This is a genomic window from Photobacterium sp. DA100 (assembly GCF_029223585.1).
GTDB lineage: Bacteria > Pseudomonadota > Gammaproteobacteria > Enterobacterales > Vibrionaceae > Photobacterium.
The window spans coordinates 576,713-634,066 of record NZ_CP119424.1; the positions used below are offsets into that span (position 1 = coordinate 576,713).

Sequence of the window (57,354 nt, forward strand, 5' to 3'; positions counted from 1 at the left end):
TTACTCAGCATTTAATCTTCCATACCTATTCCGTGACAAGACTCACTACTACAACGTGAAAGAAGGTGAGGTGGGTGAGGAAATCCTAGCGTCTTCCCGTGACAGTGGTTTCATTGGTGTAACTTACTATGATGCGGGGGCACGTAGCTTCTACACCTCTAAACCAATCAATACGCCTGAAGATCTGAAAGGCATGAAGATCCGTGTTCAGCCAAGCCCATCGGCGATTGCCATGGTAAATGCACTGGGTGGTAGCCCAACGCCGCTAGCATACGGTGAGCTATACACAGCACTGCAGCAAGGTGTTGTTGATGCCGCAGAAAACAATATTCCATCATTCAGCCTAAGTCGCCACAGCGAAGTGTCTAAGTACTTCAGCCTAGACGAGCACACTATGGTTCCTGATGTTTTGGTTATCTCGACCAAAGCCTATGATGCCCTTTCTGAGGAACACCAGGCGGCATTGAAGCAGGCGGCGATGAGCTCAATGGAAGTGATGAAAGAGCTATGGGCAGAATCAGAAGCCAAAGAGCGTGCGAAAGCTGAGAAAATGGGCGTAACCTTCGTTAAACCGAATAAGACAGCGTTTGTAGAGGCGGTACAGCCAATGTATGACGCATTGGAAAAATCTAATCCTGAGCTGAACGAAATCGTAGAGCGTATCAAAGCAGTACAATAAGCAAAGAAAACAGCTGTTGTAATCATAAAAATCAAAGTGTTGCCACACTTTTACATTAAGAGGTTGACCAATTAAGTTTGGTCGTTATGATGGCGAATAAGTGCAATGGAAAAAAGTGACAATATCATCATGATGCCCTTTGAACCGAAACGTCCTTACCAAGAACTTGGTTTGGTGTTGAGACAAGAACTTATCGATGGACGCTACAAGGTAGGTGACCGATTACCGCCGGAGCGGGATATCGCTGAGCGACTGAATGTCAGCCGAACGGTAGTCCGTGAAGCGATCATTATGCTGGAACTAGAAAATCTTGTTGAGGTGAAGAAGGGATCTGGGGTTTATGTCCTGAATATTCCTAGTCACTCCAATAGCCGGGAGAATGTGATCAGCGACGATGCGGGTCCATTCGAAATGCTGCAGGCCAGGCAGTTGCTTGAAAGTAACATTGCCGAGTTTGCCGCTATCCAGGTGACACCGGGTGATATTGTGAAGATGCGTGCGGCACTGGATCTTGAGCGCAGTGAGATTGCCTCAGGGGCCGAAGAATGTATCGGTGATGAACAGTTCCATATGTGCATTGCCGAAGCCACGCAAAACTCAGTATTGGTCGATATGCTTAAGCAATCTTGGGAGCGACGTGAGCAAAGCCCGATGTGGAAGAAGCTGCACTCGCACATTATTGACCAAGCATACCGTCAGGAGTGGCTTGAGGATCATGCGCGTATATTAGCAGCAATGCAGCGCAAAGATCCGATTGCAGCGAAAAATGCCATGTGGCAACACCTTGAGAATGTGAAACAACGCCTGTTAGAACTTTCTGATATTGATGATCCGAATTTTGATGGCTACTTATTTAGCTCGAATCCGGTAGTTCTCCTTGGTGGTGAAAAATAAACCGCCGACAAATTCAATTAGGCCAATGAGTCTTTATTGGCCTCTTTAAAAGCAGTTATTTTACGTAATTGTGCATTCTAAATTGTAAAGTACTTAACTCAGATTTTTGAGCGGGTTAAGTGTGTCTATAAAAGGTGATTGTCATGGAACAAACCTGGCGCTGGTATGGCCCTAATGATCCTGTATCGCTTGATGATATTCGTCAGGCAGGCGCTACGGGAATTGTAAATGCATTGCATCATATTCCAAACGGTGAAGTTTGGACCGTAGAAGAAATTCTAAAGCGCAAAGCAATAATTGAGGAAAAAGGTTTAACTTGGTCTGTTGTTGAAAGTGTGCCTGTTCATGAAGAAATAAAAACGCAAACAGGTAATTACCAACAGTGGATTGATAATTATAAGCAGACACTACGTAATTTGGCAGAATGCGGTATTGATACGGTTTGTTATAACTTTATGCCGGTATTAGATTGGACGCGCACCGATCTGGAATTTGAAATGCCGGATGGCTCTAAAGCGTTACGTTTTGATCAAATTGCGTTTGCAGCATTTGAATTATTTATTCTAAAACGTCCGGGTGCTGAAGAAGAGTACTCTGCGCAGGAACAAGCTGAGGCCCAGAAATATTTCAATGCCATGTCTGCAGAGGCTGTGGCTCAGTTGACGAGCAACATTATTGCCGGCCTGCCGGGAGCTGAAGAAGGATATACCCTTGAGGAGTTTCAGGCGCAGCTTGACCGTTATGCTGGCATTGATAAAGATAAGCTTCGTCAGCATATGAAGCACTTCTTGAGTGAGTTGATGCCGGTGTGCGATGCCACAGGGCTGAAGATGGCAGTGCATCCCGACGATCCACCGCGACCGATCCTTGGTTTGCCGCGTATTGTCTCGACCATTGAAGATATTGATTGGCTGACAACAGAAGTACCAAGCAAGAACAATGGCATCACCATGTGTACTGGCTCTTACGGTGTCCGTGGCGACAATGACTTGGTTAACATGATCAAACAACATGGTGACCGTATTTATTTCACTCATTTGCGTTCAACGCAGCGTGAAGAAAACCAATTGAGCTTCCATGAGGCCGCTCACCTTGATGGCGATGTGGATATGTATAATGTCGTAATGGCTATCTTGGAAGAAGAGCAGCGCCGTGAGGAGTCAGGTGATACCCGCTTGATTCCGATGCGTCCGGACCATGGTCACCAGATGCTGGATGACCTGAAAAAGAAAACCAACCCAGGATATTCAGCCATTGGCCGCCTGAAAGGTTTGGCGGAGGTTCGTGGCCTGGAAATGGCACTGAAGCGCGCATTTTTTAACAAATAATAAGTCCTTATACACAAAAAATAGTGTATATACCTACCAATGTTTGGCCCGACTTTCGGGCCTTTTTTTTATTTATCGATCAAACCGACATTTATTTTGTGGCTCTGCATGTATGGTACTTTATGCCCATTTGTCTATGGGTTTTTTCTTGTATCAAACTCTTGCCAAAACAGGGATAACATATGGCAAATAAACTATCATTTAAAGTAAAAATAATTATCACTTTGATAGCTATATTAATAGCAACTGTGGTTACCTCATTCTTCAGTGTCAATTATTATCTCAGCCGCTATATTTTTGACAGTGATGCTGAAAGTATTAATACTCAGATTAGCTTGGTCAAAGATAAGCTGTATGATGATATTCGTAACAAGGTATTGATTGCAGAGAACATTAGTCTAGATATTACCAGTATCCAAGAAGTTACAGAGCGAGCTGGGTTTTATGCGGCAGCAAAAGTGATAGCTGATTTTGTCATTACCGATAAAGGGCGCATTGATGATGAATCCGAAGCCAGTCATTACATTCAGCTGGTAAATAGCACCAGTGGGACAAGCGTTAGTGATATTTTTTATCAAAATGATATTCCATTGATATCCATTACTGTACCCAGAGGCAATGGCGGTGATATTTTTTATCTTGATTTGAGAAACACCCAACAGTTACTGTCGCAGTCTTCTGTTGCGGGGAGTTACTTCGATCTGGAAGATAGCAGAGGAACACAGGTCTTTAGTAATCGCATTGATGGCGATCTTATTCCGTATACCAACCGTTTTGCTGTTGGCGATAGCCAGTGGATGCTGACGGGTTACATTGATCGTGGTTACATCCAGCAAAATACCAACGCCTTGAGCGGCAGCATTACCATGGCGCTGGTACTGGTGGCGTTGATTTCCATTCCGCTGAGCGTCCTTTTTATCAATACTATTTTCAAACATCTCAGCACGCTGCGCAGCATTATTGTTGGTCTATCTCGGGGAGATGCGGATCTCACCCGGCGACTGGATGTCTACAGCAATGATGATTTGGGCAAGATTGCCTCGGGCATCAACCATTTTATCGAAAACCTGCAAAGAATGATGCTGGAAGTCTCTCAGTCAAGCCAGGCGATCCAGCATGAAGTGGCAGCACTGAAAGATAAAGCGGATTCCAACAAGTCCTTACTCACCCGCCACACTCAGGAAACGGAGAAAGTGGTAACGGCCATCAATGAAATGAGCGCAACGGCGGAGTCTGTCGCGGATAGCGGCAATCGGGCTGCAGACTTTACCCATGCGACCAATGCCGAAGCGGAAAAATCAAAAGATGTCGTGAAGGTGGCTTCTAGTAGTGTGAATCAACTATCGACGGAAGTGGAAAGTATGTCGGTATCTATACAGACCATGAGTCAGGATTTCGAGAAAATCGATGCGGTACTCCATGTGATAGGTGAAATTGCCGAACAAACTAACTTACTTGCGCTTAATGCTGCTATTGAGGCGGCTCGTGCTGGTGAGCAGGGAAGGGGGTTTGCAGTCGTTGCCGATGAGGTTAGAGCACTGGCGGCGAGAACGCAGCAGAGTACGTCTGAAATCGATACCATGCTATCGGATTTACGTAAGGCGACATCAGTAGTAGTTCAGTCGATGGATGTGACGAAGGGAAGTTGCGCCCAAACTGTTGAGCACACAGCAAATGTGATGGCCTCTTTGGAATCAATGACTAACTCCATTAGTCAGATTAACGATCTTACCACTCAGATTGCCACTTCAGCCAACGAGCAGAGTGTAGTGACGGAAGAAGTGAACAAGAACATGATAGCCATTCACGATATGATCAACGAGCTTAATCGCAACGCTGATGACTCGGTCGCCAGTACTGAGCAACTTGCGGTTACCAATAGTCAATTAAATGCGATGGTGGCCAACTTTAAGTTGAAGTAATACAGCCTTATGAGTGATAATCAATATCATTATCACTTTTAACTTGGAGTATGCCATGGCCCAGGCGATGAGTCCAAAGATGGACCCAAAACAACTGTCTGTTGTGGGTAACGAGCTTGTCACCCCGAATATGATCCGTTTGACGCTTGGCGGTGAAGGGAGCCACCATTTTTCTCAAGACAGTGTAGGCCAATATGTGAAGCTCCTGTTTACTGCTGACGGCGGCACGGATATCAGTGCGTTACCTGAGGGGCAAAGACCCATGATGCGCACTTTTACGGTGTCGGGCTATCAAGCTGTTTCTGAGGGTGCTGCTGGCACGATAACGATTGATATTGCCAAGCATGAGTTAGCAGAAGTAGGAGGTGATATCACGCCAGAAATCGGTGGCTACGCCTCTCGCTGGGCGCTTAAAGCGCAAGCCGGTGACGCTATCTCTTTGGTTGGCCCGCGTCCGATACAAGCGATGCCTGTCGCAGCAGATCGTTTCTTGCTGGTGGCAGATATGACGGCGCAAACGGCCCTGCAAAGCAAACTGGCGTTGTTGCCAGCCAGTGCATCCGGCTATGTGGTCTTGGACGTACCGACAGTGGCTGATGTACAGCCTCTGGCGCTTCCTGAGGGGATGGAGCTAGTTGTTAATATCAGTGGCGACGGCTCGCTGTCCGATGGCGTCAAAGCACTAGCTCTGGATGGTACCGATTTGGCCGTGTGGTGCGCCTGTGAGTTCAGCGAAATGCGGTCGATCCGCAGTTACATTACTGCGGACAGAGGGGGGGATCGTAAAATGTGTTACTTCAGTAGTTACTGGAAGCAGGGTGTGACGGAGGATGGTCACAAGGTGCTTAAAAAACAGGATGCAGAGAAAGAGGCCCAAGGCTGAAAAGTGTGTTAAGGCGGCGAAAATGCCGCCTTAATTGTAGGTGCGTCAAGAGCCGTAATACATACAGATACGGCTGCCATCGACCTCTTGGATCTTGAATGGGATATTGTAGATATCTTCCATAATTGCCTGCTGGATGACTTCCTCTACCTTACCGCTCTTGATCACTTCGCCTTTGCGCATCGCAACGATATTATCTGAATAGCAAGAAGCAAAGTTGATATCGTGGATCACGATAACAACGGCCTTGTTCATCTTGTGGGCAAGGCGGCGGATAGTCTGCATGATCTCCACCGAGTGCTTGATATCCAAGTTATTCAGCGGCTCATCGAGGAAGATGTAGTCGGTATCTTGTGCGACTACCATGGCAATGAACGCCATTTGGCGCTGGCCGCCACTGAGCTGGTCGAGGAACTTGTCCTGGATATGGGTGATATCCAGGTGCTCGAGAGCCTCATCGATAACGCGGTTGTCTTCGTTTGTCAGGCGGCCCTTGCTGTGGGGAAAACGGCCAAAGGCAACTAATTCACGAATGGTAAATCGCATGTTGATGTTGTTCGACTGGCGTAATACAGCCAGGCGCTTGGACAGCTCCTGGGTATCCCATTGCGAAAGCGGTTTGCCGGCGATAAGTACCTCTCCGGCATCGCTTTCTGTTAAGCGGCTGGCCATCGAAAGGAGAGTACTTTTACCAGCGCCGTTTGGGCCAATGATGGACGTTACTTCTCCTAATGGAAACAGGGCACTAGCCTGGCTAACCACCAAGGTATCGTTATATTTCTTAGAGAGTCCAGTTAACTTAATCATGATAAATCAAAACTTGTTACGCATTAGAAGAAAGAGGAAGTAGCTGCCACCAACAAAGTTGATGATGACACTGATGGTCGTATCGAAGGCAAAGACTTTTTCAATCAACCATTGGCCACCGACCAGAAGCACAACCGACAGGGTGCTGGCTGCCAGCATCAAGAAGCGGTGGTGGTAGCTCTGGAATAGCTGGCGGGTCAAGCTGACCACGATCAGACCGAAGAACAGTACCGGCCCCACCAAAGCGGTTGAGATAGCCACCATTAAGGTGATCACCATCATGACCTGCATCGTGACCTTGTGGGTATCGACCCCTAGGCTTTTGGCATTGTCGGTACCCAGCCAGAACACATCGAGCTTATTGGAAAGCGTGTACAGGTATGCCAAACAAAGACCTAGCGGTATCATCGACCAGTAAACCAGCTCACCATTGACGTTATTGAAGCTGGCAAACATGGTGTTTTGCAGGTTGGCGAACTCGTTCGGGTCCAGAATCATGGTAAAGAAGCTGGAAATGCTGCTGAACAAGCTACCGCAGACAATGCCAATCAACAGCAGGGTGAACACGTTGCTATTTGCCCGGCGAAAATACAGGGTGAACAGCAACATGGAAAAGCCGCTCATGATTAATGTCGTGAGTAGGAAATTAATTTTCGCATCGGCAAACCACACACTCATGCTGCCGAACATCACCACGATAATGACCTGGATCATCACGTAGAGCGAATCGAAGCCGAGGATTGAAGGCGTCAGGATCCGGTTATTGGTAATGGTCTGGAATACCAGCGACGAAGTCGAAATCGCGATGGCCGCCAGTACAATGGCCATAATTTTCGGCAAGCGAAGCGAAAGGAAAAACTGATAGTTTTGGGCATTGAGGCCTTGACCAATGAAGTAGGCAGTAATGAGCACTCCCAGTACCGCAAGTAGGGAAACTTTAATACTGTCACGCATTGGATTTGTCCTTCAGAACCAGAGCAATAAAGACCGCACCGCCGAAGATACTGATGATCATCGAAATTGGCATTTCATACGGAAAGATAATTAAACGGCCAAGAATATCGCAGGCCAATACCATCACCACACCCCAGTAGGCAGTCCATGGTAGGTTGCGGCGCATGTTGTCCCCCATAAAAATAGCGACCAGGTTAGGGACGATTAACCCTAGGAAAGGTATCACCCCGACGATCATAACCACAGTCGAAGAGAGGATGGCGACAACCAATACACCGATAAAAACAATTTTCTGAAAATCCAACCCGATATTTTTGGCAAAGCTTTCCCCAACGCTGGCAGCGCTGAATTGACTCGCGTAGTAGTAGGCAACGATACAAGCTGGTAGGGCAAGGTAGAGATACTCATAGTTACCTTGCAGTACTGATGCGAAGTTGGCGACTGTCCACGCCGACATTGACTGCACCAGATCATAGCGGTAGGCAATGAAGGTGGTCATTGCAGAGATGACGTTACCATACATAATGCCGATCAGCGGTACCAAGACAGCATTTTTGAACTGTAACCGCTGCAGGAATTGGACAAACAGTAAAGTACCGATCAGCGCAAAAATCAGGATAACCCCAAGGCTGATCCAACGATTGGCTCCGGCAAAGAAGACAATCCCCATGACATAGCCGAGCATTGCACAATCAATGGTGCCGGTTGTGGAAGGGGAGGCAAACCGATTCTGGCAGACTTGCTGCATGATTAAACCAGCGACACTTAAGCCCGCACCGGCCAGGCAGATAGCTAAAAGGCGAGGCAGGCGGCTAGCAAACAGAATCGACAGGGTGTGCTCGTCTCCGGCAAGCAAGCTGTGCAGGTTAATATTGGCTACACCAATGAACACTGAGATAGCCGCGACTGGGAGGAGGGCCAGTACAGCCCAGAATAATTTTTTATTAGGCATATGAGAGTAACCCGGCTATCGCCGGGCTGAAATACATTATTGAGTTGAAGTTACCGCTTTACGTGCATCATCAATCATGATTTCTGTCGCGTTAGCACCCGCGATGGTGAGGTACCATGCACTTGGGTTAAGGAATACAACGCGGTTGTTCTTGTATGCCGGCGTGCTCTTGATCAGTGGGTTATCAAACAGCTGTTGCGCTTTGCCCGAGCTCTGGCCAATCGCGCTTTCGCGATCCAGAATAAACAGCACATCAGGCGCCGCATCGGCAATAAATTCAAATGAGATCAGGTTACCGTGCGGGTTCTGGCTGTCAGAAGCCCGGGCTGGCTTGAAACCGAACTCGTCAAATAGCACAGAGAAACGACTGACTTCACCGAACATAGAAATGTTGTTACCGCTGTTCATTACCGCCAGGGTTTTCAGACCTTTCTCCTGAACTTGCTTGCGCACTTCAGCCATCTCAGCTTCCGTGTCTTTAATCAGTTGCTCGGCTTCTGCTTCTTTGTCGAAGATCTTGCCCAGCATACGCCAGTTGTTCTTGGTGTCTTCCCAGTAGCTGCCGTTCTCGACGACGTGCATGACGGTCGGTGCTATTTGGGACAGGGTAGGATAGGCGTCGACCATACGGCTTTCGGCAATGATTACATCAGGCTTTAGGGTGAAGATTTGCTCAAAGTTGGCTTCTTTCATGCTACCGATATGGGTCGCTTTCTCACTGTAATCACTAAGGTATTCCGGCAGCATGGTCGTTACTGCGCCAACAGGCTCGATGCCTAGCCGGTTCAGGGTATCAAGGCTTCCATGGCCGCCGACAACCACCACGCGCTGTGGTGTTTGCTCAAGGGTTGTCGTACCCAATGAGTGCTTCACGGTAATTGATTCAGCTAGCGCCGGGAAATTGAGAGTCATTGCTCCCACGAGAAGTGCGGATTTTAATGCGGTGGTAAAGCGAGTCATAACGAACCTTAAAAATCTAGATGCGGAAAGATAGCCAACAAATGCAATCTAATAACAAATGAGAATTGTTTTTATTGATATTACGCATGAAAAGTGAAAGATCAGAATGACATTTACAATCTTTACAATTTTTTGTTCTGTCCAGAAAATAAAACAGGAGCCCAAGGCTCCCGTTTTATTTAGTGCCGAATAGTAGCAGTAATTATATGCCCACCGTCATGTGAAGGCCGTAGAAAATACCGCGGCCAACCAGCTCGGAGAGGAATACCAAGCCAAAGCTCACCACCATCACAGGTACGCCAGGCCGGCTGTTCATCAGGTTAGGGATAAACCACACTGCGAGTGCGCCAAGCAATAGACCGACACGGATAACCTGTAATTGAGCCATGTTAGGAATGAGCTCAGAAGCGGTGGTCACCGAAGTTTGAATATCCCCCAGCCCGATAAGCTGGCTGACCAAGGCTGTCAGGCTAATGGCAACCGCCAAAGAGCCAACAAATGGCAAAATACGGTCCAGGCCTGCCATTTTGTGCTGGGCTCCAGTTAGCAGCAGATGGCCAAAGATAAGGCCAGATGTCAGCATCGTCATCACAAAGGCAATAGGGGTATAAACCGTATTCCAGGTCGGTACCGTATCAAGCAGGTACAGTTTGATCATGGAGTACATAAAGGCGATACCCACTAGCATACCGGCAGCGAGCAACAGCTTGCGCAGCGCTTCGTTGCCTTTGTCCAGCATCTCCAGCAACCAGTAACCGCCACCAAGAGCAAAGAACACGCTGCCAGTGAAGATTTCATTGGATAGCCAAGAGCTACCCACCTGGTTGAGGGCATTGAAAGCACGCAGTGGGCTACCCAGATGCATGGTCGACGCGGCAAAACCCAGTCCCATCAGTACCCAGAGGAAGAACATCGCTTGATGCAGGCGGTAGTTAGCGCCGACGCAAAGCTTGCCTTTCAGAATTACGCCACCGAGCAGCAGATAAGCACCAACTGCAGTTTGTGCCAGCACGGTAAATAGGATCAGGGGCCATTCATGCCAAGCCATCTTATACCTCCTTAGGGTTTGCTAGGAAACCGCTGTGATCGCCGGTTGGGCGGGCATGACGATTTGGTTTAATGACAATGTTTGGTTTGGTCTTTAGTGACGACGGCAGTGGTGCGACATCAGCGTTGGTGCCGTATTTCTTACGGAGCTCGTCAATAGGGCCGAACTCCAATGCACGTAGTGGACAAGAGCCGACACAAATTGGCTCTAGGCCCTGGCCAACACGCTCGTAGCAGCCGTCACACTTGGTCATATGGCCTTTGTCGGCATCGTATTGCGGAGCGCCGTAAGGACAGGCCATAGAACAGTACTGGCAGCCGATGCAGACATCTTCGTTGACCACCACCAGGCCGTCTTCTTTGCGCTTGTGCATGGCGCCCGATGGGCAGACCTTGGCACAGGCCGGTTCGTCGCAATGGTTACAGGCGATGGAGAGGTAGTAGGAGAACACATCCTGTCGGAAGGTTTCGCCTTCTTTAATCCAGTTACCGCCGGAGTACTCGTAGACGCGGCGATAGTTGACGCCGACATCCAGATCTTTGTTGTCTTTGCACGACAGCTGACAGGTTTTACAGCCGGTGCATTTGCTTGAATCAATATAAAAACCGTATTGTTTCATGGTTTAAACCTTATGCCTTATTCACCAGTTGTACTTCCACCAAGTTGGTGTGCTGCGGGTTGCCTTTCGCCAGCGGACTAGGGCGCTGGGTGGTCAACACATTGATACAGCCGCCGTGATCGACCTTCTGGCCATCCGGGGCATACCAAGCGCCTTCACTAAGGGCAACCACACCCGGCATCATGCGCGGGGTGACTTTGGCATTGATGTGCACTTCACCGCGGTCGTTGAAGATACGGATAAGGTCGCCGTTCTTGACGTCGCGTTGCTCAGCATCAACTGGGTTCATCCACATCTCTTGCGGTGCGGCTTCTTTGATAATGTCGACATTGCCATACGTCGAGTGGCAGCGTGCCTTGTAGTGGAAGCCCGTTAGCTGTAGTGGATACTTACTGCGGTTCGGATCATCCCAGCCTTCTGCGGTTGATACGTGGACTGGAAGCGGGTGGATAACGTCACCTTCAGGCAGTTCCCATTCCTTAGCGAGGTTGGCCAGGCGTTCCGAATAGATTTCCACTTTACCCGATGGGGTAGAAAGTGGATTCTGCTCTGGGTTATCCCTAAAGGCTTTGTAAGCCACGAAGTGGCCGTTTGGATCGCGGCGCTTCACAATGCCTTGTTTCCTGACGGTTTCGAAATCAGGCAATGATGGATCGTTCTCTCTCGTTAACTTGTAGAGGTGCTCCAGCCAACCTTGCTGATCGCGACCTTCGGTGAATTCTTTCTCGATACCCAACCGCTTGGCGATTTCAGTACACATTTCATAAATGCCGCGCGCTTCGAATTGCGGTTCGATGGCTTTGTCGGCATAGATGAAGTAAGGCATGTTGGCAGCTTTGGTATCCATACAGAAGTCGGCTTGCTCGGAGGTAGTCAAATCCGGCAGCAAGATATCGGCATACTTGGCCGATGAGGTCATGTGGTTGTCAATCACAACGATCATTTCACAGGCTTTGTCGTCCTGCAGGATGTCATGGGTACGGTTGATGTCTGAATGCTGGTTGATCAGGCAGTTGCCCGCATAGTTCCAGATGAACTTGATTGGCACATCGAGCTTGTCTTTGCCCCGAACACCGTCTTTGGTGGCTGTCATCTCAGGTCCACGCACAATCGCGTCGGTCCACAGGAACATGGAGATAGAGGTTTTAACAGGGTTTTCTGGGATCGGAAAGCGAACAAACGGGATATTGTAGTCAGATTCGCGGGCACCCGAGCCACCACCGTTGATCCCGAGGTTACCCGTTAGCAGCGCCAGCATGGCAATTGCGCGGGAAGCGATTTCACCGTTGGCGGTACGCTGCAGCCCCCAGCCTTGGAAGATGGCACAAGGTTTGGCTTGGCCAATTTCGCGAGCCAGTTTGACGATAATATCGACGGGAATACCGGTAATAGGCGATGCCCATGCTGGTGTTTTTTCTATGCCATCTTCGCCTTTGCCAAGAATGTATGACTTGTAGTCAGAGTTGGCAGGGGCTGAGGCAGGCAGTGTTTTCTCATCGTAACCGACACAGTATTTGTCCAGGAAAGGCTGGTCGACCATGTTTTCGGTGATAAATACATGGGCTATGGCGGCGACCAATGCGGTGTCAGTGCCGGGGCGAATTGGGATCCATTGATCTTCGCGGCCACCTGCGGTGTCGTTATAGCGCGGATCAATCATGATCATCTTGGCATTGGAACGCGCTTTGCTCTCCATCAAGTGGTGGATCAAGCCTCCGCCAGACATACGGGTTTCGGCCGGGTTATTGCCAAACTGGACAATTAGCTTGGTATTTTCCAAATCAGAGAAGCTGTTGTTGCTTGCCCAGCCGCCGTAGGTGTAATTCAGGCCAGCTGCGATTTGTGCGGTTGAGTAATCACCATAGTGATTTAGGTAGCCGCCAGACAGGTTCATCAGGCGGGCAATCAAAGTACCGCCCGGTGGCCAAGATTTGGTAACCGTGCCACCTAGCGTACCGGTACCATAGTTTAGGTATACGGCTTCGCTACCATAGTCTTTGCGGATACGGGTAAGGTTGTTGGCGATTTCATCGTAGGCTTCTTCCCAGCTGATACGCTTGAATTTGCCTTCACCACGTTTGCCAACCCGCTTCATTGGGTATTTTAGGCGGTCAGGATTGTATACCCGGCGGCGCATAGAGCGGCCACGCAAGCAGGCACGGACTTGATGGCTTCCGTATTCGTCATCACCGGTGTTATCGGTTTCAACCCATTTGATTTCGCCGTCAGCGACATGCATCCGCAATGGACAGCGACTACCGCAGTTCACGGTACAGGCACTCCAGACGATTTTTTCTTCGGACGGTGTCGTTGCCGCGGCAACAGGAGATGATTTAAAAGGTAGGGTAATACTACCGGCAACGGCTGCCAGCCCGCCTACCGCAGACGTGGATTTCATGAAATCACGACGGCTGAATGCAGGTGAGAGGAGCTGTTTGAGCTTTTTTTTCATAGCACGACATTCTCTATATTTTAGTTATCCACACTACTTTGGTGGTAGCGTTCTATCGTGATAATCAATTGGCTATCCGGGTTTAGTTTTGTTTTTTATCAATAAACGGTCCGGATTAATTCGATGGCAGTATAAAATGTGCAATAGTGTGATATTTATCATACAAATTTGAAAATGGTGATTTTTTCTTACAAATCAGTATGGTGAATATATGGAGAGTAAATAAAATAATGTCTAGCCGATTATTGGAAGCGTATTAACAGAATAGGAAGTAATGAATTACTGCGATAGTAATGGAATATTGGTGTAACCATAAAAGTTTGTCCTAAAGCATATTTTCCGTGTTAGCCATCGGCTATCTTTTATCGAAAGTGTTGAATCGAAAACTAAAGTGGTTCTTCCTCTTTTGATTATGAAATTCGGAACCATTAGTTATAAATTTTGGGAGGTAACTGTGACCATGGAGCATATTTCGACCATCGCTCGTATTCTGGGGAGTTTTTTTTACTATCCACTGACCCACGAAACGAACCGACAGGTTTGTCAGATGATTGCTGATAGTGACGAGCAAGAGGGCTCACCGTTTGCAGAGTTGCTCCAGGCGGTTAATGCGGATGGGGCAGAAGAGCTTGCGATGGACTTCCAGAAGTTATTTGAAGGCTGTGAAGTGATGCCAGCACCGCCATGGGGTTCGGTCTATTTAGACAAAGAGCAGGTGATCTTTGGTACAACGACGCTCGACTATCGTCGTTTCCTAGCCGATAAAGATATGTCGCTAGATACAGGGATGCGTGAGCCTGAAGATCAATTCGGCCTGATGCTGATGGCTATGTCAAAACTGGCAGAGGCGGAAGATAGTGAAGCGATTAAGTTACTGCTGTCTGATCACTTGCTGCCGTGGGCACCCCGCTATCTTGAGCTGATGCAGGCCAATGCCAGCACCCAGTCGTACCGACTGCTTGGCGGTATGGCCGAGCAATGGCTTGCGTATATCGCAGAGGCGTTGGCTATTTCGGCGGTAGAGAAAAAGGTGTATTTCTAATGGCCGAGCGTGACGAGCGATATTACAAAGCTTGCCTGGAGCATTACACGGTAAGCCGGCGCGGTTTGCTACGGGGCTTATTCTCCGGCGCAAACCGCGTAAAGAAAGAGGCGCAAGCGCCGTCTGTCGTTCGCACGGTCCCTCGTCCACCGGGGGCTATTGAAGAGGCGTTGTTTCTTCAGGTCTGCCAGTCATGCGACGCCTGTGAAAAGGCTTGTCCACAACAGGTGATTGAGCGGCCGGGGGGATCACCTCAGTTAAACCTTGAATATAATGATTGTAGTCAGTGTGGCGAATGCCAGAAAGCGTGTCCAACTCGGGCTCTCTCATCCCAGATAACAGATATTGGAGTGCGGCCTGAATTCTCGACCCGCTGCGCCAACCGCTTGTCAGGATATTGCGAATTGTGTGCAGAACAGTGCCCGCATAAGGCTATTACCATCGCGCAAGGGCAGGTTCCAGCCGTTGACAATGAGTCTTGCGATGGGTGCGGCCAATGCCGCACGGCTTGTTATACGGGGGCGATTACTATGGTTTTTCCAACGTAATAGGATTTGTACGGGGTTTGTTGGCTCTGCAGTGCGTCAAACAGCAGCATTTATTTTGTAGCTGTTGCGGTATTGGCGCGGTGTCATCTGCTTGTAGTCTTTGAATTGACGGTTGAAGTTGACCTGGTTACGGTAGCCGACGCTTTCTGCAATCAGGCCGATGGGTTTGCTGGTGGTCTGGAGCAGCTCGGCTGCGTGGTTCAAGCGAAGCTTTTTTAAGTACTGGCTGAAACTTTCCTTAAAGTGAACCGCAAACAATCGGTGAATGCTACTTTCGCTAGTGTTCATATGTGCTGCAAGCTCTGACAAGGTTACGGCCTGGCTGAAGTGTTCTTCAAGGTATTGGCAAACCTTCTCGATCTTTTCTTGGCTTGCTTTCTCCGCATTGTATTCTTTTTGCGGGGCATAGGAGAGCAAGGTCCGACTGCTTTTATCTCCGCCTAAGGCGCTAAGTACTTGGAGCAGAATACCTAGTTGGGCGATTGACGAATGGGAAGGCAGAGCTTCCAATAAGGCCAGAACTTGGCGGCAAGTATTCTCAGAGAACTCGATGCCTTTTTCGGCCCGCTTAAGCAAAGATTCGAGTTTTCTCATTTCGACACAGCTGAACATCATATTAGCGATCCACTCTTTCCTGAACCAGATAACATGGGTTTCACACAATGGGCTTGCTGTTGTTTGCACTTCGACAAAACGATGTGGCAAGCCGGGGCCAATCAACACCATAGTATAATTGCCAAACTCACCTTCGTAATGGCCAATAAATCCCTTACCCCGAAAATGGCGATGGATAACTAATTCATATTCCTGGTGGAAGTGCCATTCGTCGTGTTTGTATCGCTCTTCAATCTTGCGGTATCGCCATGAATAGCCTTGGCGCTGCATGACTTTCTCGATAGTCGCTTGTTGCATAAACATCGGGCTCGATAGTAAAGGAAAAGTACCATTATTTATTAATATAGTACTGGAGTAAGGCCTAAAGGGAATGCTTTGAAGGAATAGTACTAATAGTTGATAAGTTTTAATAATTCCTTTCGCGAGTCGGGGCGTATTGTTTGAGCAAATCAAACAAGGAGCTATTACAATGAACAAACTTAAATCTATGATTAATAAAATGATTGTAGAAACTCGCCGCGATTGCCTAGCCACTGTCGTGCATGGCTACCAAGCCGATTACTCATGGCAGGTGCTGGGATATCAATCCCACACGGAATACGAAAGAGATCTGGCTCGAAGCTTACTTCGCCAGCGCGCCAAACGCCACAATGCGTTATAGGCCAAGCTGTGCCCTTGTTAAGCCGATACGGGATCGCGGCGTTGCCGGGCAGCGACATTAACAGGATTGGATGCAGCTTGTACCTTGTCACAAATATAGCTGCCGATAGGGATTGCTGAAGTCGCTGCTGGAGAGGGGGCATTGCAGACATGAAGGCTGCGCGGACTCTCAGCAAAGAGAAAATCATGGACTAGGGTGCCATCACTTCGCACTGCCTGAGCACGGATCCCCGCTGGATAGGGTTGTAAATCAGCAGTTGTGAGTTGCGGGCAGTATTTATTCACCAGTTTGAGGTAGCCAGGTTTCCACCAAGAGTTTTTGGTTTCAGCTAGGCCAGCCTTTAGGTGGTTAAAGGTAACTTTCCAGAACCCGGCATAGCTCAGCATGTCTACCGTGTCTCTGATACTGAAGTTAATGTTACTGTATCCTTCCCGCTTCCAACCCTGTACAGCGTTGGGGCCAACAGTAACGCTGCCGTCAATCATTCGGGTGAGGTGCACACCGAGAAACGGCAAGTCAGGATCGGGAATTGGGTAAATTAAATGATTCACGATATGGTTGTGCTGCGGGGCTAAGCGGTAATATTCTCCTCGGTAGGGGATAATTCGGAAGTCGGTATCGATATTCATCATCCGGGTGAGCCTATCAGCCATCAAACCAGCACAACTGATTAAGAATTTTCCTTTTAACTGAAAAGGCTGACCATCGCTCTTGCACTCAATCACAACGCTATCCGGTTTTTCTTCAACCGCTTTGACTTCAGTGCGTTTGGTAATTTCACCGCCGAGTCGGACAAATAATTCGGCCATCTTGGTTGTGATCTGCTTGTAGTCCACAATGCCGGTTGCTTTTACCAGCATGGCTCCAAGGCCAGAGATATTGGGTTCCTGTTGCTTCAGCTGTTCTTGGCTAAGGTGTACCACCTCAATTTCATTGGCCAGGCAACGTTCATAAAGGGCTTCCATCCGCTTCAGCTCGGCGGTATCGGTGGCCACCAATAGCTTGCCACATTGTTCGAAGGGAATGTGGTGTTCGATACAAAAAGCTTTGGTCGCTTTTTCCCCGGCTTTGCACAGGGTGGCTTTCAGGCTTCCTGGCTCATAGTAGACTCCTGCGTGGATCACTCCGCTGTTATGGCCGGTTTGATGCGAGGCGAGCTGGCCTTCTTTTTCGATGACGATAATGGATGCACTGGGACAGCGTTGTTTGAGCTGCCAAGCTGTTGATACTCCAACTATGCCCCCACCGACAACGATATAATCGTACACCTTATCCATCTGAAGTCCGTTCCTATTGTTTTCAAGCAAGTGATTGAAGCCAGAGAATGATAAATCGCGCTACCTTGTTGATCAGTATAGGTAAACCGAAATAGTAAAGCTGCGAGGCTGAGCACAGAGCATGAAATGTAAAAGCACGTATTTAACACTATGTATATTGGTGACTATTTGTTCGATTTTGTATCTGGAAGGCACCTATCACAGCGAGTTTAACTGATTGGATATAAAGTATTTACTCAGGGGTGAGGCAAAACCGGCAGGACGCACCATACTTGTAACGTATTCCAAATGACCGTTTTTTTGAGGTGGCTTGGATATAGCAATAGGAGCGATCAGTGATGCTTAGGAAAGTCAGTGAGGTCGAATTTTACAAGTTATTCACCGTGATCGGTGGTTACTTTCTTCTCTTTTTTGGCGCTTTTCATTTATTGAGGTGGATGAAGAGTACCAATCTACTTATCTATGTGTTTGTTGTTGTTTCTGTCGTCGTCAGTGCACTGCTGATCCTGACGCTGTATAAATTAAGGAAGAGGAAGAACTACCGCCGCTGAAAAGGGCAACGGTAAAGTGCCAGACAGAATGGTGGTCTGCGCTAATTTAACTTCACATGGCTACCCAAGCTTTATGCAAAGCTTGGGCTGTTTTTTTGGGCTGGTCTATTGGTTCATCGAGAAATCAATAAGTTCGACCAAATATGCTTTTTTCTTAGAGTCATTTTTTTCGATGCCTTTAACAATGCCCAAGGCTGGGTTTACCCATACTTCAAGGCCTACAGGGTCATTGTTTCGAAGCGCCATCAAGCTGATCAAATCCCTATCTGTTTCTCCGTAACACTGGCCGGCAATTTCATCGCGAATATAGAACTTCATGGCCTCAATTTTCTTCGAGTTAACGGTAATCACCTCAGTTGAAGCTCGTGAAAAATCGAATGTTCTCGTCACTGTTATCTCATCACAACGAGTAATATCGTCATGAGTCTCTTCTACACCATTATCTTCAAGTAAATAGTGGATATCTTCCGTCGACAAACCGGAGAGCTCAGATACAAAGGTTGCTTGATACTTTCCTAGTTGTGACAGCGCAAAGTCACCGTTGGCAACAAAGTCCGGAAGTGCCCAAAGCTGTTGGTCTTTGCTGGCATCTTTATCGATGTAGGTAATAAAGTGCTTGTTTGCCAGCTTGCCTGCAAAAGAGCTATCTTGATCTGTTGGCTGGGTTAGTTCGGCATCCTGATATTCAGTGGTGTTAACTGAATAGAAGCTATCAATACCTTCTTCGTTTGCAAGTTTGTTGAGGATGTCGTAGACAGCGATGTCACTGTCTTCAATCATCTGATACGTGCTTTTTTCATAATTCGCTTCGACCAAAGCATCGTCTTCCATAAAAGAAGAGTTGTACTCTTTGATTGATAACGTTGTGCTATTGAGTTTTGCCGCATCAAATGTTGCCCCTTTTAACGGGAAATCGACTTTCGGTACTGGTTTCTTGTTGTCTGGCGTTGAGCTGCCGCCACCACCACAACCGGCTAGAAGAGCAATGATTGAAAGGCTGATAATCGTTTTTTTCATTATAAGACCGAGTAAAGTGAGTTTGATAAAAGGTATATAACTGTTTATTTAACAATTCGGCAGGATTATAGGTGGAGGAGGTATGGATATGTGTCGTGAATTGTATTGACTCTGTATGACATCGCCGGTTATGTGTGAATTAAGTGTTTATTGGAAAGAGTGCTCGAGAAGGGGGGATTGGAAACGAGGAGAGAGGCTTCAGATTTGTGATAGATAGCGTGGAGAACTAATTGATACAACTGTAATGGATTGTCTGGTCTGAACAGTGTGAAAAGATGACTATTGATAGAGTCCACCCAGTAAAAAGCCAGCATCGCTGGCTTTTTCGATGTATACGTCGGTGTTATTTACCTAGGTATGCATAGCCTGTCATGAAGGCAGCTTCTTGGAACTGGCGCAGGCCGGTCGCGCGGAATTCGATCGCTAGCGGGTTGCGCTTCAGCTTTTGCTTGATCTCTTGGCTTGTGATGAAGTCCACTTCAACACCGTCAATTAGCTGGATCGCCGCTTCAAGTTTGAAGCCAATTGCGCTGCCGGCAAACTTACCGCGAGTTTCACGCGTACGGATCACAACACGGTCAATTTGGTAGTCATCCAGAAGCTTTTTGAAAGTCTGCTGGAAGTTACGCATTTGCTCATTGTCCATTGAGTCTTGCATGATGAACTTTTGAGCACGGCATTCTGGAAGATCGAACAGACCGTTACTCTTGGTAAGAAGGCAAATGACGGCCTCGTTGCTACGAAGCTCAACAGCACAAATTTTCATGTAAACACCTAATAATGTAGTTAGCAGGGTATTTTAGGCCAATGAGCAATAAATACCAGAAATTAAATAAAGCTTACCGTTAGTTGTACAGTGGGCCGTCAATTTCTAGCTGGGTTAACAGCAAGCGGGCATCCAGCTCGAGCTGGTGGTAGTCTGGTTCCATGTGGCAGCATAGCTGGTAGAACGCTTTGTTGTGTTCTTTTTCTTTGATATGGGCAAGTTCATGTACCACGATCATTCGCAACAAGGGTAATGGTGCCTGCTTAAAAATAGTCGACACCCGAATCTCATTTTTGGCTTTGAGTTTGTTGCCATGAACGCGAGAGACGAAACTGTGCATTCCCAAAGCATGGTTGACCATGTGGATTTTACCATCATAAGCCACCTTGCTAATAGGAGACGATTTTTTCAGGTACTGGTTTTTCAGCTCAATCACATAATCGTAGAGTGCTTTCTCTGACTGGATCGTATGTTGTTCCGGGTATTTTCGTAACAGGTAGCGCTTAAGGTTACCGTTCTCAACCAGTTGACTAACTTGGCTAATAAGTTGGTCGGAGTAGCCCTGTAGGTATTTGAGTTTTTGCATGCGCGCAGCCAAGTATCGATCAAAGAGTGGATTGATCGGCGATTCTAAACATTTTGTGATGGGGGAGCAATGCTAGGTTATCGCTTACAGGTAAACTGGCTCTACACTAAAGATAGGCTCAAGCACTGGGATTCGTTTGGGTTGTTGAACAGGAGACACTAAATGGAATTACGTTTGCCGCCACCAGTCATTGTCTTGATCACCCTTGGGTGTATGTTCGCCCTTTCTCGCTATTGGCCTCTATATAGCTTTGCTTTTTCAGGGCAACATTATGTGATTTTACTTTTCTGTCTCCTTGGCACGTTGCTGGGACTCTCGGCAGTGTGGAGCTTTGCCAAGGCGAGGACAAGCATCGATCCGCGCTTTCCCAATAAAACCTCCAAGCTAGTAACAACAGGAATCTATCGTTACTCCCGTAATCCAATGTATCTTGGTCTGTTGAGCTTCCTGTGCGCTGCTTTTGTCTATTTCTCGGCACTCAGCCCACTGGTCATGATTGTAATGTTTGTGTTTTATATGAATAACTTTCAAATTGCGCCGGAAGAAGCCGTTCTGCAAGCTATGTTTGGCGAACAGTTTGAGCATTACTGCCAACAGGTAAGGCGCTGGTGTTGATTGGCGAATTGTGTTTTTTTGTCTCCATATCACGTTTTTAAACTACGCTTTAATTTAGTGATGCCTAAGGATATTGCTTAGGGAGGGGACGTGGAAATTATAAAAGTAATAGATAAAAATATTTTACCTTTCATAAAATTACCATTGGCATGTTTGTTTGCTAAAAGCGGTGAAGTGGATTTTTTTCGCTCCAGCTTTCAATCTCATACTTCTGACTTTTCAAGAGACAATAAGTGCCTTATTCGACAGGCGAAAAGAGAAATTGCCAGCATCAAGGGCAACCTTGCGCACGCTGGTTATGATACCTCTCAAATAGTTAGGGTTGAGGTTACATTATCACTTAGTATTGCTGACCAACCTCTCGATGAGCTGTATGAGTTGTTGAAACCATTTGCTGGCGAAATAGAGATTCGATATGAGGAGTTAAGTGTTTTTTTTAGTGAACCTTCATTATCGCCATCTCAATTAGTATCAATTGAAGTGCTGGCTCTTCAATAAGTTGTTTTTTTGATATAAGAAGTTGGCGTAGTCCCTGTTTGCTTGCGGAAAAAGCTAATGAAGGCGCTATCGCTAGAAAATCCTAAGTCAAAAGCCACAGCAGACACCGGTTTATTGTCGGAGAGCAGTTCAATGGCTTTCATCAGGCGCCATTGCTGGCGCCATGCCTGATAGGGCATACCTGTTTCCCGGGTGAAAATACGCGAAATGGTCTTCTCACTGGCCCCAATTGATAGCGCGGCCTCATTGAGCGGAGCAGGGTTATGCCCTTCTTGTTTGAGTTTATCTAACCAAGCTGCCAGCCTAGGATCGGATGGTAAGGGTAGCAGCAGGGTTTCATCCGGGGATGACGCGAGCTCCTGCCAAAACAAATTAACAACAGCTTCTTGTTCATTGAATGGCATTTGCCATGACCAAAAGGCCATCCTCTCAATAAGTTCTCGAAGCAATGGATTTACGCCGATGATCCTGATCTGGTCTGGATAATTGACTTTTTGCCTGGTATCGAAATATAGCGAGCGATAGGCGACGACGTTCGTCATGACTGCACAGTGGTTGATCCCCGCTGGAATCCAGGCAGCCCGCGTAGGCGGCAAGATACATTGGTGATTTTCCAGCGTAATGCTCATAGAGCCGGAGGGGGCGTAAAGCAATTGGGCCTTCTGATGGCAATGCATTCCTGAGTCGTGGCGGCCAATATTGGCCGCAATGCCAACGACTTGGCTGTTAATCCTATCGGGGTTGAATCTGTCTTGCTCGGTGATAAGTGCCATGTTGAAAAGGTAAACGCTGGGCTTTGGGTAAATAATAGCGAGATCACTGAGTTAAGTATACGTAGATGTAAGCTGGTGGCTTCACCCTGCTAGTCAGGCCTCTTGGGTATAAACTATTGAGGTAGCCGGATTCAAAGAGGAACAGACATGAGCTATGTCCATGGTATCCACCTTGAGGTCGAGCACTTAGACGAAATGATCTTTATGGAGTTGAAGGCAGTTGGCACCTTGACCCACGAAGATTACCAGAAGATTACGCCATTGATTGAAGAGGCGTTGGAGGGAGTCGACAATCCAACCGTCAATGTGTACGTAGACGGGACAGATTTTGAAGGATGGGATCTTCATGCCGCATGGGATGATTTGAAACTAGGTTTAAGGTTTGGCCGTAAATTCAACAAAGTTGCTATCTATGGCAATCAGCATTGGCAAGAAGTCATGAGCAAAGTGGGTAGTTGGTTTGTTAGTGGTGAAGTTCGTTATTTCGAAGATTCGCTAGAGGCGATCAGTTGGTTGCGAGAGGAGTAGAACCGAGCTGAAATAAGATAGCTGCCTAGTATTGCCTGGGTGTTTCCATTAAGATGCTGATAGTTTTGGGGAAAGGTAAGCAGACCCTATTGAGAATGATAAATTTCGCTACAGGTATGGTGAAAATGAAAAGGAATGTAATTGCATCTGGGGTTTTGCTGTCGCTGATTTCGATGCACGCATGGTGTGATGAAAGTGCTACTGGACAAAAAGTTGCTGAAGCGTCCCAGGCTCCGGGTTTTCAGTATTTCGCTGGTCTTCGTGGCGGTGGCAATTTGCTTGGCAATGACGATACCGCTTCAGTGACTTCTGGCAGTATCGATGCTGATGATGGCGACTTCGGTGCCTTCGGGGCATTGGACTTCGGGGTGTATATGCCAGATCAGCGTGGGCGTGTGTACTACAGTTTTGAATATCATACGGCAACGACGCAGTTCAATGGTGCAGATGCGTATGATACCAATGTCGGCCTACACCTGATCAGTGCTGATCATATTTTTCGCCCGCAGGGAACAGTAAAACCCTTTGTCGGCCTCCATATTGGTTATGCTTTCGCAGAGACCGATTCGGATTTTGCAGGTAAATACGATGAAAGTGGCGTTGTCTTTGGCTTCCAAGCTGGTTTGGGCTGGCAGGTGATCGATAACCTGGGCTTCGAGGTGGGCTTGCGCCACACGGTTCTGCCGTCTGAACGCAGTTCATGGCAAGCAGAGAGTGATGGCAAGCCGGTAACGGTCGAGACGCAGCTGAAAGGGGTAACATCTGCCTATCTTGGCGCCACCTATCGCTTTTAGTGGTTTTTCGATTAGCCTGAGCGGTTTACTCAGGAATTTAGCTGCGTATAATGCCTTGCCGCAACCAGAATCAGTAAGGACTTCAGTTTGAAGCTATTTGTTAGAGATCTCACCGTTATTGATGCCTCTTACCTTTGCCAGCAGCGAGGTATGGTAGGGGAGAGTTGGATCCTCGATGTGGTGATGTCGGGCGAATTGAATGAAATGAGCATGGTGCTTGATTTCAGCCGGGTAAAAAAACAAATTAAACAGATCGTTGATGAATATGTTGATCACCGATTGATTGTCCCGAGCCAAAGTGCTGCAATTCGCACTGCCGCAACCCAACCAGGCTATGCCACCGTTGATTTGTTGCGTGGAGACAAAAGCCTTCATTTGCACTGTCCTGAACAAGCATACTGCTTCATTGATGACAGCGAAGTTACCATCGAATCTGTTACACGCCATATCTACAAAGTGCTGGAAGGTAAGCTGCCGGACAATGTCCAGGGCTTGGAGTTAACCCTTCGTCATGAGCAAATAGAGGGGCCGTACTATCACTATAGCCATGGGCTGAAAAAGCACGACGGAAACTGTCAGCGTATCGCTCATGGCCACCGTTCTCCGGTTGAATTACTTATTAACGGGCAGCGTAATTTGTCGCTGGAGCAAGAGTGGGCTGAGCGCTGGCAGGATATTTACCTAGGAAGCACAGAAGATGAGTGTACGCTTGCTGAACTTAACCTGAGCCCGTTCGCTGCTAAGGTGAATGAGCAAAGCCATCATGCATTTCGCTACACAGCACCACAGGGTGAGTTTGAGCTGGCAATCGCGAAAAATGATGTTGAGATGATTGGTACTGATACCACTGTTGAGTTACTGGCGCAGTATATCGCTGAGCAGGTTAGCTTGTCAGTGGAAGCGGGCTCAGCCATTGATGTGATAGCTTATGAAGGTGTCGGTAAGGGCGCGATGGCGACAGCAATTGGTAAATTGGACGCATAGTTATAATTTCTTTGTTGTAAAAAGCCCCATCAATGTTGTGTTGATGGGGCTTTTTCTATTTTTTGATAGGGGTTTAAAGCTGATTTTCTATCGGTAGTAATCCTGCAAGCCAAGCTGAAAATCTGAGCCAAATACTGGCATCAGGTTCTATGTGGGTAATTGAGCCGTCAACGTCGTTGTGCCATTCCAGCTGACCTTCCTCATCTAACGTGAGCCGGTAGGTATTCTTGCGTAGGTTTCGGTCAATCTCTTGGTAGACGATACGACCAAACTCTTCTGATTCAATGAGAATGCCCATCTCGGTATTCAAGTAGGCCGAACGTGGATCAAAATTAAATGAGCCAACAAATAAATCCTTACGATCGATGATGAAGGTTTTCGCGTGCAAACTGGTACGAGAACTACCTAACCAAGAGCGCTGTTTCTTCAGGCTGGGATCGACCTTCACCTCGTACAATTTCACCCCGCCAGCCAGCAAGGGCTCTCGGTACTTGGCGTACCAACCATGGACAGCAAAGACATCGTTTGATGCCAATGAGTTCGTAATAATCGTGACATCAATACCGTCCTTGGCTGCTTGGGTCAGCGCATTTGTCCCCTGAACGGTTGGGACAAAGTAAGGGGACACCAAAAGTAACTCGTGCTCTGTTTGAGCGAGGATCGCACTAAGCTGGTGGAGCATGAGGTCCGTTTCTTCGGGCGAATATATCTTTGATGGAAGATCGTAGTGTACTTCAGCTTTCCCCCAGTAAAATGCTAAAGATTGATCTTTGATATGCTGGGTCAGAGGTAATTCAGCCAGTGATTTAATGTATCTTGAGTTTTTGAACTCTTGCTTTAGTTGATCTTCCCAATTATTTATCTCATCTTTTGTCGGTTTGGTGGCATCATGAACAAAAGACTCGATAGGGGTAGATGGTTTGCTGTTCCAGTACATATCAAATTGTACGGCTACGTCTGTAACAGAGTGACCGAGCATCAAAATGTCAAAATCACCGAAGTCGACAGCGGTGTTAGCGGAAAAATATTCATCGCCAATATTTCTTCCTCCTGTAATGACAAACGCATTGTCTGCAATTAAGGCTTTGTTGTGCATACGTCGATTAAGGCGGTCAAAATCGCCGAAAAATCCCAAAACACGCGCGGAGCGGTGTTCAAACGGATTAAAGAGCCGAATTTTGATATTCGGATGACTTGCAAGCTGTGCCATGGATTTATCGTTTCGAGACTGCATGTCGTCAAGCAATAGCCTAATACGGACTCCTCGTTCGGCGGCTTGGTATAGGGCATAGGTCATCAGTGAACTGGTGCTGTCATCACGGTAGATGTAGTACTGCAAGTCGATACTGTGCTCAGCAGAGTAAATCAGTGCCAAACGTGCTAAAAAAGCCTCCTGCCCATCTCCAAGAGGGTAAAAGCCAGTTAGCTCTGGGTGCTTATTGATATATGGCAGCGCTTGATTGGCCAGCTGAGTTTGAGAGTCGAAAGGGATGGTGTAACTGGGAGTCTTTTCTGCTTCAGGTAGAGAGGAACAGCCAATAAAGGAAAAAAAGCTTAATAAAACAGCAATGTAACGAAAGAAAACAAACAAATAAGCCATATCTTTTTTAGTCAGACTCCTTCTCAAAGTTACGTTTGATTTTAATTGGCGAAACTCACGTTGACAAATTTAAATAAAAATTTTGTGTTGGCCTTTGTAAGAAAAAATAGTGATTTGATTCTGAAAACTACATTCATACATCATTGATGTACTTGATTTGAATATAATGTAATTTGTTGTTTCTTTTGGTAAAAAAAGATTCGGCTTAGAAAGGGGTAACTGCTGACCAATTTAACAGCTCAAGGTGAAACTATTAAAGTTGCTTTTTGAGTGGTAGGACTAAAGGCCAGTACCGAGTCGATGCTGACCTTTTTAAATTTCTTATTCAGATTCGAAATTATATTCTGGATGACGTTTGTTTAATTCGCTTCTCAGCATGCCGTTATGGCCCACGGTTACGTGACATGACACACACTGTATTGGATCTCCCTTTTCCAATTGGGCTTTGTAGTGCGCATGTGTCTGTAGTGATTTCGGGTTATTGGCTTCGGCTTTGTCCAGCAGCTTTTGGTGGCAGTTAAGGCAGCCACTGTCAAATACAAAACGTTCTCTTTCATCACGGCGAGCTATCCAGTCTATGTTATCGGTATTGGTAAAGTTTTCGACAAAGACATCATTAATACCGTGCTTGGTCTTGTCTAGCATATAGCCAAATACCGAGTCTTGGGGGAGGTGGCAATCGACACATTGAGCAACAAAGCCATGGTCGTTTTGGCCCCCATGCACATCAAGCTCATAGGTTTTTGCCATAGGCTCCATGGAATGACAGGAGCCGCAGAACTCAGCTCCCGCGGTGCTGTGTGTGACTTCTGCTGTAATCAGGCTTGCACCTGTACCGACTACTCCTCCGATAACGAGCAGGAGCGCGATAAACCATTTCTTTTTCATAAAAGCTCCTATGGCACCTTACCCATCCAGGATGTGGTTTTGTGGCAATCCGAACATAAGTTGGTGGAGGGCTCATGCTCTGCGTGGCATTCATAGCAATCCAGGGAGTACCCATCATGGAAAGAGTTATGTGGGTTGGTGTGGTTCTTATCCATGAACTGAAGTCGCTCCGCCACTTTTTGCGCACTACCGTGGCATGACAGACAGGTTTCCGTTTCCAGTGGCTCGAACTCATCAGGATTATTGCCTTGATGGCACATAACACATTCAAATTTGAGCGCTTTATGATGTGGCTTCAATGTGTATTCATCAGCCAATGCGGTCCAGTCAGGCTCGTCGTTGGCGTACACCCCTAGCGCTGTTGACGTGAGCAATAGCGTCAATAAAGCAAGCAATACGTTTTTCATAAGCAAGATTTCATGTCTGAATGAAAGGGCGGTGGCTGCCGCCCTTCATATTATTTATACCCAAGGTGTTGCTTTTGCAGCATTTTCACCAGCAACCATACCGAACGTACCGCAATCAATCGTTGAGCAAGCGGTTAGGCGAATATAGCCATAGGTCCCGGCAGATGCTTCGCCGCATACAAAGGCACCCTCAATAGGCTCGCCGGTAACCACATCGACGGCTTCGGCATTTGGCGTGATCATGGCGCCGCCCTGAGCGTAGTTATATCGTGGGTTTAACTGCATCGCGTAATAGGGAGCCTGTGAAATAGAGGTTGCCCCCTTGAGCACACTTTTGGGCTTGTGGAATTCGTCCTGATCTCGCTCCATATTGGTGTTGTACTTATCGATGTTTGCCTTCAATAGACTGATATCCATATTGAAGTTATCGGCAAGCGCCTGCAGGGTTTCGAATTTCCAAATGGTGCCGTTTATCCCGTTCTTGCCGTCCATCGAAAGGTGGAAGCGCTGTTGGTCATGATAGTGGTCGGCACCTTTTTGGTCATAGATAAGTACGGTATGCTCGCCATCAATATGGCGCCGCTCCTCCAGGATCGCCATTCCGATGGCCTGGCGGTCATTGTGGTTGTACTCGTCGACAAACCGCTCCCCGGTGCGTGGGTTGACGAGAATCCCCCAGCGGATATCTTCTGTCGGGATTGGAAATGCAAAGCGGAATAGTGTCATGTGTATTGGCTTGAAGCCTGCGTTGACCATTGCTTTAATTGCGCCGGCGGTAGCGCCTGGCTGGGTAGTGGATGCCGCATTGTACATTGCACCAACTTCGTCGCCGCGGAATTTACGATCTTGGTTATAGCCACCGGTTGCCATCACTAGTCCGCGCTTTACCTTGTAGTATTTAACCGTTCCTGATTTGTTGATTGCAGGGTTATCGTTGTCGCCAAGATCATCGTGTTTTCGATTGAAGCGATATTTCTCGCGGACCTTAACCCCAATAACACGACCTTGCTCATTTCGTAAAATCTCATCAAGTAAGATTTTCTTGCGAACTTCCACATTGGCTAGGTTTTGTGCGCAGTAGCCTTGTAATTTTTTGATAACTTCAGTGCCGCCTCCCTTAGGCCAGACACAGCGAGGTTTGGAGTGACCGCCTAGCTTTTTAACGCCGGTACCATTGCCAATCGACATGTCGTACTCAACGCCGTGTTCTTTTAGGAAGTTATATAGCTTCAGTGTTCCTTTGGCGGCTACTTCTGTAAGTTCACGGTGGTTATAGCCCTTGGCCTCACGCTCAATGTCTTTGAGCAATAGCTCCCATGAATCATCGATTACGCCTATGTTCTTTTGTAAATCGGATCCGACAACCGCCATATTAAGACCCGAGATAAGCGATGATCCCCCAAGGCGAGACATTTTGTCAGCGACCACTACTTTGGCGTTGGTATCGGTCTCGGCGGCCCGAATGGCGGCGATCATCCCTGACATTCCAGAACCTATAACCAACACATCCATCTCCTCATCCCATTGAATCTCTGATGGATTAGCTGCTGCATAAGCAGGGGATGACAGCCCAAGAGCTGACACGGGGGCTATTGCGGCGGCACTCAAGCCCATTTTCAAGAAATGGCGGCGTGAATTATTTTCAGACATAATCGATGCTCCCTATGCAAACAATGCACTTTTATTTTCAAGTTCGTTGGAAGCATTGTTAACGGGGTGAGGGGTGTACCTCTATAGTGGTAAACCGCAGTTTCTCTCTATGATTGATCTGAGACAAAAAAGTGTTTTATCAGTATGAGAGGCTAGGCACAGAAATGGAGATGGTTGCAATAAGGTAAATGGATTGAAAGCAAGATACCTAATCTTTTTGGTCAGTTTAATGGTCAGTTTTTCGAGCTTGGCTGAGCAGACGCTGGTGAGGATCGGTGTCCTTGCTTTCAATGGGCCGGCTTATACTTTGACACGCTGGCAGCCGACTATCGACTACCTCAATTTTGCGTTGCCGGATTACCATTTTGTCATTGTACCCGCTGATATCCCAACGCTAGATAGCTTAGTAGGTAGTGGCCTTATCGATTTCACGCTGACCAATGGCATTCAATTTCTGATCTACAAATATAACCACCAAGCCGTGAAAATGTTAAATCTCAACCCGTTTCACGGTGAGGCCAAGCATGCAATTGGCTCTGCACTGATTGCCCGTGCGGATGAACCTGAGATAACCAGCCTTAAGCAACTAAGAAACCGGCCTATTGTCTCCGTAAGTGATAAAGCCTTCGGCGGTTTCAGGGTTATGTTAAGAGAGTTCATTCAGGAAGGGGTCGATAAGCAGGATCTGAAAAAGCTGACCTTTATCGGATACCCACAGCAGAATATTTTAACCAAGGTACTAAGCAAAGAAGCTGATTTTGCAATAGCGCCGACTTGCCTGCTGGAAAGAAAGATCCGTGATGGAACAATAGCTGCTAACGCCTTGAAGGTAGTGCGCATTAAAACGCCCGAGTCCGCCTTTGCCTGCCAGACCTCAAGCCAGCTTTATCCAAACTGGACACTGGCCAGGATGAAGCATGTCCCAGCAGATTATGCTAACCATATAGCCCGGATTTTGCTGACTATTCCGCCAGCGAGTGAAATAGCCGTGTCTGGTTTGTATGGCGGCTGGTCGGTACCCATTGATGATAGTGCGATTTACCAGCTAATGGATGATATCGGTGTGAGTATCCAGCCTTCGTACCTAACTCGGCTATGGGGGCAATATCGCGGCTGGATCTTAATTTCTGCTGGCCTAGTGCTGCTGTTTATAGGCTATCACTTCCGGGTCAATTACCTTGTCCATATCCGCTCGGCGCAGTTACGAAACGAAGTGGAACAACATGAACAAACGGCCAAGCAATTGGAAAAGGAAACCAATCAGCTTTACAAGGCACAACGAGTTTTACTGAGCGGGGAGTTGGCATCGGGCGTTGCACATGAACTGAACCAACCTCTGATGGCCATTGGTACTTATGCCTCAGGATGTAGAAAGCGATTAATACGCTCAGAGCTTAGCCAGCAGCAACTGATCCAGATGCTGGAGAAAATCGAACAGCAGACCCTCAATGCCAGTCAAATTATTCAACGAATGCGTGACTTTATGAAGGTGCACAATAATAAAACCGAGTGTATTTCTATTAAAACTTTGTTGAGTAATACATTGCTTATTTTCCAGCACACGTTCAAACAACAAAATATTCAGCTGATAACTGATATTGATGATGTTTCAATTGATCTAGACCCAATATTGATCCAGCAAGTATTCGCGAATTTGATTCAAAACAGTATTGATGCTTTAAAGGACACTTCTGTTGAGGAACGTTCCATCTCTATCCATACCCGTTATGATGATGCGCATCTGACGGTAACCTTTATCGATAATGGTTGCGGAATATCAAATGAGCAGCTTAAGCAACTGTTTATGCCTTTTCAAACGAGCAAAGAGGCCGGTTTAGGGCTAGGTATGGTGATATGTAAGCGAATTATTGAAGCTCATAATGGCTCTATTGAAGCGATTCAACAAACTCGTGGTACTCGCTTCGTAATAACTTTTCCTCGAGACATAAATAAGGAGTGATTATGTCGTGCCCTGTGTACTTAGTCGACGATGACATGGCCATCCTTGACTCGGTTTCTTGGTTGCTTGAAGGCGAAGGCTTTGATGTTCAATGCTTTCATTGTGCAGAAAGCTTTTTGGCCGAAGTCGTGCTTAGCCAGCCTGGTGTGATTTTACTCGATATTAATATGCCGGGCATTGATGGATTGGAGTTGCAAAAGAAATTGGCGGAAAGAGACAGTAGTTTGGTTATTGTTTTTTTGACTGGCCATGCCAGTGTTGAAATTACCAAGCTTGCTTTCAAGCGAGGCGCAAACGACTTGCTGCAGAAGCCTGTCAACGGTGAAGAGTTGTGCCAGGCCATTGCTCACGCCCAGGATTTGGCCATTAGTCTCTCTTCGTCAAAGCAGGCCAATGCTGATTTAGAAGCGAGAGTTGCTTCATTGACAGACAGGGAAAGGGAACTGGTGCCTCTGATCATGCAAGGAAAGGCCAACAAAGTGATTGCGGATGAGCTGTGTATTGCACTTCGCACCGTCGAGATCCATCGTCATAACCTGTTCAAGAAGATGGGAGTAGCGTCAGGTATCCAATTGGCGTTTGATGGCCAAAGAATACTGGCATTACTCAGCGGATAACTCCGTGTGAAATCGGATTTGACGTGAAATTTCAGACCGGGCTTGAGACTAGTGTCACATAAATCCACATCAACTCATGTTTCGCTATTAACTGCGGGCGTGGTTTTATTGTTTATTATCCGGCCTTAACCTGATGGTTTATCCGTTTTTATTCACCCTGGGTGGTCTAATCAACTTTAGGGTGGGTGGTTATTACTGCCTGATAGGGTGTCAGGGGTATTTAAATGAGTAACAACTTGGGTATATTGGATTTAAGTCCATGAATCAGAATCATTAACTGCTGTTCTGGGGCGATATTTTAGACCGTGGTATGTAATTTTAAATGGAGTTATTGTTATGGCTAAACGTGTATCAAACAAGCGTATTAAAGAAATTCTAGATAATGCAAAAGCGAAGAAATAAGTCTTGAAAGCCTCCATTCTGGAGGCTTTTTTGTGTTTGCTACAAAGCCTGAATTAATGAGGCTAATAATAATCCCGCCATGGCGTAATTAAACCACTTAATTTTAGCCGGTTGCTGAATAAGCTGCTGTAATTGCTTTCCGGCAAACGTCCATATGCTTACCGATGGAATGTTGACCACAGCAAACACCGCAGAAATGATCGCGATACCATACCAATCAGAGGTGGAGTTATAAACGCTGACGGTTGTGAGTGCCATTGTCCATCCTTTAGGGTTGACCCATTGGAAACTCGCGGCTGAAAAGAATGACATTGGTCGGTAGTCAGAGCCCTGAGAGTGGCTTGGTTGGCTTCTGGCAATCACAAAAGCCAAGTATAGAAGGTAGCATACACTGATAACCTGCAAGGCTTGCTGTAACAACGGATAGCGTTGGAATATGCCTACCAGTCCGATGCCGACCAGAATAACCATGAAGCTAAACCCGAATATAATTCCCAGCATGTGAGGGATGGTTCTGAGAAAGCCGACGTTGGCACCTGAAGTCATTAGCATAATGTTATTGGGGCCCGGGGTTATGGTGGATACAAATGCGAATGTCACGAGGGCGGCGAGGTGTTGGTAATCCATAAGTCTGTCCGTTTGCTGCTCATAGCCAGAGATGGCCAATTTCTTGGTTGTTTTGGTATGATAATCAGGTTGGACGTAAATTATGTGCCTTTGTTTGTCCATTTTTTTAATTTTTCACAATGATATTGCGCAATGGATAAGTTTGACGAGAAAATATTGCAAGAGTTGCAGCACGATGGCCGATTGACCAATGTCGAGCTATCACAGAGGGTCGGATTGTCTCCGTCGGCAACGCTTCGGCGGGTGCAAGAGCTCGAGAGGCAGAAGATCATTTCAGGGTATAAGGCAATCTTGAATCACTCCAAGATGGGGGTAGGGTTCATTGCCTATGTGAGCGTAGGTCTATCGAATCACAGCAAACAGTCGCAATTGAATTTTGAGTCACAGATTTGCTTGGCCAAGCAAGTTGTGGAGTGCCATAACATTACGGGCGCCAGCGAGTATTTGCTAAGGGTTGAAACAACCGATTTGAGTGCCTACAAGCGCTTTCATGCCGATGTGTTGGGTGAGATTCCGCAAGTGAATTCCATTACCACCATGGTGGTGATGGACACGCCGAAAGATGACAGGGGCTAAGTAAAAGGGCACGGTGAGTGCCCTTTAGAATCGGAAAGAGGTTATTCGTCGCCGCCGAAGTCAAAGCCGCCATCATCACCGCCAAAGAAGCTTTCATCGCTGGCAAAGCCATTGTTGGCCAATGTGTCGTCGAAGCCCGTATTTTCAAAGCCATCACTGCCAAAGCCTGCGTCTCCGAAACCGGCATCGCCGAAGCCTTCACTATCGCCACCTAGCCCATCAGTACCAAAGCCACCAGTGTTGTCAGTATATTCTGATGCAAAGCTTGAGGAATCATCCAAGAAGCCACCAGAGCTTTCTTCTGTGCCAGAACTTGCCAATGCGTCATTAGCCGGAACATCTTCTGCTGGAGCGTCTGCAGCTTGAGCCTCACTTGCGGCCATTGCCTCAGCGGCTGGGTCATCGTTGTTGAACAACATATTGCTGATCATGTTACCGGCTACCATACCGACGGCAACACTGGCGGCCGTTTGCATGAAACTACCGAAGGCACTTGGCTGGTGGGTCGGCTGTGGTGGCTGCGGGGCAGGGCGGCTGCCACCCATCATTTTGCTCAATGCGCCACGGTTCGCTTCTGACTTGTGGTGCTCAACACATTGCTCTAGGTATTCGTTCTTTTGCTTGAGCTCTTTCAAAGCCATTTCTTGCACAAGAACGGCTTGGGTCAGTTTATAAAGCGCATCATCTTGGCCACCAATCTCGTTGTTGATCAAGCTTTCGGCTTCAGAATCTTTTGCTTTGTTTGGGCTCTGTTTCAGTTTATTGGCAACGTTCTGAATCAGCTCTTTTTCTTGCGGCGTCATGATTTACCTTCTCATTTAGTAGCACGTTATTATGCTTTGTTTTTTTATGACCCTCATCCTAGCTCATGGTTCCTGTTTCAATCTGTAATGATAGGTAAATTTTGTTGTTGGGTGGTTGATATGTATACAAAAAATCCGGCATTTAGCCGGATTTTGCAATGAATTGACTTTTGCTATGTTACTGGCGAATACCTTCAACATGCAGTTCGATATCAGCGTAACTGGAAGAGCCCATCACCTGAATGCCAAAATCTTTGAAATCAATACGGGTTGTGCCAGTGAAACCTGCGCGATAGCCACCCCATGGGTCTTCACCTTCACCAATGAACTTGGCATCAATGGCAATAGGTTTAGTTTGGCCGTGCAGGCTTAGCTCACCAAAAATGGTCATCTCGCCATTGCCTTTGGGCTCTACTTTTGTCGAAGTAAATGTTGCTGTGGAGTATTTACCCGCATCAATAAAATCGGCACTGCGCAGGTGCTTATCACGCTCCGCATGGTTACTGTCAAGGCTGGTGGTATCCACGTTCACTTGTACTTTAGATGCTGACAAGTTTTGCGGATCGTAGCTAAACGTTCCGTCAAAAGTATTGAAACGGCCTTTGATGAAGCTATAGCCCAGGTGCTCTACTTTGAAGTTAATAGAGGCATGGGCACCTTTTGTATCAATGGCATAATCAGCCGCTTGCGCAATACCTGACACTGATGCCGCTGCCATTAGTCCCATGGCGATGATGTGCTTTTTCATTTATTTACTCCCAGCATTTTTTTAAGGGTGTTGTCTTTATTTATAAAGTGGTGCTTGAGTGCCGCAAGGGCATGCAAGCTCGCGAGTCCGATTAAGGTGAAGGCGAGGTAGTAGTGCACCTCTCCTGCAATATCAGCTTGGTTAGGGAATAGCTCCCCCAATGAAGGTACGGTGAACCAATTGAAGACTTCAATGCCACGACCGTCGGCAGTTGAAATCAGGTAGCCAGAAACAAAGATGCCGATTAATAAGATATAGATCAGGCTATGCGCTAATTTTGCTGCGGCTACTTCCCATGCCGCCCCTTCAATAGGCGGTTGCTGGGCAATCCCTTTCCAGAGCAACCGGAAGATTGTTAGCAAGGCAAGGCAAATTCCCACTGACTTATGCCAGTGAGGTACGGGTTTATACCATTGTGAATAGTAATTGAGATCTACCATCCATAACCCCACCGCAAATAATCCAAGCACGGCCAAGGCGGTCATCCAATGAATAAAGATGGAGACGCCATCGTATGTTTTTTTATCCTTGTCCATGTTTCTCTACCAGATAATTCTATTAAGGATATTGTAGACACCGCTGTTGGGAACATAAGTACTGAGAATTGAACAACAGCATCGAATAATTTGAATGACATTGCTGAAGTAAAATAAAAACGGTAATGAGAGGAGAGCGAAAGCCATCGACCTTGAAAGGAAAATGGCTTTTATAGGGAGGGGCTAGCGCAGAATATTGTTGTCGTGGCGCCAATCCATGATAGTCCATTCGTTCATCTGGGCATGCAGCGCCAATGCAGGGTCTGGGTTAACAGCGAATGGTCGGTCAACCGCATCAAGAAGGGGCAGATCGTTGATAGAGTCACTGTAACCATAACTGCCTTTGAAGGCGGTGTTTTGCTGCTCGAGCCAAGCTTTCATCCTGATTACCTTTCCGTATTGATAGCTGAGTATACCTGTCGTCTTGCCGGTGAATTTACCATCGATATGTTCAAGGTTTATTGCAATGGCATCGTCGGCACCTAGCAGGTTAGCAATAGGTTTAACAAGGTGCTCTCCAGTAGCAGAGATCACCAAAACAGTATCGCCACGACGCTTGTGCCATGTGATTCGATTAACCGCATCTTGGTATAGTGCGGGTTTGATATGCTGTTCAATGAACTCATTGACCAGCATATCAATGGTGATTTCATCCATGCCTACCATTGGTTTTAGCGTTGTCTGCATATAAGCATCCATATCCATCTGGCCTTTGGCATAGGCTTCCATCATTGCTTTTTCTTCCAAGAGCAGCGAAGCGGGAGCAATGCCTTTGCTAACAAGATAGGCACTCCATAGACTGGCTGAGTCGGCAGCAATCAAGGTTTCGTCAAGATCGAAAATAGCAAGGTAGGGCTTGTTGTTGCTTACACTATAGTTGTTTGTAAGCTGATAATTGGCAGGGGGATGGGTTTTCAAACTTCGTTCCTATCATTGTTATTTGCTAAAGCCATTGTTACTGGCATTTGCCCAGTTTCGATAGAGACTATGAAGGAAGAGTGACAGACAGTTTGCACATCTGTGTATTTTTTTTTGCATTGTCTGATGGCCTTCCCGTATGGGTTACCATACGGGAAGATGTTTTCGTTTACGGAACCGAATTCGGTGTGCAGCTTTTAATCAGCTGCCAAGATGAATTGTCTGTATTGCCAGGCATTTCGAGTTGCGTCCACCACCGGGCCCGCCACATCTGTTCCTGGAAAAAAGCGGTCTCGCCTTTTTCGTAAACCTGGTGGGGTTTCCACTCACTCTCCGGGCATAGTGTTAAAGGCTCTGGATCCTTCATCCAGTCAATCAGCTGATTATGGGTAATGAATCGCACCTCAGGCTTGCTGAGAGCATAATCGATAAATCGCTTTAGAACATTCTGCCTGCTAGACACAGTGGTTTCAGGCATGCCGAAGTGCTCCTCACCATTAAGCAGGCCATAATAGGCTGAATGAAGGCCGAGCGACAGTGGGGCGCGGTTGCCTGCCAGTCTCAGATCCAAATTGTATTTATAGATGGCGACAACGTCGTTTTCATTCAGGCCTGCCGCTCCCCAGTCCGGAGTAAAATAGAGGTTCCAATCGAAGTTATCGCCCTTGCCGGCTACCGGGTCAAAATATCCTACTCGACTGGCAATTTTATCGCGCAGCGAGTAATTGATACCGTACTTTTCCATAGTGTCATCGGGTGGGATGATTAAGCTATGAAGAGGTACTTCCCATAAACCTGAGTATTGGTTGATTGCTGGCTTCCATCCTCCGTTGACTGCAAACGTATGAGAAGGGCTGCCTTTTTCAAGTGTATGCGGCCAGTAATTGTTGGTCCCATTTTGTTCTGGCGTAATACCTGCGGGAAAGCTGACATCGTAACGGATACCATTATTAACTAAGGCCATCAGTGTGTTGTCATTGTATGTCATGAAGGGGGCGCGAAACCCTGAGATCTTACCAACACCAATGCCCCCCTCAGCAACAGGGAGAGTTAGGAAAGCATTACATACATTGACTTCTTCTTGCCATTGCTCGGCTGTCATCCAAGAAAGTAGGGGGTTGTAGTTAACTTTGTCATCCGGGTGGGTAAGCGTATGATTCGCAATTTCATGTCCTTTTGCGTTCAATTGACGCCACAGGTTTTTGATTTTTTCATTATCTACCGCTGGGCCGCAATGCATAAAAAAGCTGGCTTTCAATGGCTGTAGGGCATAGCGATCTAACCCTTCAGGGTTTTGATGGTTACTTAACAATTCCAGTATCCAAGATAGCCCCTCTTCTTCGGTGTTGTCATCAAAGCCTAGGCTGATAAACATTGGGGTCAATTCGGTAGCTATGGGGGAGTGAGTTGAAGGTGGATGTAAACCATCATCCTGGTGAGCATTTGCAAACGGTATGGTCATTGAGGAAACAAGACCAATGAGTGCTGGTTTGGTGAGTGTATTGAATATGGGTCGCAACAAAATAAAGTCCTTTTTTCTTTGCAATTAAAAAGTTAAAAGAGCTTTAAAACGTTAGTGGTAAATAAGAAAAGTGAAAGAGCCCGCTATTGTTTCTTCGGGGCGTACTGGAGATTTTTGTAAGTGACAAATGGCTCTTTTCGTAAAGTTTTGGCTTGTTTTGCAATGTTACTTCCCGCTTCCTGGCAGCGTCGGAAAGCGAAGGTTGTCATTATTAAATCAAGAGGCACATTATATGTGCAGCCAGCAACTTTAATCTGGTTGCTGGCATTCCTTGCTTATTAGAACTAATTTCTAAGGTTGGATCATCATCAATAATCCAGCGTGCCGCGAATTGGGTAGTGGTTATCGGGGTTCCTGATCCACGCCAGACCGCGGGTCAAAGCCCCCAACTCAGGGCGGACGAATGGATTATTAGAAATATCGACGACATGCAATTTTCCAAGCTCATTCACAATAAATAAGCCAGGCTCGGCAAAATTATGATCCGTCTCTTGCTCGGAGCGAGGGATTGAAATGTAAACTCCGAGTGTTTTCATTTGTTGTTCGGTCAGCCCGTAGGCAATTGGGAAGGAGATATTGAGTTTCTCTAAGTGAGCTTCAAGTTGCTGTTTGGAATCAGCCGAGACAACAAGGATATCGACACCAGCATCAGCAAAGGCTTGTTTGTAATTTTCTAGATCATTGAGGTACTGGGTACAGAGCGGGCAATGCTTGCCTCGGTATACAAAGACAGCTTGCCAGGTCGCTTCGCCTTGAGGAGCTCCAAGCTTTACTTCAGAGCCATCTAGCCTTGTTGCTGTAAGGGCAGGGAAATCGTTACCCGCTTTGAGCTTCACCGAATAATCCATGTTTCACTCCTTTTGTACCGTTTCTGGGTACAGATTGATTGAATTACAGTGCTCATTGTGGACACGGTAATCTCGATCTTCAAGCAGTTAACTTTTGGTAACCTGCAACTCCAAACCCCATCACCGGTATATAACCGGTTTGGGGTAATACAAAAAGGAGGAAGTAAATTAAGCGATTTGAGTCATTTCATTTAGCGTAAATTGCTCCACACTACCTTCAGTCGCGGCCATGTAATCGGCAAGGTGCTTGTTACCCATGTGTTTCTGCCATAGCTCGCGGGATGTCCAGTTTTCAAAGAACAGGAAATGTGCCGGGTTTTCATTGTCTTGGTGAAGGTCGTAGTTAATGCAACCTTCTTCTGCTCGAGTAATATCAATTAGCTTCAATAGCTCTGATTTGACTAGTTCAATCTTGTCTGCTTTCGCAATGATGTTGGCAACGATGGTTAGCTTAGTCATGAGGTTTCTCCTAGTAGAGTGTGTGCCTGTCATTAATTTCAAACGGTTTTCACTACCGAGTTGGTTGACTGAATAGTAGTTCTAGTTCGGCTTTTGAAAAACAGGCGCTGTTTTGAATTATTTTCAACTGGTGTTTGAAAATAAATGTAGGGTGTCGCTGTATTGCTAATAATTGCGAGCAATATTGCACTGGAGCGGTTTGGTGAGCAGCTCAAGTACAGAAATCATCTACCATTAGCATATCGAGGTGAGAACCCAGCGGGATAAACAAGGGGCTGCAATGATTGAAAAAAAATATAGTATCCGGGTAATGACCAAGCAGGATTTAGCACAGGCGGTTGACTGGGCCGCGGCTGAAGGTTGGAATCCAGGGCTTTATGACATTGAATCGTTTTACGCTGCTGATCCCAATGGTTTTTTGGTGGGGTATCTGGGGGAGGAGCCGATTTCATCGATCTCTGTGGTGAAGTACGATGATAGCTATGGCTTTTTGGGCTTTTATATCGTCAAACCAGAGTATCGAGGCCGGGGTTATGGCTTCGAGTTGTGGCAAGCTGGTTTGCAGTACCTGGCTGGGTGTAATGTTGGCCTGGATGGGGTTGTTGAACAGCAGGCCAATTATAAGCAGTCTGGCTTTAAACTCGCTTATGGCAACATCCGCTTTGAGGGTTTCGGTGGGGGCGAAGAGCCAGAGGGTATTGGGTTGGTCGATCTCTGTGAATTGCCACTTAGTGAAGTGCTGGACTATGACCATGCTTTTTTCCCTGCCGATAGGCAATGCTTTTTGCAAGCCTGGATAGGGCAGACAGGCTCCACTGCACTGGGCATAAAACAGGCCGGAAAGCTAGTGGGTTACGGAGTTATCAGGCCTTGTCGAAATGGTTTCAAAATCGGCCCATTGTTCGCCGAAGATGTTTTGCTGGCGGAAGAGTTGTTCCTTGCGTTGAAAGCGCATGCATCAGCAACTGACAACATCTATCTTGATGTGCCGGAAGTAAACCTGCCGGGTGTCGCACTGGCCGAGAAGTATAATATGGAGCCGGTATTTACGACCGCGCGTATGTATACGGGAGACATTCCTGCGATATCGGTTAATCGTACTTTTGGCGTCACAACGTTTGAATTGGGGTGACGCTGTCACGCTTTGTGGGTGATTCAGATATGAAACAGCAGTTAATCTGCCTATTGGTTAGAGCAATAAACCTAGTTGAAATGTAAGAGAGTTTTTCATTGCTTACCTATAATTCAATCACTTGAATAATACCATTAATATTTTCATGGTTTTTGACGGTCCGCTTGACGCAATTTTACAGAAATCGAACATTGTTTTTCGTTATGGGGGGTAATCTAGCGCCATAAAAGAGTGGAGTAAAACCATGAAATTACAATTTAGAGCGGAATCAAAACAATCGGCAAAGGCTGTGAAGTCTTGGAAAAAAAGCCTAGCGGTAGGTGTAATGGCCATGGCTGTCATGTCGGTGGGCCTAACAGTTCCAAGTGTTGCAGAGGCTAAGGGCCATAAGCATGGTCATCATCACAAGCACCACAAACATAAACACTACAAACACAAGCACCATAAACATCACGTGGTCGTGGTAAAGCCAAGGCCACCAAAGAAAAAGGTAGTCGTTGTTCATAAGCCACCACGCCATCGGTATTACCACCGTAGTCGACTACCTGAGATTGCCACCTTTGCGGTCATTGCCGGTGCGACATATGCCATTATCGATAACCACTACTATAAACGTCGTGGTGATAACTATGAGTACGTTGAAAAACCGAGATAAATATATTCGAGATGCCCTGCACGCAGGGCATTGTGTTATTTGTGTACATTTTGAACGATGTTCATAATTTTATGCGTTTATAGACAAACTTTTGCTATTAGTCTGTTATAGTTACCTGATGATGCAATGAATTGCTTACCATCGGCAGTCAAAACACTGCAATTTTGATGTAGTCGCTGGATAGTTCAGGAAAAATCCACCCACATATTGAACGGTGTTTTATTTCTGGGTGCTAGATAAAAACTTAACCGGTTGGTGTCAGGATGAAAAAATTAGTGTTAATGGCTGTCGCATCGATGTTCTTGTACGGGTGTGCAAGCTCTCATCAGGATGAGCCATCTTCGGTGATCCCTGTTGATTTGAAGAAGAGCGAGCTTATACAAGTACTAAGCGAAAAGGCGACAAAAGACCCACTAGATGTTCAGTATTTGCTTTTAAAAGCGGAGATGAACAATAAAGATATGGTTGATTTCAGAGAGCAGCTTATTCTGGCGTTAGGGCAGGAGCAAATAAACAATAGCTTTATCCCGCAGTCTGAATTAGTGAACCTGCTTGCTATCGCGAAAGCAAAGCCAAATGGTTGTTACGTCAAAGATGATTACGAGTACTACAGCCCTGAATTGCAAAAAGATGTTATTTTTGTGGTGGAAAACATGAAGGCCTGCGCCATGGATGATAATTACTTGGCACTCGATACGAGTATTGGCGATTTCCAAATAGATGTGAAGTATGGCGATACAGTGATGAATACATCACGAAAAAAATCGTATTTTCACAACTATGTGAAAATTGAGGAAAACTCATATTCATCTCTTTCAGTGGGAAAGCTAACGCTGACGGAAAAGCTGCTGTCGTTTGAAACTGAGGCTGGTGTTGTGTTTGAGGTTGATGAGAAAGGCATTGTAACCCGCAGTGATATCGGGTTGATTGGGGTGGTCCATTAATCTGCCACTATAACGGTACAAATTAAAGCCCACTTCATCAGTGGGCTTTATTCGTTACTGAGGTTTTTTATTCAGTTGCTTTATTACGCAGCCACTTCTTTCGGCGCATCAAGTTTGCGTGTTTTCATCCAGGCCACGATAGCACCCAGTACAGCCAGCGGAATGATCGGGTCGATTAGCGTTCCACCCTTACCAAAGAACAAGTTCAGCGTCATGATGATGCTCGCACCGATTGCCCAAGCAATAGTCGAAGTCAGGCTCCAAATCTTCAGCTGGTCTGATAGCTCAGTGATACCCAGCGTACGGCTGATGATATGGAAGTAAGAGTCGTTGAGGTGTGAGAAACCAACAGGGCCAACGGCACATGCCAGCGCGACGAAGACAGGATCGAGGCCTAGTGTTTCTACTAGCGGTAAGGTCATTGTCGCAGCGACCATCATTGACGCCGTTGCAGAGCCTTGAATCAGACGCAGCATCGAAGCAATAGCCAGTGGAACAAGTAGCGGTGGGATGCCACTGCTTGCAATCACCTCAGCAACCTGCGGACCAGCGCCAGATGCTTTTAGTACAGCTCCCATTGCGCCACCACAACCTGTTACGACTAGGATTAGGCCGGTTGTTGATAGGGCATCATCCATGGAGCCAATCATTTCTTTGCGGTCAATCTGTGTTGTAAGGCCATACAGTGCCATTAGAACACCGATACCTACAGCAACAACCGGGTTACCCACTAGCTGAAGGAACGTATGGAAGAAGCTAGTGCCTTCGCCAATCATTGTGTTTGCCAAAATTAGCGCGATTGGTACAAGGATAGGGCCAAACGATAGGAAGTTACTTGGTAGATCCTCGTCTTTGGTTTCTTTTACGTTTTCTAGGTTTGCCCAATCAGCTTCGCTTGTGATCCAGTTTTCACCGTTCGGTACGCGGTAGTATTGCTGGCCCACTTTGCGGATATAGATAAGTGATAGCACCATCATAGGGATAGATACAGCCAAACCCCACATCATGTACACACCCAGGTCAACACCAAGGATACCTGAAACAGCGACAGGCCCAGGCGTTGGTGGTACTAGTGCGTGGGTGATAAGTAGACCCAGTGCCAGTGTTACCCCCAAGCCTACGGCAGATTTACCTGTATTGCGCGAGATTGCTCGGACCAGCGAGTGTAGCAGTACATAAGCTGAGTCACAGAAAACAGGGATCGCCACAAGTACGCCGGTAAAGCCTAGCGCGAGATCTTCACGCCCTTTACCGCAGATCTTGACGAAAGTTTTTGCCATTCTCACAGCGGCGCCCGATTTCTCGAAACATGCCCCCATGATGACACCAAAAGCGATGATTAGGCCGATTCCGCCTAGAACGCCGCCAAAGCCTGATTTAATTGCGTTAACCAGTTCAGTCGGTGCCATGCCTGCAAATAGGCCCATGATCAAGCATGAGAGCACCATTGCCAGTGCGACAGGGATACGGGTCTTGATGATCATGACCATCATTGCGGTAATACCAACAATAATGCCTAGAATTGCTCCATCCATTTCTTCATTCCTTTTAATTGCCTGCTGCGCAGGTTCTATTTCACGTCGTTTATCAGAGTTTTAAATGGGGCACCTTAGCTAGCAGATGCCGCAAACTGTGTTACTTAGCCTTTCTACAAAAGGTGAAACTTCATATTTATAAGTATGGTTTTAGCCAACCGAGCCCTTCGACTGTGGTTGCTTTCGGGTTATATTCACAGCCGATCCAGCCGCTATAGCCCGACTCGTCCAGCACATTGAATAGGTGCGGGTAGTTCAGTTCGCCTTCGCTTGGCTCGTGGCGATTCGGTACCGAGGCAATTTGGATATGGCCGGTGTACTCCGCCAGGTCACGGATCAATACTGTGAGGTCACCATCCATAATTTGGGCGTGGTACAGGTCGAGCTGTAGCTTGACGTTCGGGCGTTCAACCTGTTTTATCAGCTCTACCGCTTCACGCTGGTGCGATATGAAATAGCCCGGTACATCACGGTTGTTCAAAGGTTCAATCATCAGCTCAATACCGTGCTCGGCAAAGACATCCGCGGCAAAGCGAATGTTGCTGATAAATGTGTCTACGTGTTGTTGATAGCTGAAGGCGCTATCGACAATACCCGACATGGCATGGACTTTTTTACAACCAAGGGAAAGGGCATAGTTCAGAGCTGTATCGACGCTGGCACGGAACTCTTCTTCACGTCCCGGGATGGCTGCAAAACCTCGCTCGCCAGCATCCCAGTTGCCCGGCGGCATATTGAACAGCGCCTGTTCGAAGCCATATTTCTTCAGCTTGTCTGCGAGTACTTCTGCGTCATAGGCGTAAGGGAAAAGGTATTCCACTGCCTTGAAACCGGCTTGGTGGGCTTGTTCGAAACGCTCGATAAACGGCACTTCGGTAAAAAGCATGGTGAGATTTGCAGCGAATTTAGCCATTATTTGCCTCTCCCTTGTAGGTCTGTGATTTCTTCTTCGCTAAGGTATCGAATTGACTTCCCATCCAGCATTAATGCGAGTTTCGCGGTTTCTTCCAGCTCTTCGGCATTGTCGACAGCATCAGTCAGGTTACTACCTGTGACAACCGGACCGTGGTTAGCCAGTAAGAAGGCCCGGTAGTCAGCTGCTCGCTTGGCCAGCTCTTCAGCTATGCGCGGATCGCCTGGACGTAGATACGGAATCACTGGCAGCTTGCCGATACGCATTACGAAATAGGGTGTGAATGGTTTAATGGCGTTGTTGGTGTCCAGCCCTTGCAAGCAAGACAGCGCTGTTAGGTAAGTCGAGTGCAAATGGACAATGGCATTGCATGCACTGTTGTTACGGTAAATCGCCAAGTGGAATGCCACTTCCTTCGATGGACGGTCACCTGAAATGTGGTTGCCGTCAATATCAACTACCGATAAACGATCCGCATCCAGTCGGCCAAATGAAGATCCGGTCGGTGTTGCCAAAAAGTGCCCGTTCGGCAGTTTGAGAGAGAGGTTACCTGCACCACCGGTGGCGTAACCGCGCTCGAACATCGAGCGAGCAAGCGTTACCATCTGCTCTCTGAGTTGTTGTTCAGTCATGGTAGAACCCTTGTGCCGTTTCGAAGAAGTTAACGTCACCAAAGTTGCCTGATTTCAGCGCCAGTGACAGCTTGCTGTCGACCGCTTTTACCCAAGGCACGCCCGGTGCGATTTGAGGGCCGATATGGAAACCTTTTACCCCTAGGCTTTGGGTTACAACCCCGGATGTCTCACCGCCGGCTACAATGAAGTTCTGCACGCCATTCTCTTTTAGCTGGTGGGCTAGCTGGCTGAAGAACTGCTCAACGGCATGGCTGGATGCCTGAGCGCCGTATTGTGCTTGGATAGCCTTTAATACTTCCGGCTCAGCAGTGGCGTAAACCATAGGAGCAAAGTCAGCTTCAAGATTTTCTAGTACCCACTGAAAGACAGACTCACAGTAATCTTGCTGCTCAAGGCACGCTTTTACATCCAGAGCCTGGTGTGGTGCTTTTTGTGCGTAGTTGGTAACTTGCTGGTTGGTCATGACTGAGCATGACCCCGACAGCACCACGGTTTTGGCTTGCTGTGGCTTGCCTGCTTCTTTTGCCGAGGACTGGTCGCTTAAATGTTCCGTCCAGTTTTTGGCAATACCCGAAGCCAAACCTGAACCACCTGTGACCAACTTGAGTGATTTCACTGCTTCACCTAGTGTCTCCAAGTGGGACTGGTTGAATGCGTCGACAACCGTGTAACGATGACCTTCTCGGACGAGGGTTGCGAAGCGCTCTGTAACCGCTTGGGCTCCTTGTTCGATAGTTTGGTAGTTCACCAGGCCGGTAGTACCCGTTGACTGGCTATCCATCAGGCGTACTAAACTTGAATCGGTCATCGGGGTGACTGGGTGATTTCGCATGCCTGAGTCGGAGAGTAGTTCGCCCATCACAAAAAGGTGACCATTGAACACAGTACGTCCGTTGACGGGCAGAGCAGGGCATACAATCGTGAAGTCTTCACCCAGGGCCTCAAGCAGTGCATCGGTGACAGGCCCAATGTTGCCCTCGCAGGTGCTGTCGAAGGTCGAGCAGTATTTGAAGTAGAACTGCTGGCAGCCTTGCTGTCGTAGCCAGTTGAGAGCGGAAACAGAGGTATCAATGGCCTCATCAACTGGGCAAGAGCGTGACTTCAAACTGATCACGACCGCATCGGCATCGATATCTAGAGTGGTTTCTGGCACACCATTTAACTGAATGGTGCGCATACCATTTTCAACCAGAAAGCCGGCAATGTCCGTTGCGCCGGTAAAATCGTCGGCGATAACTCCTAGTAGCATAATTATTGCTCCTTCTTAGGCAGTTCAATGCCATCGAAAATTTTGATGACAGCACTGTCGTCTTCCTGACCAAAACCTGCATTGCTGGCGCTGGTGAACATGTTCAGCGCGGTGGAGGCAAGTGGAAGTGGGAATTTCAGATCTTTGGCAGTATCAGAGACAAGGTTGAGATCCTTCACGAAGATATCGACCATTGACGTTGGGGTGTAGTCGCCATCAACAACATGCTTCATGCGGTTTTCGAACATCCATGAATTTCCCGCGGCATTGGTTACCACGTCGTACATCAAATCCAGAGGGATATTGGCACGGGCAGCGAGCGCCATGGCTTCGGCCCCTGCCGCGATGTGAACGCCTGCAAGTAGCTGGTGGATGATCTTGACAGTTGCACCCATGCCGATTTCGGTACCAATGTTGTAAACCTTGCCTGCGGTTGCATCGAGTACGGGCTTAAGCTTGGTAAAGGCTTCTTCTGAGCCTGACGCCATGATGGTCATTTCACCTAGGTTGGCTTTTGCCGCGCCACCAGAAACCGGGGCATCAAGCATGATAAGTTGATGTTCTTTCAGACTGGCTTCAATGCTTTTTGCATCTTCGGCTGAGATAGTCGCAGACACCATAACGGCAGTGCCGGGTCTAAGCTGTGTGGCAAGTTGATTGTCAAACAGTACGGCTTTGGCTTGACGGGCATTCACGACCAGCAGCAAGACCGCGTCGAGTACCTGGGCGAAGTCAGCACAGTTGTGTGAAACACCTTTTGCACCGGCTTGTTCGAGTTCTTTTAGTGCGTCGGTGCTGAGGTCGATACCATACGTATCAAGACCGGCACGGATACAAGATTTAGCAGCGCCCATACCCATCGAGCCTAGACCAATTACGGCAACTGATTGTAATTGTTGACTTTCCATTTGCCTCTCCATGTTAACTTTTGTGAAATTCTGTTCTTGTTTGTGATTCTATGCTGCTTTTTTCGAAAGGTGAAGGCGTGACTTCACACTTTTTAACAGTGGTTGTGATAAAAAGTGTGAATTTTTGGTGTGAATATCTGACTGCGTGAAGGTGAGAAATAAGAGATAAAGGGTAATAAGCTGAAAAATGGAAGAATAATCAAATAATGCCTTACCAAATGATCACATATATTCACACAAGGGGGTGTGAGGTGTTAAGATGCTTGCAAGATAACTATACAGAAGAAGCATTATGATTCCGGCAGAACGACAACGAACGATCCTGACTTTGTTGGGTAATCAGGAAGTCATCAGCATCAGTGAATTGACTCATCAGCTTGATGTATCTCATATGACGATCCGACGTGATATCGCCAAGCTAGAGTCGGACGGGCGCGTTATGTCGGTATCGGGTGGGGTTCAACTGACCGAGACGATTCACACCGAACTCTCACATGATGTGAAAATTAACCAGCACCGAAACGAAAAGGCCGATATTGGGTTCTATGCGGCGCAGCTGATTAAACCGAATATGACGGTTTATCTGGATGCAGGAACCACAACACTTGAAATCGCCCATCAGCTAAATCACAGGGAAGATCTCTTGGTGATCACCAACGATTTCGCCATCGCCTGCTATTTGATGAACCATTCTGAGTGCAGTATCTACCATACTGGCGGCAAGGTGGACAAAGGGAACCAGTCCTGTGTCGGGCAGCAAGCAACCCACATATTGCGGGAGATGAATATTGATTTGGCGTTTGTTTCGACATCGTCATGGAATCAGCGTGGCATCTCGACCCCAAGCGAAGAGAAAGTGTTGGTGAAGAAGGCGATTATTGCTTCCTCGCGACAAAGCTATTTGGTGAGCGATTCTTCCAAATACGGCAAGGTAGCAACTTTCCATGCTATAGATATGGAATGCTTTGACAAAGTGATCACTGATAGCGAATTCCCTAGCAGTTGCATTGAAGATCTCAATGAGCGGGGAATAACGGTCGAAGTTGTCTAAGCTATGGTTGCATCCCGAATACGCATGAGGGATGCAACCCTTAAATCAACTATTGTTACTGGCTTCTATAAATGGTCGCTGTGCTTCAAATCCATTCATGAATAAACATCGATGCGTATAGGCCGACGTCAGCAGTACATGATGATCAATTTCGGTATAGCGTTTCTTGGCACGGTCGGCAAAAAATATATATTCACTATTGGTCCGATTTATAATTGACTCAGCAGCCTTTTTCGGCACCTTAAATTCAGCAATCAAAGACTGGTAGTTGGAAAGGTGCAAATTATATCTATCATTTCTAAGGTAATTAGCGGCAGCAAGGCAAGTTGCTTCTTCATTTAGCTCAAACATCATTTCTTCAGGAGCAAGTAGGCGACGGTGAACGGCATTGCTTTCTTTTGCAATAACACTGGTGCTGATTAAAGCAAAAAATTGCAAAATAAATAGAGTGGTTGCAGATTTCATGTTCTTTAGTATGAGAGGAAATATTAAATAGAATAATGGTGAAAGATTACATTTTTATTTAAATCACCTTGTAATAATTACAGGAAGAAAAAATAAAAATGTAATATATTTCACGTAAATTATCCGCGTTTTATTTTCTTCAATAATAACAGTAGTGGTAATCATGCAAAATAATACATGGAAGCGTTCTTTTATTGCAATGTCAATTATTGCAACCTTGGCTGGTTGTAATAGTTCTTCTTCTGAGGATTCTGGTAAAACCTCACCAAAACCGGATGCATCTTTAAAAGTCGGCCTTCTCCCTGATACACAAGGTGGTGGTTGGAATGTTGCGATTCACCCGATGGAAGCGGTTCTTGCCAAGCACCATGCTGAAGGGGTTAATGTAGTAATTCCTGTTGGAGACCTGACAGATAATGGTTCTACCAAAGAATGGGAACAGTGGCGGTCGGTAGCGGATAAATATCGCGAAGCGGGTATGGAGTTTCTGCCAGTGATGGGGAACCACGAAACGAGCTGGGCTTATACCGTAGAGTGGATTGATAATATGCGCCACTTCATCCCAGAAGATGCTGTACATATGCCTTCAGCAGAGTGGCTTAACTATTACATCATTCGCGACAATGTATTGATGATAGGTTTAGCCTATTATAATTTGCCGATTGCGTTTAGCTGGATTGAAGAGATTCTTGCAGAAAATAAAGGTAAGTTTGACCATGTAGTGATCGCTAGCCATGATGGACTTGTTGGCGCAAAATATGGCCAAACCCGTGAGCAAATTGTTCAAGGCGTCAAAGATGACAATCGCCTGTTTGATATCCACAAGGATATTCGTGAACTATTTGCAAAGTATGACGTGATTTGGGTACAGGGTCACGAACATATGTATCAGCGCTCTCAAATCCATGCACGTGTATACGGTTCGAATGACCCTGGCGGTCGCAGTAATGTCGACACTTTAGCTTCTACACCTAGTGGTGGGAACTACCGTATGCCTTCATACACCCAGATTGTAAGTGGTAACGCCTCGTACAAAGGATATGAATATCGCTATGGTGAACGTGAACTGATCCAGGATGTTATTCAGCACAAAATGGCCACGCTGAAACCTGAGTATGACTCAAACCATTATGATGCCAACGCGGCGATTTTGAGTTTTGGCGGTAATCGTGTTGATTATCATGCTTATTATGCCCCGCATACGATTACCCGTAATGAAGATGGTATGAAAGAGCTTGAAGAGCCGAATTGGACCCTGATGGATACTTTTAGCCGTACTTTAGATCGTTGCGAAACCCTGATTTATCCAAACTCCATCCCTGATGAACAGCGACCAATTCTTAACCATATTGTTGAGTATAAGACTAATGATTGCCTAGGCTACGACGGTTCTTCAGCGCGTTTGGTGGGGGGAGTGAATGATACATTCAATCGTGTCGATACTACTGAGCGTACAATGGGCTATAACGCGGGTTTAACTCGTGCCGAAACCATGAATGACATGATGCGTCTGAGCTACCAATTTCTTTTTACCCAGCATAAGGCTTGGGACCCAAATTTGAACGGAGCTGAGCGAGTCGTTAAAGGGCAACAGGATCAGGATGATACTGGTGCAGAGACCGGATATGTCGTGGTACCAGCAACCACTATCGATATGAAAAAGCATGTAACGTTAAGCTGGATGCCAAAAACGAATGAAACGCGCTCTGATATTTTGATCATTAGTGGTATGCAGAATCATGGAGGTGTTTATCAAAATGCTTACGGTGGTGAGCAAAATATGCGTGTGACTTGGGGGCTGCAAGGCTCTCAACCTGATGGCTCTGCGAAAATGCCTCACCGGTTGCCTGTCACTGCAAGCCAGGACTGGGATGTTGAGCAAATCACCGGTGACAAATACGGTGTTCAGTTTACAGCGGCTGCTGATTTGAATGCTAAAGGGGTTGTTTTGGGTGAGCAAGTTAATGGTGTATGGAAGCCGTTAGTGACTGAAAACTGTATTGTTGATGCTCCTTGGGACGAGAGTTACTTGAACAGTGAGCCTGTTCGTGATGTACATTGTGATGGTCAAGCGGTCGTAGGTTATGATGGCCAGTATGGTAATCGCTGGTGGATGATTGCAGATCGCGATTTGGAAATTGCGCTAGTAAAGCGTTAATGGGTAATTTCTAGCGTGATATAAGGGAATGCAAACTCATTAAGCCATCGGTAATGCCCGATGGCTTTTACTCGTGATAGAGAGACTAAATTTAAGGTTTTAGACAATTGCAACCAACTTCATTTAATTACCCAACATCGAGAGATTCTTTTCTATACTTTTAATAAGTGGCTTCAAGTTAACTTCTATCATTAGCTTTTCATCAACCGTTTCTTTCAAACTCACCCATTAACTGATTAACCATTTTGAATCTTGCTGATGCGGATGCATCGTTCATAGATTAGTAGGGGGTTATCATGCTTGATTTGGCAAATAGCAGTGTGTTGAAAAGTAAGCAGGCCAAAGTAACAACGGCTTCCAATATCATCAAGGATGTAATTTTAGTTGATCTCGTTGAGCTGTACTCTCCAGCAGAAATTGAGTTGTTGCAGCAGGCACAACGGCTGATTGATGATGGAAAAATGCGTGTTCAATGCTTAAAGGAAAAGCGTAGGCATGAGGAAACACAAAGAGAACAGAAAGAAACTGAACTTCATGAGCAGGCATATCGCAAGGCATTGTCAGCCCTTGATGGAAAGTCTTTGTCAGAGCTCTATTTTTTGAATGTATGTTTTTCATATTCGTCATCATCGGTCATTGAATTGATTCAAGAATATGATCACCAACATTATTTGGCATCCGTCCAGCGCTGGCTTGATATGGGTGAGTCAAAGGACATTCACTTTGAGCAATCGCCTGAAGAAGTTCGAGATGAGTGGAAAGAGGGGATCGCTGCAGCTGCGATAGAAATGATCAGCTGGCCCTGCCTTAAATTCCATCGGGACTACCAAGAGTCGAAGGTGAGTTATATCTCACCCAAAGGTATTGCGGAAGATTTTCCTCACTCCATTTATAACGCTGTGATAGAAAACAATCAGTCAAACTTAACCGCTGAATGCCTTACTGTGATCCAGGCTCTATCAGCTTATGAGAATAATGTGGCCAAAGTCCAAAAAATCTTAGAAAGATTAGGTCAGTAGTGGGGAGTGCCAGCTTAGCTGGCAACCTATTTGTCATAACTATGCTCTTGCCTCACTCAAAACCCATAAAAACCTCAACTTAGTAAGGTTTTTGTTTATAAATTCAGCAAACAATACCTTTTGGCACCTTCGGGCAGCAGTAAACGTTGGTTAAGTCACTAAAATATAATAATTAACTGTCTACACTGGATGTAACTGATTGTTTATGGAGGGAGCCATATGACTATTCAAACGCTTAGCAGTGATAAACTGTATCGCGCCTCAGAACTAAATGGCTTGCCTGAAGATTGTAAGTCGACCAAGAATCTCACCCCGCTTGATGAAATTGTCGGGCAAGAACGTGCACAGAAAGCCGTTGAATTTGCCATGTCAATCAAGGAGAAGGGGTACAACATCTACGCCATAGGCCGCAATGGCCTCGGCAAGCGAACCATGGTACTGCGCTACCTTAATCGCCATGACCCCAATGGCAATGGTAACTCACTTTTTGATTGGTGTTATGTTGCCGATTTCGATGAAGCCCGAAGTCCGAAGGTACTGAAATTACCGGCCGGCAGTGGCCATGCTTTCAAGAAAGATATCGAAAAGCTAATGACGCGTTTGGTCAAAGCCCTGCCTCTGGCTTTCGACAATGAAATGTATTATAGCCGCTCGGAAAAACTGAAAAATCAGTTGACGGAAAAGCAAGAAAGCGCACTGCTGACGCTGACGAAGGAAGCCAAAGAGCACAGCGTCAGTTTGTCGGTTACCACCTCGGGTGAGTATCAGCTCGTTGCCCTCAATGGTGAAGAGCCACATACCGAAGAGTCATTTGCCAAGCTGACGGAAAAAGAGCAAGCCGCTTTTGAAAATACCATCAACGAGTTGGAACGTCAGCTGCGGGATATTGTTCGTCAGCTGACTGAATTGGAAGAAGAGTTTTCCGATAAGATCCAGAAGCTCAATGAAGAAGTCGCGCTCGATGTCGTGTCGCATTTTATCAAGGCCCTGAAAGAGGAATACAAACCGTTGCCTGAGGTTCTCGCGTATTTAAAAGCGATGCAGGCTGATATTCTGGAAAACCTTGATATTTTCCTGGAAGAAAGTGAAGAGCAGGTTGCCCTGGCTTATGCCGCGCTTGATAAAAAAATGCCTCGTCGCTACCAGGTAAATATGCTGGTGAGTCAGGACGGCTCTAAGTTTCCTATCGTGGTCGAGGAAAGCCCGAATTACCACTCTATCTTTGGCTATGTTGAAAACGCTACCTACAAAGGCACGGTATTTACCGACTTTTCGCTGATCCGTCCGGGCAGCTTGCACCGAGCCAATGGCGGTGTTTTGCTGATGGATGCGGTGAAAGTGCTGGAGCGCCCTTATGTATGGGATGGCCTAAAGCGAGCATTGCGCTCTCGCAAACTGAGCGTGAGTTCTCTGGAAAAAGAAGTGACGCTATCGGGGACGATCTCGTTAGATCCGGAGCCCATTCCATTGAACGTGAAGATCATATTGTTCGGTGATTACCAGACATACCAGCTTCTACAGCATTACGATCCGGAGTTCAGCGAGTTGTTCCGTGTCACTGCTGATTTTGAAGATGAAATGAACCGTACCGATGAGTCGGAAGCACAATATGCCAAGTTCATTTCCAGTATCGTTAACGACAATAAGATGCTTCACTGTGATCGTAAGGCGATTGGCCGGATCGTCGAATACAGTTCTCGTCAGGCCGATGATCAGAACAAGCTGTCTTTGCACTCTGCGGATATTGCCAATCTGCTGCGTGAGTCTAACTATGTTGCTAAATCGTCCAATGCCACGATGATCAGGGCCAATCATGTTGAGCTTGCATTGAGTAACCAGGAAATGCGGGTCAGCAGGCTTAAAGATCACGTTATGCAAACCTTTACCAACGGTACAACCCTGATTGATACCGTCGGCGAAGTGATAGGGCAGGTGAATGGCTTGTCGGTCATTTCAACATCAGATTACCAGTTCGGCTCACCGAACCGTATTACCGCAACGACGTCCTACGGTGAGGGTGGCGTTTTTGATATTGAACGCAGTGTCGATCTTGGCGGCCGGATCCACTCCAAAGGCGTGATGATCCTATCGGCCTATCTCGCATCGGTGTTTGGCCGCAACAAGCGGATCCCGCTGACGACCCACCTGACTTTTGAGCAATCTTACGGTGGTGTCGATGGGGATAGTGCGTCGATGGCTGAGCTGTGTGCCATTGTTTCTGCCTTCTCCCAAATGCCAATCAGGCAGGATGTCGCCATTACCGGTTCGATGAACCAGTTTGGTGCCGCCCAGCCGATTGGTGGCGTTAACGAGAAAATCGAAGGCTTCTTTGATGTCTGTGCAATCAAAGGTCGCACTCCAGGCCAAGGGGTGATCATCCCTCAGTCTAATGTGCATAACCTGATGCTGAGAAAGGATATTGTTGACGCTGTCGACAAGGGTGAATTCAATATCTGGGCGATAAGCCATGTGACGGAGGCCATTGAGATCCTGATCGGGCAGGTTGCAGGCCAAGCGGGCTTGGATGGAATCTATCCGGTCGACAGTGTGCTAGGCCAAGCACAATTGAAGCTTAACGCACTCCGCTAGTCTAACAAGGTTCGGCTTAATTGAAAAAGACCGCCAGAAGTTTATCCCACCCAGATAATAGTGTGTACTTTGATACTAAAACCCCTTAATTGGGGTTTTTATTTGTTTATTTTTCACACTGGACTATACATATATTATATGCACTATATGTATTGTTAGAAGGTGGAAATGGTAACAGTTCGAGCTAAAGCCAAGGTGCAAGAGGACAATACTGGGGTTAAAACCGAAACATACATCTTGCTCACCGAGCAAGGTGATATACCTATGTTGACTGATTACATTCTAAAGCTGCAAGGAGATGGCGCGAGCAAATCCACTCTTGCTAGGTTGTTGCAGGCCACATCAAAACTCATGGCTTACATGGACGTGAACAAGGATGTGTTTAACGATCCAGAGTTACTATTTCAGACTTTTGCCACTCGATTATACACAGGCACCATTGGCGAAGATGGGCTTGACCCGTCAGGTTTATATTGGATGCCAGCGTCAACGCATCAGGTGAACCTGTTGGTGTCTTCCCTAACGAAGTTGACGGATTACCTAGCGAAGAAACATGGCGCTAAGAGCATGAACCCTCTGCGGGACGCGACTCCTCATGAAGAACGCCTGAACTACGCGGCTTGGTACAGAAGAACACAATATGACTTTCTCGGGCACATTGAAGATAAGAACTTAAATGAAACAACGAAGAAAGTTCGTACCGTCAAAGGCCGCTCTCGACTCAAGCCGTCGGATAACGCTGCCAAACGCTTCCCTAGACAGCATTTTGATGATTTCTTCTTTGCCATCAGTAAGTCTAAAGATGTAAGGGTCTCACTGAGGAATCAGATGATAACAACCCTTATGGAAGCGGGCGGGCTTAGGCATAGTGAGGCGATTAACCTTTGGGTTACGGATGTGTTAGACGACCCCGAAGATCCTGAAAACTGCATTGTTCGAATTTATGATGAACAAGATGGTAAAGCCCCTTTCCGTTTCAAATCTAAAGGGGGTCAAACAAACAGAGCAAGCTACCTGAAAGAAAAGTATGGCCGCATACCCCGAAAGAATATGGTTGGTAATGAGCATGTTGGGCAAAAATGGACAAAGCCATGTAACGGTACAGACAATTTTATACAGGTCTACTGGTTCCCTTCTGAGGCTGGCAGGGTGTTTAAAAAACTCTGGCAGCAATACATCCCTTATCGCGCTAACATGGTATCCGTCAATAAGCACCACCCTTATGCCTTTGTTTCCTTCAGCAAAGATAAGAGGTATTACGGTTCTCCAATTAGAATCAAGGCGTTTGAAAGCGCCTATGAAATAGGCTTAAGGCGTATTGGGCTAGAGCCTAATAAAGATGAAGGACTCGCCCCTCATGGTCACCGCCACGCTTATGGTTACAACCTTTCCGACTCAGGCTTATCACCCTTTGTTATCCAAAAGGCATTGCACCACGCCAATATCGAATCGCAATTGGTGTACACAGAGCCTTCGGCAGTAGATGTTACCAAAGCAATGAAAGTAGCCTCAAAGCAGTTGCAACAGCGCCACGAGCCTGACGAACTAGAAGTCAAAAAGGGCATTGAGTTTGCATCTAACGCCCTAATCGAAGACAAAAAAACACACAAAATACCAGATTGGCAATCACTCACTGAATACGGCTTTCAGGACATTGACCCACAAGGGTTATTTACAGGTAAGCACCCCAAATTCAGCCGTAAGCGAGGTAACTAAATGGCAAGAAAATTAACCTTCGACGGGCGTTCAACCGATGATACCTTTATGTGGCTTGTGAACTCTCACGGTAAAGAATGGCATCAATGGGCAGAGTTTGCTGCGAGTTGGCTGGCTACCTTGACTGCAACAGCTCATCAAAGAAATGCACTTACGCATTTCTTTGAGACCTACCTCGTTTCACATGTACCTTATGCCGCAGAGCCTACATTATTTTTCAGTGGGAAAGACGGTCATATCAGCTCTAGTGAAGAGTTCATAAAGATATTGGTAGACAAGGGAGCCAATACACGGAAAGGTAACCACAACAACATTATCGTTGATTTTATTGACTGGGTGATTAAGCATCATTTCAGCATTGACGATGAGGGTCAACCAACAGCGATGTTTGTGAACCCTCTTGAAAAAGTAAAATCCCCATCTGGTAAACCAGAAACGGTTCGCACTCCGCTGCCATACAGATACATCATTGATTTACTTAATATAATTCACCAAGAACTTGGTGAGAGTGAATTAGAGCAGCGTAAAAAAGTCGCAAGAGACAAAGCCACAGAACAACTTAATAAACTCCAGCAAAAGCTTGAAAGATTGCAAGCCAAACTATCAAGCGCGACCACCAACCAGTTGAAGGAGACGCTCACTAAGCAAGTCGCTGATAGTGAGCACGCTATTACACTCAAAAAAGCAGAAATTCTATCTATTGATACGCTACCATCGTACCGCTTTACCCACTTCTCAGATTGGAAATGGGCATCCGAGATTGAGTTTGGTCGTAACATGTGGATTGAAGTCGATATCGACTATGTTAAAACCCATGAATCCGACCCTGACTTTAAATGGCGACGTAAAACGGTTAGACGAAATAATAAAGGCGTGCTTGTGTACCAACACTGGTCGCCCGTTTGCGCCATGCTTGCGTTTATCAAGCTACATTTGCCGCTGCGCACATACCAGATACGTATGCTCGATTCTGGCGAAGCAGATACGCATCGGTATGAGGGCGGTGCTTGGCTGCCCAATAAAAAACATGACTTCAAGCTAGGTACGGCGAGAAACCCCTTCAGTAAAGGG

57 protein-coding genes (2 of these 57 only partly in view) are annotated in these 57,354 nt (G+C 46.7%); 26 read left to right on the forward strand and 31 right to left on the reverse strand.

From position 1 onward, the window contains the following. The 5 genes from PTW35_RS20300 to PTW35_RS20320 all read left to right on the forward strand — a co-directional run. On the forward strand, window positions 1-679 hold the 3' portion of the coding sequence (locus PTW35_RS20300) for a TRAP transporter substrate-binding protein (protein WP_044621317.1). Its footprint begins 305 nt before the window's first position; the window shows 679 of its 984 coding nt (coding positions 306-984); the start codon falls outside the window, past its left edge; its stop codon occupies window positions 677-679. A 105-nt stretch (window positions 680-784) separates the two neighbouring features. Continuing rightward, window positions 785-1,573, forward strand: coding sequence for an FCD domain-containing protein (locus PTW35_RS20305; protein WP_044621316.1), 789 nt, complete (start codon window positions 785-787; stop codon window positions 1,571-1,573). A 143-nt stretch (window positions 1,574-1,716) separates the two neighbouring features. Continuing rightward, window positions 1,717-2,901 (forward strand): mannonate dehydratase, encoded by a 1,185-nt coding sequence (gene uxuA, locus PTW35_RS20310; RefSeq protein WP_281028713.1) that lies wholly within the window; start codon window positions 1,717-1,719, stop codon window positions 2,899-2,901. A gap of 182 nt (window positions 2,902-3,083) precedes the next feature. Then, window positions 3,084-4,823, forward strand: coding sequence for a methyl-accepting chemotaxis protein (locus tag PTW35_RS20315; RefSeq protein WP_281028714.1), 1,740 nt, complete (start codon window positions 3,084-3,086; stop codon window positions 4,821-4,823). A 79-nt stretch (window positions 4,824-4,902) separates the two neighbouring features. After that, on the forward strand, window positions 4,903-5,706 hold the full coding sequence (locus tag PTW35_RS20320; RefSeq protein WP_281028715.1) for a siderophore-interacting protein: 804 nt from the start codon (window positions 4,903-4,905) through the stop codon (window positions 5,704-5,706). A 45-nt stretch (window positions 5,707-5,751) separates the two neighbouring features. Here the strand turns inward: PTW35_RS20320 and PTW35_RS20325 are convergent, their stop codons facing one another. From PTW35_RS20325 to PTW35_RS20355, 7 genes are all read right to left on the reverse strand, one after another. Beyond that, window positions 5,752-6,513, reverse strand: a complete 762-nt coding sequence (locus PTW35_RS20325) for an ATP-binding cassette domain-containing protein (protein ID WP_044621313.1) — start codon at window positions 6,511-6,513, stop codon at window positions 5,752-5,754. A 6-nt stretch (window positions 6,514-6,519) separates the two neighbouring features. Continuing rightward, window positions 6,520-7,467, reverse strand: a complete 948-nt coding sequence (locus PTW35_RS20330) for an iron chelate uptake ABC transporter family permease subunit (RefSeq protein ID WP_044621312.1) — start codon at window positions 7,465-7,467, stop codon at window positions 6,520-6,522. Beyond that, entirely contained in the window at window positions 7,460-8,419 is a 960-nt protein-coding gene (locus PTW35_RS20335; RefSeq protein ID WP_281028716.1) for an iron chelate uptake ABC transporter family permease subunit, read from the reverse strand. Before PTW35_RS20335 ends, PTW35_RS20330 begins: the two co-directional genes overlap by 8 nt. A 36-nt stretch (window positions 8,420-8,455) precedes the next feature. Then, window positions 8,456-9,379 carry an ABC transporter substrate-binding protein gene (locus tag PTW35_RS20340; protein ID WP_197078549.1) on the reverse strand — a complete coding sequence of 308 codons (924 nt, stop codon included), beginning with the start codon at window positions 9,377-9,379 and terminating at the stop codon, window positions 8,456-8,458. A gap of 202 nt (window positions 9,380-9,581) precedes the next feature. Further along, complete coding sequence (locus PTW35_RS20345) at window positions 9,582-10,427, reverse strand: DmsC/YnfH family molybdoenzyme membrane anchor subunit (RefSeq protein ID WP_281028717.1); 846 nt, start codon at window positions 10,425-10,427, stop codon at window positions 9,582-9,584. 1 nt (window position 10,428) lies between these two features. Then, on the reverse strand, window positions 10,429-11,046 hold the full coding sequence (locus PTW35_RS20350; protein WP_281028718.1) for a DMSO/selenate family reductase complex B subunit: 618 nt from the start codon (window positions 11,044-11,046) through the stop codon (window positions 10,429-10,431). A gap of 10 nt (window positions 11,047-11,056) precedes the next feature. Beyond that, window positions 11,057-13,498, reverse strand: coding sequence for a DmsA/YnfE/YnfF family dimethyl sulfoxide reductase (locus tag PTW35_RS20355; RefSeq protein WP_281028719.1), 2,442 nt, complete (start codon window positions 13,496-13,498; stop codon window positions 11,057-11,059). A 460-nt stretch (window positions 13,499-13,958) separates the two neighbouring features. On the opposite strand from PTW35_RS20355, the gene PTW35_RS20360 reads away from it, so the two are divergent. Further along, window positions 13,959-14,540 (forward strand): molecular chaperone TorD family protein, encoded by a 582-nt coding sequence (locus PTW35_RS20360; protein ID WP_044621307.1) that lies wholly within the window; start codon window positions 13,959-13,961, stop codon window positions 14,538-14,540. Beyond that, window positions 14,540-15,088, forward strand: a complete 549-nt coding sequence (locus tag PTW35_RS20365) for a ferredoxin-type protein NapF (RefSeq protein ID WP_082060485.1) — start codon at window positions 14,540-14,542, stop codon at window positions 15,086-15,088. The genes PTW35_RS20360 and PTW35_RS20365 overlap by 1 nt, the downstream gene beginning before the upstream one ends. Window positions 15,089-15,124: 36 nt before the next feature. Here PTW35_RS20365 and PTW35_RS20370 read toward each other — a convergent pair whose 3' ends face one another. Continuing rightward, window positions 15,125-16,006, reverse strand: coding sequence for an AraC family transcriptional regulator (locus PTW35_RS20370; RefSeq protein ID WP_281028720.1), 882 nt, complete (start codon window positions 16,004-16,006; stop codon window positions 15,125-15,127). A gap of 166 nt (window positions 16,007-16,172) precedes the next feature. Between PTW35_RS20370 and PTW35_RS20375 the strand changes: the two genes are divergently transcribed. Beyond that, a complete protein-coding gene (locus PTW35_RS20375) occupies window positions 16,173-16,364 on the forward strand; it encodes a hypothetical protein (protein ID WP_281028721.1) in 192 nt (63 codons plus the stop codon). A gap of 17 nt (window positions 16,365-16,381) precedes the next feature. On the opposite strand, the gene lhgO is transcribed toward PTW35_RS20375, so the two are convergent. Beyond that, on the reverse strand, window positions 16,382-17,641 hold the full coding sequence (lhgO, locus tag PTW35_RS20380) for an L-2-hydroxyglutarate oxidase (RefSeq protein ID WP_044621304.1): 1,260 nt from the start codon (window positions 17,639-17,641) through the stop codon (window positions 16,382-16,384). A 335-nt stretch (window positions 17,642-17,976) separates the two neighbouring features. Between lhgO and PTW35_RS20385 the strand changes: the two genes are divergently transcribed. Then, window positions 17,977-18,192 (forward strand): hypothetical protein, encoded by a 216-nt coding sequence (locus tag PTW35_RS20385; protein WP_281028722.1) that lies wholly within the window; start codon window positions 17,977-17,979, stop codon window positions 18,190-18,192. A 105-nt stretch (window positions 18,193-18,297) separates the two neighbouring features. On the opposite strand, the gene PTW35_RS20390 is transcribed toward PTW35_RS20385, so the two are convergent. The 3 genes from PTW35_RS20390 to PTW35_RS20400 all read right to left on the reverse strand — a co-directional run bounded on the left by PTW35_RS20390 (window position 18,298) and on the right by PTW35_RS20400 (window position 20,561). Continuing rightward, window positions 18,298-19,209 (reverse strand): hypothetical protein, encoded by a 912-nt coding sequence (locus PTW35_RS20390; RefSeq protein ID WP_281028723.1) that lies wholly within the window; start codon window positions 19,207-19,209, stop codon window positions 18,298-18,300. 343 nt (window positions 19,210-19,552) lie between these two features. After that, window positions 19,553-19,975, reverse strand: coding sequence for a DUF3010 family protein (locus PTW35_RS20395; protein ID WP_039463909.1), 423 nt, complete (start codon window positions 19,973-19,975; stop codon window positions 19,553-19,555). A 79-nt stretch (window positions 19,976-20,054) separates the two neighbouring features. After that, window positions 20,055-20,561, reverse strand: a complete 507-nt coding sequence (locus PTW35_RS20400) for a M48 family metallopeptidase (protein ID WP_281028724.1) — start codon at window positions 20,559-20,561, stop codon at window positions 20,055-20,057. A 162-nt stretch (window positions 20,562-20,723) separates the two neighbouring features. Here PTW35_RS20400 and PTW35_RS20405 point away from each other — a divergent pair, with 162 nt between their 5' ends. Together PTW35_RS20405 and PTW35_RS20410 are read left to right on the forward strand one after the other, a co-directional pair. Further along, entirely contained in the window at window positions 20,724-21,176 is a 453-nt protein-coding gene (locus PTW35_RS20405) for an isoprenylcysteine carboxylmethyltransferase family protein (RefSeq protein WP_281028725.1), read from the forward strand. Between the two features lie 90 nt (window positions 21,177-21,266). Then, the gene (locus PTW35_RS20410) at window positions 21,267-21,674 is read left to right on the forward strand and encodes a hypothetical protein (RefSeq protein WP_281028726.1); all 408 of its coding nucleotides are present in this window, start codon (window positions 21,267-21,269) and stop codon (window positions 21,672-21,674) included. Here PTW35_RS20410 and PTW35_RS20415 read toward each other — a convergent pair. After that, a complete protein-coding gene (locus tag PTW35_RS20415; protein ID WP_044621302.1) occupies window positions 21,668-22,447 on the reverse strand; it encodes a helix-turn-helix transcriptional regulator in 780 nt (259 codons plus the stop codon). The genes PTW35_RS20410 and PTW35_RS20415 overlap by 7 nt on opposite strands. Window positions 22,448-22,594: 147 nt before the next feature. Between PTW35_RS20415 and PTW35_RS20420 the strand changes: the two genes are divergently transcribed. From PTW35_RS20420 to PTW35_RS20430, 3 genes are all read left to right on the forward strand, one after another. Next, window positions 22,595-22,975: an STAS/SEC14 domain-containing protein gene (locus PTW35_RS20420; protein WP_281028727.1), complete on the forward strand. Its 381-nt coding sequence runs from the start codon at window positions 22,595-22,597 to the stop codon at window positions 22,973-22,975. Window positions 22,976-23,100: 125 nt separating this feature from the next. Next, window positions 23,101-23,769: an acyloxyacyl hydrolase gene (locus PTW35_RS20425; protein WP_052829636.1), complete on the forward strand. Its 669-nt coding sequence runs from the start codon at window positions 23,101-23,103 to the stop codon at window positions 23,767-23,769. An 87-nt stretch (window positions 23,770-23,856) separates the two neighbouring features. Next, window positions 23,857-24,753 carry a 6-carboxytetrahydropterin synthase gene (locus tag PTW35_RS20430; protein ID WP_044621301.1) on the forward strand — a complete coding sequence of 299 codons (897 nt, stop codon included), beginning with the start codon at window positions 23,857-23,859 and terminating at the stop codon, window positions 24,751-24,753. A 73-nt stretch (window positions 24,754-24,826) separates the two neighbouring features. Here PTW35_RS20430 and PTW35_RS20435 read toward each other — a convergent pair whose 3' ends face one another. The 4 genes from PTW35_RS20435 to PTW35_RS20450 all read right to left on the reverse strand — a co-directional run bounded on the left by PTW35_RS20435 (window position 24,827) and on the right by PTW35_RS20450 (window position 29,298). After that, window positions 24,827-26,353: a phospholipase D family protein gene (locus PTW35_RS20435; RefSeq protein ID WP_281028728.1), complete on the reverse strand. Its 1,527-nt coding sequence runs from the start codon at window positions 26,351-26,353 to the stop codon at window positions 24,827-24,829. 321 nt (window positions 26,354-26,674) lie between these two features. Beyond that, complete coding sequence (locus tag PTW35_RS20440) at window positions 26,675-27,241, reverse strand: NapC/NirT family cytochrome c (RefSeq protein WP_281028729.1); 567 nt, start codon at window positions 27,239-27,241, stop codon at window positions 26,675-26,677. Window positions 27,242-27,249: 8 nt separating this feature from the next. Further along, window positions 27,250-27,648, reverse strand: coding sequence for a cytochrome c3 family protein (locus PTW35_RS20445; RefSeq protein WP_044621299.1), 399 nt, complete (start codon window positions 27,646-27,648; stop codon window positions 27,250-27,252). Between the two features lie 54 nt (window positions 27,649-27,702). Then, window positions 27,703-29,298, reverse strand: a complete 1,596-nt coding sequence (locus PTW35_RS20450) for an FAD-binding protein (protein ID WP_281028730.1) — start codon at window positions 29,296-29,298, stop codon at window positions 27,703-27,705. Window positions 29,299-29,545: 247 nt separating this feature from the next. On the opposite strand from PTW35_RS20450, the gene PTW35_RS20455 reads away from it, so the two are divergent. Together PTW35_RS20455 and PTW35_RS20460 are read left to right on the forward strand one after the other, a co-directional pair. Then, the gene (locus PTW35_RS20455) at window positions 29,546-31,258 is read left to right on the forward strand and encodes a PhnD/SsuA/transferrin family substrate-binding protein (RefSeq protein ID WP_281028731.1); all 1,713 of its coding nucleotides are present in this window, start codon (window positions 29,546-29,548) and stop codon (window positions 31,256-31,258) included. Window positions 31,259-31,260: 2 nt separating this feature from the next. After that, on the forward strand, window positions 31,261-31,875 hold the full coding sequence (locus PTW35_RS20460; RefSeq protein WP_281028732.1) for a response regulator: 615 nt from the start codon (window positions 31,261-31,263) through the stop codon (window positions 31,873-31,875). Window positions 31,876-32,316: 441 nt separating this feature from the next. Here the strand turns inward: PTW35_RS20460 and PTW35_RS20465 are convergent, their stop codons facing one another. After that, entirely contained in the window at window positions 32,317-32,904 is a 588-nt protein-coding gene (locus tag PTW35_RS20465; RefSeq protein WP_281028733.1) for a LysE family translocator, read from the reverse strand. Between the two features lie 132 nt (window positions 32,905-33,036). On the opposite strand from PTW35_RS20465, the gene PTW35_RS20470 reads away from it, so the two are divergent. Further along, the gene (locus PTW35_RS20470) at window positions 33,037-33,480 is read left to right on the forward strand and encodes an Lrp/AsnC family transcriptional regulator (RefSeq protein ID WP_281028734.1); all 444 of its coding nucleotides are present in this window, start codon (window positions 33,037-33,039) and stop codon (window positions 33,478-33,480) included. 41 nt (window positions 33,481-33,521) lie between these two features. Here the strand turns inward: PTW35_RS20470 and PTW35_RS20475 are convergent, their stop codons facing one another. From PTW35_RS20475 to PTW35_RS20505, 7 genes are all read right to left on the reverse strand, one after another. Continuing rightward, on the reverse strand, window positions 33,522-34,283 hold the full coding sequence (locus tag PTW35_RS20475; protein WP_281028735.1) for a DUF2076 family protein: 762 nt from the start codon (window positions 34,281-34,283) through the stop codon (window positions 33,522-33,524). Between the two features lie 178 nt (window positions 34,284-34,461). Continuing rightward, the gene (locus PTW35_RS20480; RefSeq protein WP_044621295.1) at window positions 34,462-35,031 is read right to left on the reverse strand and encodes a YceI family protein; all 570 of its coding nucleotides are present in this window, start codon (window positions 35,029-35,031) and stop codon (window positions 34,462-34,464) included. Then, the gene (locus PTW35_RS20485; RefSeq protein ID WP_281028736.1) at window positions 35,028-35,567 is read right to left on the reverse strand and encodes a cytochrome b; all 540 of its coding nucleotides are present in this window, start codon (window positions 35,565-35,567) and stop codon (window positions 35,028-35,030) included. The genes PTW35_RS20480 and PTW35_RS20485 overlap by 4 nt, the downstream gene beginning before the upstream one ends. Window positions 35,568-35,750: 183 nt before the next feature. Next, the gene (locus PTW35_RS20490) at window positions 35,751-36,485 is read right to left on the reverse strand and encodes an HAD family hydrolase (protein WP_281028737.1); all 735 of its coding nucleotides are present in this window, start codon (window positions 36,483-36,485) and stop codon (window positions 35,751-35,753) included. Between the two features lie 169 nt (window positions 36,486-36,654). After that, window positions 36,655-37,947, reverse strand: a complete 1,293-nt coding sequence (locus PTW35_RS20495) for a polysaccharide deacetylase family protein (RefSeq protein WP_281029111.1) — start codon at window positions 37,945-37,947, stop codon at window positions 36,655-36,657. A gap of 368 nt (window positions 37,948-38,315) precedes the next feature. Further along, window positions 38,316-38,855: a redoxin domain-containing protein gene (locus PTW35_RS20500; RefSeq protein ID WP_281028738.1), complete on the reverse strand. Its 540-nt coding sequence runs from the start codon at window positions 38,853-38,855 to the stop codon at window positions 38,316-38,318. A gap of 168 nt (window positions 38,856-39,023) precedes the next feature. Then, window positions 39,024-39,314, reverse strand: coding sequence for a putative quinol monooxygenase (locus PTW35_RS20505; RefSeq protein ID WP_281028739.1), 291 nt, complete (start codon window positions 39,312-39,314; stop codon window positions 39,024-39,026). Between the two features lie 280 nt (window positions 39,315-39,594). Here PTW35_RS20505 and PTW35_RS20510 point away from each other — a divergent pair, with 280 nt between their 5' ends. The 3 genes from PTW35_RS20510 to PTW35_RS20520 all read left to right on the forward strand — a co-directional run bounded on the left by PTW35_RS20510 (window position 39,595) and on the right by PTW35_RS20520 (window position 42,045). Next, window positions 39,595-40,446: a GNAT family N-acetyltransferase gene (locus PTW35_RS20510; RefSeq protein ID WP_044621290.1), complete on the forward strand. Its 852-nt coding sequence runs from the start codon at window positions 39,595-39,597 to the stop codon at window positions 40,444-40,446. 244 nt (window positions 40,447-40,690) lie between these two features. Beyond that, complete coding sequence (locus PTW35_RS20515; RefSeq protein ID WP_281028740.1) at window positions 40,691-41,101, forward strand: hypothetical protein; 411 nt, start codon at window positions 40,691-40,693, stop codon at window positions 41,099-41,101. 263 nt (window positions 41,102-41,364) lie between these two features. Further along, entirely contained in the window at window positions 41,365-42,045 is a 681-nt protein-coding gene (locus tag PTW35_RS20520; RefSeq protein ID WP_281028741.1) for a hypothetical protein, read from the forward strand. 83 nt (window positions 42,046-42,128) lie between these two features. Here the strand turns inward: PTW35_RS20520 and PTW35_RS20525 are convergent, their stop codons facing one another. The 5 genes from PTW35_RS20525 to ltnD form a co-directional block, all read right to left on the reverse strand. Then, a complete protein-coding gene (locus tag PTW35_RS20525) occupies window positions 42,129-43,580 on the reverse strand; it encodes an SLC13 family permease (RefSeq protein WP_044621288.1) in 1,452 nt (483 codons plus the stop codon). A gap of 136 nt (window positions 43,581-43,716) precedes the next feature. Further along, complete coding sequence (gene otnI, locus PTW35_RS20530) at window positions 43,717-44,493, reverse strand: 2-oxo-tetronate isomerase (protein ID WP_281028742.1); 777 nt, start codon at window positions 44,491-44,493, stop codon at window positions 43,717-43,719. After that, the gene (locus PTW35_RS20535; RefSeq protein WP_281028743.1) at window positions 44,493-45,125 is read right to left on the reverse strand and encodes an aldolase; all 633 of its coding nucleotides are present in this window, start codon (window positions 45,123-45,125) and stop codon (window positions 44,493-44,495) included. Before PTW35_RS20535 ends, otnI begins: the two co-directional genes overlap by 1 nt. Then, complete coding sequence (gene otnK / locus PTW35_RS20540; RefSeq protein WP_281028744.1) at window positions 45,118-46,377, reverse strand: 3-oxo-tetronate kinase; 1,260 nt, start codon at window positions 46,375-46,377, stop codon at window positions 45,118-45,120. Before otnK ends, PTW35_RS20535 begins: the two co-directional genes overlap by 8 nt. A gap of 2 nt (window positions 46,378-46,379) precedes the next feature. Next, on the reverse strand, window positions 46,380-47,285 hold the full coding sequence (ltnD, locus tag PTW35_RS20545; protein WP_281028745.1) for an L-threonate dehydrogenase: 906 nt from the start codon (window positions 47,283-47,285) through the stop codon (window positions 46,380-46,382). 292 nt (window positions 47,286-47,577) lie between these two features. Here ltnD and PTW35_RS20550 point away from each other — a divergent pair, with 292 nt between their 5' ends. Next, window positions 47,578-48,336 (forward strand): DeoR/GlpR family DNA-binding transcription regulator, encoded by a 759-nt coding sequence (locus PTW35_RS20550; protein ID WP_281028746.1) that lies wholly within the window; start codon window positions 47,578-47,580, stop codon window positions 48,334-48,336. Window positions 48,337-48,381: 45 nt separating this feature from the next. On the opposite strand, the gene PTW35_RS20555 is transcribed toward PTW35_RS20550, so the two are convergent. Next, window positions 48,382-48,801 carry a hypothetical protein gene (locus PTW35_RS20555; RefSeq protein ID WP_281028747.1) on the reverse strand — a complete coding sequence of 140 codons (420 nt, stop codon included), beginning with the start codon at window positions 48,799-48,801 and terminating at the stop codon, window positions 48,382-48,384. A gap of 163 nt (window positions 48,802-48,964) precedes the next feature. Between PTW35_RS20555 and PTW35_RS20560 the strand changes: the two genes are divergently transcribed. The 5 genes from PTW35_RS20560 to PTW35_RS20580 all read left to right on the forward strand — a co-directional run. Further along, window positions 48,965-50,959 (forward strand): metallophosphoesterase, encoded by a 1,995-nt coding sequence (locus PTW35_RS20560; RefSeq protein ID WP_281028748.1) that lies wholly within the window; start codon window positions 48,965-48,967, stop codon window positions 50,957-50,959. A gap of 296 nt (window positions 50,960-51,255) precedes the next feature. Further along, a complete protein-coding gene (locus PTW35_RS20565; protein WP_281028749.1) occupies window positions 51,256-51,978 on the forward strand; it encodes a hypothetical protein in 723 nt (240 codons plus the stop codon). Window positions 51,979-52,197: 219 nt separating this feature from the next. Continuing rightward, entirely contained in the window at window positions 52,198-54,567 is a 2,370-nt protein-coding gene (locus PTW35_RS20570) for an AAA family ATPase (RefSeq protein WP_281028750.1), read from the forward strand. Window positions 54,568-54,735: 168 nt separating this feature from the next. Next, on the forward strand, window positions 54,736-56,283 hold the full coding sequence (gmtY, locus tag PTW35_RS20575; RefSeq protein WP_281028751.1) for a gamma-mobile-trio recombinase GmtY: 1,548 nt from the start codon (window positions 54,736-54,738) through the stop codon (window positions 56,281-56,283). Further along, window positions 56,284-57,354, forward strand: the beginning of a protein-coding gene (locus PTW35_RS20580; protein WP_281028752.1) for a VPA1269 family protein. It continues 1,725 nt past the right edge of the window; the window shows 1,071 of its 2,796 coding nt (coding positions 1-1,071); its start codon is at window positions 56,284-56,286; the stop codon falls past the right edge of the window.

Coding starts and splice junctions, on each gene's coding strand:
- PTW35_RS20435 (WP_281028728.1), bottom strand. CDS start 26,353: ATGGCTTATTTGTTTGTTTTCTTTCGTTACATTGCTGTTTTATTAAGC.
- PTW35_RS20465 (WP_281028733.1), bottom strand. CDS start 32,904: ATGGATTACCAACACCTCGCCGCCCTCGTGACATTCGCATTTGTATCC.
- PTW35_RS20355 (WP_281028719.1), bottom strand. CDS start 13,498: ATGAAAAAAAAGCTCAAACAGCTCCTCTCACCTGCATTCAGCCGTCGT.
- PTW35_RS20360 (WP_044621307.1), top strand. CDS start 13,959: ATGGAGCATATTTCGACCATCGCTCGTATTCTGGGGAGTTTTTTTTAC.
- PTW35_RS20485 (WP_281028736.1), bottom strand. CDS start 35,567: ATGGACAAGGATAAAAAAACATACGATGGCGTCTCCATCTTTATTCAT.
- PTW35_RS20340 (WP_197078549.1), bottom strand. CDS start 9,379: ATGACTCGCTTTACCACCGCATTAAAATCCGCACTTCTCGTGGGAGCA.
- PTW35_RS20550 (WP_281028746.1), top strand. CDS start 47,578: ATGATTCCGGCAGAACGACAACGAACGATCCTGACTTTGTTGGGTAAT.
- PTW35_RS20305 (WP_044621316.1), top strand. CDS start 785: ATGGAAAAAAGTGACAATATCATCATGATGCCCTTTGAACCGAAACGT.
- PTW35_RS20420 (WP_281028727.1), top strand. CDS start 22,595: ATGAGCTATGTCCATGGTATCCACCTTGAGGTCGAGCACTTAGACGAA.
- PTW35_RS20375 (WP_281028721.1), top strand. CDS start 16,173: ATGAACAAACTTAAATCTATGATTAATAAAATGATTGTAGAAACTCGC.
- PTW35_RS20330 (WP_044621312.1), bottom strand. CDS start 7,467: ATGCGTGACAGTATTAAAGTTTCCCTACTTGCGGTACTGGGAGTGCTC.
- PTW35_RS20315 (WP_281028714.1), top strand. CDS start 3,084: ATGGCAAATAAACTATCATTTAAAGTAAAAATAATTATCACTTTGATA.
- PTW35_RS20335 (WP_281028716.1), bottom strand. CDS start 8,419: ATGCCTAATAAAAAATTATTCTGGGCTGTACTGGCCCTCCTCCCAGTC.
- PTW35_RS20370 (WP_281028720.1), bottom strand. CDS start 16,006: ATGTTTATGCAACAAGCGACTATCGAGAAAGTCATGCAGCGCCAAGGC.
- PTW35_RS20475 (WP_281028735.1), bottom strand. CDS start 34,283: ATGACGCCGCAAGAAAAAGAGCTGATTCAGAACGTTGCCAATAAACTG.
- PTW35_RS20320 (WP_281028715.1), top strand. CDS start 4,903: ATGGACCCAAAACAACTGTCTGTTGTGGGTAACGAGCTTGTCACCCCG.
- PTW35_RS20345 (WP_281028717.1), bottom strand. CDS start 10,427: ATGGCTTGGCATGAATGGCCCCTGATCCTATTTACCGTGCTGGCACAA.
- PTW35_RS20505 (WP_281028739.1), bottom strand. CDS start 39,314: ATGACTAAGCTAACCATCGTTGCCAACATCATTGCGAAAGCAGACAAG.
- PTW35_RS20515 (WP_281028740.1), top strand. CDS start 40,691: ATGAAATTACAATTTAGAGCGGAATCAAAACAATCGGCAAAGGCTGTG.
- otnK (WP_281028744.1), bottom strand. CDS start 46,377: ATGCTACTAGGAGTTATCGCCGACGATTTTACCGGCGCAACGGACATT.
- PTW35_RS20460 (WP_281028732.1), top strand. CDS start 31,261: ATGTCGTGCCCTGTGTACTTAGTCGACGATGACATGGCCATCCTTGAC.
- PTW35_RS20510 (WP_044621290.1), top strand. CDS start 39,595: ATGATTGAAAAAAAATATAGTATCCGGGTAATGACCAAGCAGGATTTA.
- PTW35_RS20570 (WP_281028750.1), top strand. CDS start 52,198: ATGACTATTCAAACGCTTAGCAGTGATAAACTGTATCGCGCCTCAGAA.
- PTW35_RS20470 (WP_281028734.1), top strand. CDS start 33,037: ATGGATAAGTTTGACGAGAAAATATTGCAAGAGTTGCAGCACGATGGC.
- PTW35_RS20390 (WP_281028723.1), bottom strand. CDS start 19,209: ATGAAAAAAACGATTATCAGCCTTTCAATCATTGCTCTTCTAGCCGGT.
- PTW35_RS20500 (WP_281028738.1), bottom strand. CDS start 38,855: ATGGATTATTCGGTGAAGCTCAAAGCGGGTAACGATTTCCCTGCCCTT.
- PTW35_RS20525 (WP_044621288.1), bottom strand. CDS start 43,580: ATGGATGGAGCAATTCTAGGCATTATTGTTGGTATTACCGCAATGATG.
- gmtY (WP_281028751.1), top strand. CDS start 54,736: ATGGTAACAGTTCGAGCTAAAGCCAAGGTGCAAGAGGACAATACTGGG.
- PTW35_RS20325 (WP_044621313.1), bottom strand. CDS start 6,513: ATGATTAAGTTAACTGGACTCTCTAAGAAATATAACGATACCTTGGTG.
- PTW35_RS20450 (WP_281028730.1), bottom strand. CDS start 29,298: ATGTCTGAAAATAATTCACGCCGCCATTTCTTGAAAATGGGCTTGAGT.
- PTW35_RS20560 (WP_281028748.1), top strand. CDS start 48,965: ATGCAAAATAATACATGGAAGCGTTCTTTTATTGCAATGTCAATTATT.
- PTW35_RS20425 (WP_052829636.1), top strand. CDS start 23,101: ATGAAAAGGAATGTAATTGCATCTGGGGTTTTGCTGTCGCTGATTTCG.
- PTW35_RS20480 (WP_044621295.1), bottom strand. CDS start 35,031: ATGAAAAAGCACATCATCGCCATGGGACTAATGGCAGCGGCATCAGTG.
- PTW35_RS20555 (WP_281028747.1), bottom strand. CDS start 48,801: ATGAAATCTGCAACCACTCTATTTATTTTGCAATTTTTTGCTTTAATC.
- PTW35_RS20520 (WP_281028741.1), top strand. CDS start 41,365: ATGAAAAAATTAGTGTTAATGGCTGTCGCATCGATGTTCTTGTACGGG.
- uxuA (WP_281028713.1), top strand. CDS start 1,717: ATGGAACAAACCTGGCGCTGGTATGGCCCTAATGATCCTGTATCGCTT.
- PTW35_RS20495 (WP_281029111.1), bottom strand. CDS start 37,947: ATGACCATACCGTTTGCAAATGCTCACCAGGATGATGGTTTACATCCA.
- PTW35_RS20405 (WP_281028725.1), top strand. CDS start 20,724: ATGGAATTACGTTTGCCGCCACCAGTCATTGTCTTGATCACCCTTGGG.
- PTW35_RS20415 (WP_044621302.1), bottom strand. CDS start 22,447: ATGGCACTTATCACCGAGCAAGACAGATTCAACCCCGATAGGATTAAC.
- PTW35_RS20535 (WP_281028743.1), bottom strand. CDS start 45,125: ATGACTGAACAACAACTCAGAGAGCAGATGGTAACGCTTGCTCGCTCG.
- PTW35_RS20350 (WP_281028718.1), bottom strand. CDS start 11,046: ATGAAACAATACGGTTTTTATATTGATTCAAGCAAATGCACCGGCTGT.
- PTW35_RS20395 (WP_039463909.1), bottom strand. CDS start 19,975: ATGAAAATTTGTGCTGTTGAGCTTCGTAGCAACGAGGCCGTCATTTGC.
- PTW35_RS20440 (WP_281028729.1), bottom strand. CDS start 27,241: ATGAAAAAGAAATGGTTTATCGCGCTCCTGCTCGTTATCGGAGGAGTA.
- PTW35_RS20365 (WP_082060485.1), top strand. CDS start 14,540: ATGGCCGAGCGTGACGAGCGATATTACAAAGCTTGCCTGGAGCATTAC.
- PTW35_RS20445 (WP_044621299.1), bottom strand. CDS start 27,648: ATGAAAAACGTATTGCTTGCTTTATTGACGCTATTGCTCACGTCAACA.
- ltnD (WP_281028745.1), bottom strand. CDS start 47,285: ATGGAAAGTCAACAATTACAATCAGTTGCCGTAATTGGTCTAGGCTCG.
- PTW35_RS20400 (WP_281028724.1), bottom strand. CDS start 20,561: ATGCAAAAACTCAAATACCTACAGGGCTACTCCGACCAACTTATTAGC.
- PTW35_RS20565 (WP_281028749.1), top strand. CDS start 51,256: ATGCTTGATTTGGCAAATAGCAGTGTGTTGAAAAGTAAGCAGGCCAAA.
- otnI (WP_281028742.1), bottom strand. CDS start 44,493: ATGGCTAAATTCGCTGCAAATCTCACCATGCTTTTTACCGAAGTGCCG.
- lhgO (WP_044621304.1), bottom strand. CDS start 17,641: ATGGATAAGGTGTACGATTATATCGTTGTCGGTGGGGGCATAGTTGGA.